The sequence below is a fragment of the uncultured Bacteroides sp. genome, assembly GCF_910586915.1.
Lineage (GTDB): Bacteria > Bacteroidota > Bacteroidia > Bacteroidales > Bacteroidaceae > Bacteroides.
The window spans coordinates 57,672-115,342 of the sequence record NZ_CAJULN010000008.1 but is presented as its reverse complement, the minus strand read 5'-3'; the positions used below and the strand labels follow the sequence as shown (position 1 = coordinate 115,342).

General features: G+C 48.2%; 40 protein-coding genes, 1 tRNA gene and 3 pseudogenes (2 of these 44 cut by a window edge). 15 read left to right on the top strand and 29 right to left on the bottom strand.

What is annotated here, in order from left to right; all coding sequences use genetic code 11:
• The 3 genes and pseudogenes from QZ331_RS05300 to pta form a co-directional block, all read right to left on the bottom strand.
• A pseudogene (locus QZ331_RS05300) lies at nt 1-641 on the bottom strand (tetratricopeptide repeat protein) (its annotated part extends 277 nt beyond the left edge of the window); the annotation flags it as partial.
• Between the two features lie 244 nt (nt 642-885).
• A complete protein-coding gene (locus tag QZ331_RS05295) occupies nt 886-2,085 on the bottom strand; it encodes an acetate kinase (RefSeq protein ID WP_294628684.1) in 1,200 nt (399 codons plus the stop codon).
• Between the two features lie 42 nt (nt 2,086-2,127).
• Entirely contained in the window at nt 2,128-3,147 is a 1,020-nt protein-coding gene (pta, locus tag QZ331_RS05290; RefSeq protein ID WP_294628682.1) for a phosphate acetyltransferase, read from the bottom strand.
• Between the two features lie 198 nt (nt 3,148-3,345).
• Here pta and QZ331_RS05285 point away from each other — a divergent pair, with 198 nt between their 5' ends.
• From QZ331_RS05285 to QZ331_RS05275, 3 genes are read left to right on the top strand one after another with little or no spacing between them, the layout of a single operon-like run.
• Complete coding sequence (locus tag QZ331_RS05285; protein ID WP_294628680.1) at nt 3,346-3,738, top strand: CidA/LrgA family protein; 393 nt, start codon at nt 3,346-3,348, stop codon at nt 3,736-3,738.
• Nucleotides 3,735-4,430, top strand: a complete 696-nt coding sequence (locus QZ331_RS05280; RefSeq protein ID WP_294628678.1) for an LrgB family protein — start codon at nt 3,735-3,737, stop codon at nt 4,428-4,430. Before QZ331_RS05285 ends, QZ331_RS05280 begins: the two co-directional genes overlap by 4 nt.
• 55 nt (nt 4,431-4,485) lie before the next feature.
• Nucleotides 4,486-5,403 carry a DUF2156 domain-containing protein gene (locus tag QZ331_RS05275; RefSeq protein WP_294628676.1) on the top strand — a complete coding sequence of 306 codons (918 nt, stop codon included), beginning with the start codon at nt 4,486-4,488 and terminating at the stop codon, nt 5,401-5,403.
• Nucleotide 5,404: 1 nt separating this feature from the next.
• Here the strand turns inward: QZ331_RS05275 and QZ331_RS05270 are convergent, their stop codons facing one another.
• Nucleotides 5,405-6,250 (bottom strand): TonB family protein, encoded by an 846-nt coding sequence (locus QZ331_RS05270; RefSeq protein WP_294628675.1) that lies wholly within the window; start codon nt 6,248-6,250, stop codon nt 5,405-5,407.
• A 153-nt stretch (nt 6,251-6,403) separates the two neighbouring features.
• On the opposite strand from QZ331_RS05270, the gene QZ331_RS05265 reads away from it, so the two are divergent.
• Nucleotides 6,404-7,414 (top strand): GNAT family N-acetyltransferase, encoded by a 1,011-nt coding sequence (locus tag QZ331_RS05265; protein WP_294628672.1) that lies wholly within the window; start codon nt 6,404-6,406, stop codon nt 7,412-7,414.
• 431 nt (nt 7,415-7,845) lie between these two features.
• On the opposite strand, the gene QZ331_RS05260 is transcribed toward QZ331_RS05265, so the two are convergent.
• From QZ331_RS05260 to folP, 15 genes are all read right to left on the bottom strand, one after another.
• Nucleotides 7,846-8,985, bottom strand: a complete 1,140-nt coding sequence (locus QZ331_RS05260; RefSeq protein ID WP_294628671.1) for a glycoside hydrolase family 88 protein — start codon at nt 8,983-8,985, stop codon at nt 7,846-7,848.
• A gap of 8 nt (nt 8,986-8,993) precedes the next feature.
• The gene (locus tag QZ331_RS05255; protein ID WP_294628669.1) at nt 8,994-10,289 is read right to left on the bottom strand and encodes a BNR repeat-containing protein; all 1,296 of its coding nucleotides are present in this window, start codon (nt 10,287-10,289) and stop codon (nt 8,994-8,996) included.
• Nucleotides 10,290-10,325: 36 nt separating this feature from the next.
• Nucleotides 10,326-11,582, bottom strand: a complete 1,257-nt coding sequence (locus QZ331_RS05250) for a DUF2264 domain-containing protein (RefSeq protein ID WP_294628667.1) — start codon at nt 11,580-11,582, stop codon at nt 10,326-10,328.
• A 53-nt stretch (nt 11,583-11,635) separates the two neighbouring features.
• Nucleotides 11,636-13,543, bottom strand: a complete 1,908-nt coding sequence (locus QZ331_RS05245; RefSeq protein WP_294628665.1) for a family 16 glycosylhydrolase — start codon at nt 13,541-13,543, stop codon at nt 11,636-11,638.
• A gap of 16 nt (nt 13,544-13,559) precedes the next feature.
• On the bottom strand, nt 13,560-15,083 hold the full coding sequence (locus QZ331_RS05240; protein WP_294628663.1) for a DUF1735 domain-containing protein: 1,524 nt from the start codon (nt 15,081-15,083) through the stop codon (nt 13,560-13,562).
• 15 nt (nt 15,084-15,098) lie between these two features.
• The gene (locus QZ331_RS05235; RefSeq protein ID WP_294628662.1) at nt 15,099-15,992 is read right to left on the bottom strand and encodes a discoidin domain-containing protein; all 894 of its coding nucleotides are present in this window, start codon (nt 15,990-15,992) and stop codon (nt 15,099-15,101) included.
• Nucleotides 15,993-16,021: 29 nt separating this feature from the next.
• The gene (locus tag QZ331_RS05230; RefSeq protein ID WP_294628660.1) at nt 16,022-17,656 is read right to left on the bottom strand and encodes a RagB/SusD family nutrient uptake outer membrane protein; all 1,635 of its coding nucleotides are present in this window, start codon (nt 17,654-17,656) and stop codon (nt 16,022-16,024) included.
• Nucleotides 17,657-17,684: 28 nt separating this feature from the next.
• The gene (locus QZ331_RS05225) at nt 17,685-20,699 is read right to left on the bottom strand and encodes a SusC/RagA family TonB-linked outer membrane protein (RefSeq protein WP_294628658.1); all 3,015 of its coding nucleotides are present in this window, start codon (nt 20,697-20,699) and stop codon (nt 17,685-17,687) included.
• A gap of 32 nt (nt 20,700-20,731) precedes the next feature.
• Nucleotides 20,732-22,672 (bottom strand): RagB/SusD family nutrient uptake outer membrane protein, encoded by a 1,941-nt coding sequence (locus tag QZ331_RS05220; protein ID WP_294628656.1) that lies wholly within the window; start codon nt 22,670-22,672, stop codon nt 20,732-20,734.
• A gap of 6 nt (nt 22,673-22,678) precedes the next feature.
• Complete coding sequence (locus QZ331_RS05215) at nt 22,679-25,801, bottom strand: TonB-dependent receptor (RefSeq protein ID WP_294628654.1); 3,123 nt, start codon at nt 25,799-25,801, stop codon at nt 22,679-22,681.
• A gap of 192 nt (nt 25,802-25,993) precedes the next feature.
• A complete protein-coding gene (locus QZ331_RS05210) occupies nt 25,994-30,154 on the bottom strand; it encodes a hybrid sensor histidine kinase/response regulator transcription factor (protein WP_294628653.1) in 4,161 nt (1,386 codons plus the stop codon).
• Between the two features lie 294 nt (nt 30,155-30,448).
• Entirely contained in the window at nt 30,449-32,788 is a 2,340-nt protein-coding gene (locus tag QZ331_RS05205; RefSeq protein WP_294628651.1) for a beta-galactosidase, read from the bottom strand.
• A gap of 158 nt (nt 32,789-32,946) precedes the next feature.
• Nucleotides 32,947-34,065, bottom strand: coding sequence for an ATP-binding protein (locus QZ331_RS05200; protein WP_294628649.1), 1,119 nt, complete (start codon nt 34,063-34,065; stop codon nt 32,947-32,949).
• A 116-nt stretch (nt 34,066-34,181) separates the two neighbouring features.
• A complete protein-coding gene (gene cdaA / locus QZ331_RS05195) occupies nt 34,182-34,946 on the bottom strand; it encodes a diadenylate cyclase CdaA (protein WP_294628647.1) in 765 nt (254 codons plus the stop codon).
• Between the two features lie 15 nt (nt 34,947-34,961).
• Nucleotides 34,962-35,828, bottom strand: coding sequence for a dihydropteroate synthase (gene folP / locus QZ331_RS05190; RefSeq protein ID WP_294628645.1), 867 nt, complete (start codon nt 35,826-35,828; stop codon nt 34,962-34,964).
• Nucleotides 35,829-35,922: 94 nt separating this feature from the next.
• Here folP and murF point away from each other — a divergent pair, with 94 nt between their 5' ends.
• Nucleotides 35,923-37,221 (top strand): UDP-N-acetylmuramoyl-tripeptide--D-alanyl-D-alanine ligase, encoded by a 1,299-nt coding sequence (murF, locus tag QZ331_RS05185; RefSeq protein ID WP_294628643.1) that lies wholly within the window; start codon nt 35,923-35,925, stop codon nt 37,219-37,221.
• Nucleotides 37,222-37,314: 93 nt separating this feature from the next.
• On the opposite strand, the gene QZ331_RS05180 is transcribed toward murF, so the two are convergent.
• The gene (locus QZ331_RS05180) at nt 37,315-37,701 is read right to left on the bottom strand and encodes a hypothetical protein (RefSeq protein ID WP_294628641.1); all 387 of its coding nucleotides are present in this window, start codon (nt 37,699-37,701) and stop codon (nt 37,315-37,317) included.
• A gap of 103 nt (nt 37,702-37,804) precedes the next feature.
• Between QZ331_RS05180 and QZ331_RS05175 the strand changes: the two genes are divergently transcribed.
• From QZ331_RS05175 to QZ331_RS05165, 3 genes are all read left to right on the top strand, one after another.
• A complete protein-coding gene (locus tag QZ331_RS05175; protein ID WP_294628638.1) occupies nt 37,805-39,175 on the top strand; it encodes a sodium-dependent transporter in 1,371 nt (456 codons plus the stop codon).
• Nucleotides 39,175-40,092: a helix-hairpin-helix domain-containing protein gene (locus tag QZ331_RS05170; RefSeq protein ID WP_294628703.1), complete on the top strand. Its 918-nt coding sequence runs from the start codon at nt 39,175-39,177 to the stop codon at nt 40,090-40,092. The genes QZ331_RS05175 and QZ331_RS05170 overlap by 1 nt, the downstream gene beginning before the upstream one ends.
• Nucleotides 40,093-40,238: 146 nt before the next feature.
• Nucleotides 40,239-41,285, top strand: coding sequence for a PDDEXK nuclease domain-containing protein (locus QZ331_RS05165; RefSeq protein ID WP_294628636.1), 1,047 nt, complete (start codon nt 40,239-40,241; stop codon nt 41,283-41,285).
• Between the two features lie 29 nt (nt 41,286-41,314).
• Here QZ331_RS05165 and QZ331_RS05160 read toward each other — a convergent pair whose 3' ends face one another.
• Genes QZ331_RS05160 through QZ331_RS05150 form a run of 3 tightly spaced genes read right to left on the bottom strand, consistent with a single transcriptional unit; the run spans nt 41,315 to nt 44,829 of the window.
• Complete coding sequence (locus tag QZ331_RS05160; RefSeq protein ID WP_294628634.1) at nt 41,315-41,968, bottom strand: ABC transporter ATP-binding protein; 654 nt, start codon at nt 41,966-41,968, stop codon at nt 41,315-41,317.
• Between the two features lie 9 nt (nt 41,969-41,977).
• Nucleotides 41,978-42,712: a tRNA threonylcarbamoyladenosine dehydratase gene (locus QZ331_RS05155; protein ID WP_294628632.1), complete on the bottom strand. Its 735-nt coding sequence runs from the start codon at nt 42,710-42,712 to the stop codon at nt 41,978-41,980.
• Nucleotides 42,694-44,829 (bottom strand): cation:proton antiporter, encoded by a 2,136-nt coding sequence (locus QZ331_RS05150; RefSeq protein WP_294628630.1) that lies wholly within the window; start codon nt 44,827-44,829, stop codon nt 42,694-42,696. Before QZ331_RS05150 ends, QZ331_RS05155 begins: the two co-directional genes overlap by 19 nt.
• Nucleotides 44,830-45,325: 496 nt before the next feature.
• Between QZ331_RS05150 and QZ331_RS05145 the strand changes: the two genes are divergently transcribed.
• From QZ331_RS05145 to QZ331_RS05120, 6 genes and pseudogenes are all read left to right on the top strand, one after another.
• Nucleotides 45,326-46,333 carry an aspartate-semialdehyde dehydrogenase gene (locus QZ331_RS05145; RefSeq protein WP_294628628.1) on the top strand — a complete coding sequence of 336 codons (1,008 nt, stop codon included), beginning with the start codon at nt 45,326-45,328 and terminating at the stop codon, nt 46,331-46,333.
• A gap of 127 nt (nt 46,334-46,460) precedes the next feature.
• Complete coding sequence (locus QZ331_RS05140) at nt 46,461-47,747, top strand: lamin tail domain-containing protein (protein WP_294628701.1); 1,287 nt, start codon at nt 46,461-46,463, stop codon at nt 47,745-47,747.
• 78 nt (nt 47,748-47,825) lie between these two features.
• Entirely contained in the window at nt 47,826-49,382 is a 1,557-nt protein-coding gene (locus tag QZ331_RS05135; RefSeq protein WP_294628627.1) for a sulfatase, read from the top strand.
• 273 nt (nt 49,383-49,655) lie between these two features.
• Entirely contained in the window at nt 49,656-49,922 is a 267-nt protein-coding gene (locus tag QZ331_RS05130; protein ID WP_294628625.1) for a hypothetical protein, read from the top strand.
• Nucleotides 49,923-50,104: 182 nt separating this feature from the next.
• Nucleotides 50,105-50,992 (top strand): annotated as a pseudogene (locus QZ331_RS05125) (endonuclease/exonuclease/phosphatase family protein).
• 163 nt (nt 50,993-51,155) lie between these two features.
• Nucleotides 51,156-52,484, top strand: a pseudogene (locus QZ331_RS05120) (glycoside hydrolase family 125 protein); the annotation flags it as partial.
• Nucleotides 52,485-52,666: 182 nt separating this feature from the next.
• Here the strand turns inward: QZ331_RS05120 and QZ331_RS05115 are convergent.
• Genes QZ331_RS05115 through QZ331_RS05105 form a run of 3 tightly spaced genes read right to left on the bottom strand, consistent with a single transcriptional unit; the run spans nt 52,667 to nt 54,701 of the window.
• Nucleotides 52,667-53,338 (bottom strand): RNA pseudouridine synthase, encoded by a 672-nt coding sequence (locus QZ331_RS05115; RefSeq protein WP_294628624.1) that lies wholly within the window; start codon nt 53,336-53,338, stop codon nt 52,667-52,669.
• 9 nt (nt 53,339-53,347) lie between these two features.
• Nucleotides 53,348-54,094, bottom strand: a complete 747-nt coding sequence (gene fabG, locus QZ331_RS05110; protein WP_294628622.1) for a 3-oxoacyl-[acyl-carrier-protein] reductase — start codon at nt 54,092-54,094, stop codon at nt 53,348-53,350.
• Nucleotides 54,095-54,110: 16 nt separating this feature from the next.
• Nucleotides 54,111-54,701 (bottom strand): TetR/AcrR family transcriptional regulator, encoded by a 591-nt coding sequence (locus QZ331_RS05105; protein ID WP_294628620.1) that lies wholly within the window; start codon nt 54,699-54,701, stop codon nt 54,111-54,113.
• A gap of 236 nt (nt 54,702-54,937) precedes the next feature.
• Here QZ331_RS05105 and QZ331_RS05100 point away from each other — a divergent pair.
• Nucleotides 54,938-55,010, top strand: a tRNA-Met gene (locus QZ331_RS05100).
• Nucleotides 55,011-55,187: 177 nt separating this feature from the next.
• On the opposite strand, the gene QZ331_RS05095 is transcribed toward QZ331_RS05100, so the two are convergent.
• The 3 genes from QZ331_RS05095 to QZ331_RS05085 all read right to left on the bottom strand — a co-directional run.
• Nucleotides 55,188-55,727, bottom strand: a complete 540-nt coding sequence (locus QZ331_RS05095; protein ID WP_294628619.1) for an RNA polymerase sigma-70 factor — start codon at nt 55,725-55,727, stop codon at nt 55,188-55,190.
• 146 nt (nt 55,728-55,873) lie between these two features.
• The gene (locus QZ331_RS05090; RefSeq protein WP_294628618.1) at nt 55,874-57,043 is read right to left on the bottom strand and encodes a DUF1735 domain-containing protein; all 1,170 of its coding nucleotides are present in this window, start codon (nt 57,041-57,043) and stop codon (nt 55,874-55,876) included.
• Between the two features lie 17 nt (nt 57,044-57,060).
• Nucleotides 57,061-57,671, bottom strand: the 3' portion of a protein-coding gene (locus tag QZ331_RS05085; protein WP_294628616.1) for an endo-beta-N-acetylglucosaminidase family protein. 496 nt of this gene lie beyond the right edge of the window; the window shows 611 of its 1,107 coding nt (coding positions 497-1,107); the start codon falls outside the window, past its right edge; the stop codon is at nt 57,061-57,063.

Here is a 57,671-nt window from a genome sequence, read left to right as displayed (position 1 = left end):
TTGGCACGCGCACGCCAGAAGTTGCCCAAGTAATTGTCGGGCGCTGCGGCGGCAATGGTTTGAAACACCGAATCGGCAGCCGCCAACGCCTGTTTGCGCTCGTCGGGGGTGATGACCAGCGAATCGGGCTGCGTGCCCGCTCCGTAGTAGAGTCTGCCCAACTGGAACTGCAAATCGGGCGTCTGCTCCTCTTTGCCGAGCGATGCATAATAACGCTGGTAGGCACTTATTGCTTTCTTATAGTCGTTTTTCTGTTCGCAGGCGGTGGAGATGTTTTGATACAAGTCGGTCTTTGAAGGGTCGAGCGTGAGTGCCTTTTCGTATTGCGCCACTGCCTCGTCGTATTTCTCGAGGTTTTCGAGCAGATGGCCGTAGTACATATAGTCGAGGTAGGAATAGTCGGCACGGTCGCAGGCGTTGAAGAAGAGGTCGGCGGCTTTCATCGCTTCCTCAAAACGTTTCAGGTCGGTGTAGTTGTACATTGCCAGGCGGTTGAGCGCAGCATGGCGGGGATTCTTCTTCAAGCCCATATCGGTCACCTCGATCGACTTGGCGAAATCGTGGTTCAGAAACAAGGCGAAGGCATATTTCACCAAGTCGTCTTCGGTTGCCTCAGGCTGCGTGGCAAAACGGGAGTATGCGGCAACAAAGTCACTATGTATTTCGTATAAGTTTTCATGGTGTTCTTGTTGCTATATGACGGTTAATCCACTTGTTATATTTGCTGATAATTCAACTTTATTATTAAAAACAAGCCAATATCTGTTTTGTTTCCTAAGGAAGCGGTTTTATGTACTAAAAGATGTTTATCGGAATGGGGATACAAAAAGAGGATACCCTTCACGAATGAAAGGTATCCTCTCTATTTATTTGGCAACGGAGTGATTACTTATTCAGAATATCCATTGTATCCGAAGCAATCAGCAACTCTTCGTCTGTCGGAATCACTACCACCTTCACTTTGGAGGCAGGAGTGGAAATGATGGCTTCTTTGCCACGAACCTTCGCATTTACCTCGTAGTCGAGTTCGATGCCCATGAATTCCATGTCCCTGCAAACTTCACGACGACATTCCATCTGGTTCTCGCCGACCCCACCGGTAAACAGGATGATATCCACACCACCTAATGCGGCAGCATAAGCACCAACGTATTTCTTAATACGGTAGTAGTACATCTTTTCGGCCAAAATAGCCTTTTCATTACCCGCTTCACAAGCGGCCAACAGTTCGCGCATATCGCTCGATACACCGGAAATACCCAGCACACCGCTCTTCTTGTTCAGCAGATTGGAAACGCCTGTCGTATTCAGTCCTTCCTTTTCCATGATGAACGTTACCGCACCGGCGTCAATGTCACCGCTACGGGTACCCATCATCAAACCTTCCAACGGAGTCAAGCCCATTGTAGTGTCGATACACTTGCCGTCTTTAATGGCAGCGATAGAGCCACCATTACCAATGTGGCAGGTGATGATTTTCTTTCCTTCGGGATTGATACCCAGGAATTCGCATACACGCTTCGATACATAGCGGTGTGAAGTTCCGTGGAAGCCGTAACGACGTACGCCGTATTTCTCGTACAATTCGTAAGGAATAGCATACATATATGCGTAATCCGGCATAGTCTGATGGAAAGCCGTATCAAATACGCCCACTTGAGGGATGTTGGGAAGAATAGCCGAAACAGCATTCACACCTTTCAAATTGGCAGGGTTATGAAGCGGAGCCAAGTCGTTGCAGGCAGTGAAAGCCTCCAGCACTTCTTTGTTCAGCAATACCGATTCGCTGAAACGTTCGCCGCCGTGTACCATACGGTGACCCACCGCATTGATTTCATCCAAAGACTTGATGGCACCATACTCGGGGCTAATCAACGTATTCAGGATAAATTCCACACCAATCGTATGTTCGGGAATGTCTTTTTCCAACACTTTCTTTTCACCATTCGGCAAAGTCAGTTTCAGGAAAGAGCCCTTCAGACCTATTTTCTCGATACCACCCTGAGCAATCACCTCTTTAGTGGTCATATCGAACAATTTATATTTGATAGATGAACTTCCGCAGTTCAATACTAAGATTTTCATATCGTTTTTCGATTTAATGCTTGAAACGTTTATATCTGATACTTATTTGTTTGCTTTTGCAGCGATAGCCTGATTGGCAGTGATAGCAATCATGCGATATACATCTTCGATGGAGCATCCGCGCGACAGGTCGTTTACCGGACAAGCGATACCTTGAAGAATCGGACCGACAGCGTCAGCGTGTCCCAGGCGTTGAACCAATTTATAAGAGATGTTACCGACTTCCAGGCTCGGAACAATCAGCACGTTTGCCTGTCCGGCTACAAGAGAACCCGGAGCTTTGCTTGTACCCACTTCGGGAACGAGAGCCGCATCTGCCTGCAATTCGCCGTCCAAATCAAGGGTCGGAGCCATTTCTTTGGCAATCTTGGTTGCTTCAATCACTTTATCTACCACTTCGTGCTTGGCCGAGCCTTTGGTAGAGAAGCTCAACATGGCAACTTTCGGATTCTCGATACCGGCAACCGCCTTAGCAGTCTGAGCTGTGCAAACGGCAATCTGAGCCAACTGATTAGCATCGGGAACCGGTGTTACAGCTACGTCGCCCATCACTAAAACTCCATTCTTTCCGTATTCGGGAGCATGAGTCAGCAACAACATAGCACCTGACACACAAGTGATGCCCGGAGCCGTTTTGATAATCTGCAAAGCAGGACGCAATACATTACCGGTAGTGTTGCGGGCACCTGCCAACTGACCGTCAGCATCGCCGCTCTTCATCATCAGACAGCCGAAGAACAAAGGATCGTTTGTCAGTTTACGGGCCTCTTCGATGGTCATTCCTTTCTTCTTGCGGAGTTCGCACAGCAATTGTGCATACTCTTCGTGTTTCGGAGAAGTTTCAGGGTCGATGATAGTAGCTTTACCGATGTTTCCCAATCCCCATTTTGTAGCGAGTTCGTTAATTTCGGTCGGATTTCCCAACAAAATAAGGTCGGCAACTTCATCTGTCAAAATCTGGTTGGCAGCTTTCAATGTGCGTTCTTCAGTACCTTCGGGAAGAACAATACGTTGGCGGTTTGCTTTTGCGCGTTCAACGATTTGGTTGATTAAATTAAGCATAAGATATATTGAATAATATTATAAAACCTATTTATAATGTGTAGTTTGCGATGCAAAAGTAGTCAATTTTGCAATATCCACATTACAATTCGATTCCTTTTTTACTTTCAAGTCTAAAATATTATAATATTTAACACTGTACTCCTATTTTTCCTACCTTTGCAGCGTTTTCGAACAAAATCAACAGGTAATTAGTATATGATACGTCAGTGTGCCATTTTATTTGGCTGTTTGGCTTTGGGTGAATTGATTGTTTACCTCACAGGCATCAAACTTCCCTCCAGCATCATCGGTATGCTGTTGCTCACCCTCTTTTTGAAATTAGGTTGGATTAAACTGCATTGGGTGCAGGGGTTGTCCGACTTTTTAGTAGCCAATTTAGGTTTCTTTTTTGTTCCGCCCGGGGTGGCGCTTATGTTGTACTTCGATGTGATTGCGGCAGAGTTCTGGCCGATAGTAGTAGCCACCGTCGTCAGTACCGCCCTGGTATTGGTTGTCACAGGATGGGTTCACCAAATTGTACGCAAAACAAGATTGCCGGAAAGAGTTTACCGCAAAGAAAACAACCACTTAACCGATAAAGAAAAATGAGTTTCTTAGAGAATAATTTCTTCCTGCTTGCCATCACCTTCGGAGTTTTCTTTTTTGCCAAACTGCTTCAGAAGAAGACAGGGCTGGTGTTGCTTAACCCGATATTGCTGACTATCGCCATTCTTATCATCTTTCTTAAAACGACCGGTATCTCTTACGAGACTTACAACCGAGGAGGACACCTTATCGAATTTTGGTTACGCCCCGCCGTAGTTGCCTTAGGCGTACCTTTATATCTCCAGTTGGAAATGATAAAGAAGCAGTTATTACCGATTCTGCTGTCGCAGTTGGCAGGATGCATTGTGGGTGTTGTTTCGGTAGTGCTGATTGCAAAGTTGATGGGGGCTTCGCATGAGGTCATCCTGTCTCTTGCTCCGAAATCGGTGACTACCCCGATTGCGATGGAGGTAACGAAAGCCATCGGAGGTATCCCCTCGCTCACGGCGGCGGTTGTAGTGGCAGTGGGATTGTTAGGAGCCATCTGCGGTTTCAAGACCATGCAGATTATGCGCGTAGGCAGCCCGATTGCACAGGGGCTTTCGATGGGGACAGCCGCCCATGCGGTAGGCACCTCGACGGCAATGGACGTCAGCAGCAAATATGGAGCATACGCCAGCTTAGGACTGACGTTGAACGGAATATTCACAGCCCTGCTGACTCCCGCCATCCTCCGTTTTTTAGGTATTCTGTAAAAACAAAACCCTCAGACTTTCCGTTATATAAAGAGTGAAAGCAAAACTCAATCTTATGATACCATTTAAAGATATCACATTAGCAGATAAAGACACGATTACCTCATTTACAATGAAGAGCGGGCGGCGCAACTGCGACTTGTCGTTCTCCAATCTTTGCAGTTGGAGGTTTCTGTACGATACGAAATTTGCAATTATCGACAACTTTTTAGTATTCAAATTCTGGGCCGGAGGGCAATTAGCATACATGATGCCCGTAGGCACGGGCGACCTGAAAGTTGCATTGAAAGCACTGATAGCGGACGCCGGAGAGGAAAACCAGCCCTTCTGTATGTTGGGTATATGCAGCAATATGCGTACCGAGCTGGATGCGATTCTTCCCGGACAATTTACTTTCACGGAAGAGCGTGATTATGCGGACTATATTTATTTGCGAAGTGACCTGTCGACCTTGAAAGGGAAGAAATTCCAAGCCAAAAGAAACCACATCAACCGGTTCCGCAATACATATCCGGATTATGAATATACTCCCATTACGCCCGAGCACATCCGGAAATGCCTGGATTTGGAAGCGGAATGGTGCAAAGTGAACAATTGCGACCAACAGGAAGGAACGGGCAACGAACGGCGTGCCCTGATTTATGCCCTCCACAACTTTGAAGCCCTCGGGCTGACCGGCGGTATCCTTCACGTGAACGGAAGAATCGTCGCCTTCACTTTCGGTATGCCTATCAACCACGAGACCTTCGGAATACACGTAGAGAAGGCCGACACTTCCATCGACGGTGCTTATGCAATGATTAATTATGAATTTGCCAACCGGATTCCCGAACAGTACGTTTACATCAACCGCGAAGAGGACTTGGGACTCGAAGGGTTGCGGAAGGCAAAACTTTCCTATCAGCCGGTGACGATTCTTGAGAAGCACATGGCGTGTCTCAAGAATCATCCGTTGGATATGGTAAAATGGTAGACTACCAATCAGTCATTATCTTTATATCCGGCGACGGAACCCGGTACCAATATTCGGTTCCCGTCTGTTCGTTTCCCGGAACTTTAAATGAAAGTTTAATCAGGTTATCATGCAAGTACTCAATGCTTATCTCATTTTTCACACCTGCCGGAAATGAAGAATAGACAGACTTGCTCAACTTTTCGACATACACCGTATCCGAAACGACTTCATATTCGCCTTGCGCCAGAATGACCGACCCCATCTTCTGAACATCGAAAAGGATATTCATGAAAGAATTGTCGGCCGAGAAGATTTTCATCAACGAGCCTAACGAAAGCCGGTAGCCTTCTTCCTTCAAATCAATCATACACTGTTGCCATACGCCCGACAGGGTCCGGTTCTTCACCTCCTGTCCGCTTGGAATGACAAGTTTGAATGATTGGTTGCCAGACTTGATTTTCTCCAGGCCGAACACAATGGGAATGGTGAATTTCACTTTGACTTTTTTACCATCTGCCATTCCGGGAGTCCACTTTGGCATTTCTCTTACCACGCGGAGCGCTTCTTCGTCCAGCGAAGGTTCAACGCCTTTCAGTGTCTTTACCTGGCTCAGCGTGCCGTCTTCCATCACTACAAACTGTACGAGAACGCGTCCGGAAACGCCTTTCTTCTGTGCTTCTACAGGATACTTGATATTTGCGCCCAAGTGGTTCATCAAGGCCGATATCCCTCCGGGGAATTCCGGCAGTTTATCGGGCATCAGGTAAACTCCGTCTTCATCCACCTTCTGCGTGGGGCGGTTCTGAGACAATAATGGCAGGCACACCAATAAAGAAATAACCAGCATGAGTAATTTTGTTTTCATAAGGCATTCATTTAAGAGTTAAACATCAAGGTAATTACCACAATGATACGCAAAAAAAGAATGCGAATTCAAATATTATCGAACAATTATACGTCAGTTACACGTTTTTAAGATACTTTTGCTGATAGAATGAATGAAAAGACAACCTACAACATGAAAAAGAGAGTAAAGGCTTTATGGGAGCTATGCTTCAACGACAGCGAGGAGTTTACCGAGATGTACTTCAGCCTGCGCTATAGGAATGAAATAAACCATGCCATCCGGAGCGGCGACGAGGTAATCGCTGCACTTCAGATGCTTCCCTATCCGATGACCTTCGGCGGAAAGACAGTGCCGACTGCCTATGTTTCGGGAGCTTGCACGCATCCCGACTTCCGTGGCAAAGGGGCCATGCGTGAACTCTTGTCACAATCTTTCGCCCGTATGTTGCGCGACGGGGTCTATTTCAGCACGCTGATACCGGCAGAGCCGTGGCTGTTCGATTATTACAAGCGGATGGGATATGCCGCCGTCTTCCAATATTCGGTCAAAGAGAGGACGTTGCCGGAGTTTATTCCTCCGAAAGAGGTGGTTGTCGATAGGGTTGCCGCGCCCCGGGAGGAGGTCTATGCTTATCTGAACAAGAAGTTGTCCGAACGCCCTTGCTGCATCCAGCATACGGCAGCCGATTTCGAGGTTATCATGGCAGACCTCGCTATCAGCGACGGAAATCTATGGGTGGCAAGGCAGGCCGATGAGATAAAAGGAGTAGCCATTGCCTATAAAAGAGCGGACCGAATCGTCGTCAACGAGCTTTTGGCGGACAATAAGGATGCGGAGTATGGTTTGCTGTATGCCATCAAACAATGTACGGGATGCAGTCGACTGGCTCAACTGTTGCCGCCGGACGAAGAATTGCCGCAACACCCGTTGGGTATGGCGCGTATCATCCGTGCAAAGGAAGTATTGCAGGTGTATGCATCCGCCTTTCCGGAAGAGCGGATGCAACTGGAATTGTCAGACAAACAGTTGTCGGTGAATAACGGCTATTATTACCTGTCGGGCGGGAAATGCAGATATAGTGCCGAACGGCTGCCCGGCGCACACACACGGATGGATATCAGTGAGCTGACCGAGCGGATACTCAAAAGGCTAAAGCCGTACATGAGTTTGATGTTAAACTGAGTTTTGGCCGGAAAGGAGGAGTTTTCCGTTGCTCTTGCTTATATTTCAGGTGAATCTACCGCTATTTTTACTTCAGTCGATTGATAATAAAGTTGTTCTTCCTTACAGATAAACTTATGGGGGAGTAACGGCTATCTTTGTTTTTATTGATTGCAAACTATAATTGCAAGTTTCATTTATATAAACGAAGGCTTTGTTTTTATAAATGAAGGCTTCGTTTATAAAAACAAAGGTTGCGTTTATAGTTTATGAGCAATCGGCCGGAAGTTTGGATATAACCCAACGGAAGTTTGTCATTAAGCCGCAACGACTTTATTACGAGTCGTTTTCACAAAAAGAAGCCCGTCATTGAAGCGGATTCTATCAATGACGGGCGACTTGTTATCGGTTGGTTTATTGCCGGCTCGCGTTTGCCGCGATGGAAGTAGGGATTATTTATCCAGATAGCGCAGCCGTTCGCAAGCCGCCAACAGGAAGGCTCCTACTCCAAAATTGGAAGTGGAGTTTGCATCGACCACCTGTCCGGGGATGGCTTTCTCACCAATCGGTTGCACATAGCCGACCTTTCCGTCGGGCTGCAAAGCGACTGTCGACAGGTATTGCCAGGCTTTCTCTACTACCGGCTGATAGTCGGCGGAAGGGAGGAAGCCGTTGTTTATCCCCCATTGCAAGCCGTAGGCGAAGAAAGCCGTTCCGCTGGTTTCCGGACCCGGCGTATGTTCGGGGTCGAGCATACTGCGTGTCCAATATCCTTCCGGTTGCTGGCAGGCAGCGACGGATTTGGACAAGGCACGGAAGCGAGCGATGTATTCGGGGCGGTATCTGTCGGTTTCGGGCAAGTCTTTAAGCACCTTCGCCAGTGCTGCCAACACCCAACCGTCTCCACGTGCCCAGAAATCTTTCTTGCCGTTCACACTCTTGTGTTTGGGATATACGTATTTGGCATCGCGGTAGTAAAGTCCGGCTTCTTTGTCGTACATAAGGCTGTCGGCATAAGCGAAGTATTCGTGCAGCTTCTCCAGATAAAGCGGATTGCGGGTGATATTGTACATCTTTGTCATTACGGGCATTACCATATACAAACCGTCTGCCCACCACCAGTAATCACGGGCGGGCGTGCCCATCTGATATTCCATCACTTCGCGGGCACGGGCTATTTTCTGCGTATCCGGCTCCAGGCGGTACAAGTCGGCGTAGGTCTGGAAGCAAATCTGATAATCGCCAAAAAGCACATAGTCGTCGCTTTCGCCGTAGCTGTACTTCCAACGGGCTTTGTCGTCCGATTTCGCCCCTTTCCACTGGTTATGTTCCGCCCAGGCTTTCGAGTAGGCCAGGTATTCGGGCTTCTCGGTCAGGAAGTAGGCTTCCATGTTGCCCGTATGATAGGCGGCGTTATCCCAAAAGGAACGTCCGTGTTCCGGATGGTTCGCCTGCCAATAGGTATTCACCCGATGAATCATCTCTGTCACTTCTTCCGAAGAAGCGGTCGTCTTGTCCGCACATCCCGCCGATATGACGGCACAAAGAAGAAATGCAGAGATAAACGTCAGCATTGCATCTAATTTTTTCATATCATCTTTCATTTATTTGTATCCATTTCTGTTTCCAACACATAGACCATTTGAGGTTCTATTTCGGCCGTGCGTTCGCCGTCTCCCTGGCGGGTATGCTGGACGAAGAGGTGAAGCCGGCGCTGCCGCTTCCACAATTCCGTATCGTGCGACGGTTCCCATGCGCCGACCGGAAAGTCCGTCAGGTCCGTTATGTTCCACCGCCCACTACGCACGTCGGTAGTACGGGCCATCGAGACACGGCTTCTCCGCTCCTCGTCGCGGAAAATATAGAATACCTCTCCCCCCTCCACAACAATGCGCGGACGGGCTATGGGAATCATCTTCGTTCCGCCGCCTTTCAGGGTAAAAGGTGTCTTACGTTCGGTCACTTGCCGGTGATGCCAGGCCTTTCCATCATTCCACACGAGGCGGTATTGCGGCACGTCGCTGTTGGTGTCTCTCCAGTAAGTGGCGATATAAGGATGGCCGCCTGCATCGGCACTCATGCTTGTCTGATTAATCAGTTCGCAGTTCTGCGGCAGACGGCAGGCGTATTCCGCATTCGAAAGTTTAATCGGAAGCGTGTATCGCTCTCCTGTCGACTTATACCAGGTGACACCGTTGTCAAAGGAGCGGGCATAGCAGATGTCGTGATTGGTTTCTACCTGCCAGGTTTCACGCCACACCCACGAGAGATGGATTGTCCCCTGCTCGTCGACGTACAACTGCCAGTAGGCATTGCGCCGGTTCTCTCCGTCAATCAAGACATCCTGCACGCGCATCCACCGATGTTCTTTCAACGAATAACGGTTCATCACTAAATTTCCACGCCCCGAAGAGCCGGAACGGTAGGCAAACAGCAAGTCGCCGCCCGCTAAAGGATAGAATTCGGGATAAGTGACATTTCCTTCGTCGATTCCCGTCATCGGGCTTTTATCTCCCAATTCCAACGAACCGGGCGCAATGCTACGGCAGTAGTTCAGCCTATGTCCGTGATGGTCGAAAGACACGTGTATATATCCCTCTCCGTCTACCGCCATACTGATGACATTGTGGGCGTCCTCCACATTCCCCCGGTATCGGGAACGGTGCAGTGTCCACTGTTCCGAACCGAGTTTACGCTTGCCAAGCGTCAGATAACCGTCGGCATCGTAATAGCTGATATACTGCTCGTCGCCGGAAGTGACCAGCGAGTTGTTGCGGAATACGGCCGTATTGACGGAAGTACGGCTATATCCCTTCGCCACTTCCACCAAATGCTGCGAATGGCACAATACGGGAATGGACAGGATGCAACAAAGCAGTGACAAAATCCGTTTCATGTATCTTCTTGATTGATGATTCATGGCATCTGCCGGTTAACGGACAGCATGGTCTTTCGGAAAATCGTTCCCTTCCCAGGCTTTTTTACTGGTCCAGTCTTCGGCAGAAGATGTCCAGAACGGATGGTCGGCAGGAAGTCCGAGCGGCAGGAAAGCGAGTGAAGCCATATACAGGCTGCCGTTGTTTGTGTACCAGTCGGAGATATTGGGCTGCTTGCCATTGAATCCCAACGTGAGGAATCCCTTCTCATTGAAGTTGCGGTCATCGCTAAACATCCGCCTGATGACTGCTGTCATAGCAGCACGTACCTGTCCGTTGGGCAACTCCGCAGGCAACCATTCCCTCCAGGCCAATAACGCCAAAGGCTGCAAAGTTCCCGTGCGATAGGTTATGGAACGACCGAAAACGGGAAGCGTGCCTTCGGGAGAGATAAACCGCTCTAAAATGATTCCGAAACGTTGCATCCGCTTCTTTGCACGGTTATAATCACAGTCGGGCATATTCCATACTTTATGCTTGCCCGCATGGGTCATTATTTCCAACGGCTCTATGTACATGGGATGCAGCACAAAACTATTATAGTAGTCGAAAGCGAAGTCTTTTCCGTCCGAATACCAACCGTCGCCCACGTACCACTCTTCGACTTTACGCAAAGCCGAAGCAATGCGGTAAGTGTCACTCTGCGCACCTACTTTGCGCAAGAAGGATTCTACGGTAGCCGAAAACAACAACCAGTTCGTATAAGGAGGGTCTACCCGGCGGAGCTGTGTAAACTCCGCAATGTAGCGTTGCTTGGTCACACTGTCCAACGGCATCCACAAAGCGTCGTATCCTCTGATGAAGCTCTCGGCGATGTATGCGGCATCGACCAAAGTCTGCCCCTCTTTTCTCCACAACAAATAGTCGGGACTTTCCGGGTCGACAGCCTGCGCGTAACTTTTAAGCGCCCATTCGCGCAACTGTTTACGTTGGATACCTTCGGGTGTATCATCATCGGGCAATGAAATCCAGGGAGCCAGTCCTGCCATCAAACGTCCGAAGCACTCCATATAAGTCACCTTCTTGTTTCTTCCGTCCCACGTGGGGCTCAGCTCTACCAACATATTCTGTTGCAACTTGCCCTCACTCATGTTGCTAAGCACCGGAGCAGCCATACGATACAACACGCCCGCCCACAATTCGCGGTCGGTGGGTTCCTTCACCTGTTTCTTCTTTTTAGCCGATGCATCCTGCAATGGTATCCATAATACTGCAAGCAGCAACAGCAATACACAATGTTTATTCAAATTCATGATATTGTTTCAGTTTTTTCGTACGCAAAATAGTTTATATACAATAAGAGTCGTCAATCCGGTTTCCATCCGTCCACCCATTTGATAAAAGGTATTCCTTTCTCGTCAAATCCGATAGGCAGCCAAATGTAACGGGAATCGGCCAGACTTTCCGGACGCCAGTTGTCTGCCATAAAGACAAACCGCTCTTCCGCCCCCTGCAAAGGCAATACATAGGTGCCCTGCCCTCCGAAAGTTTCGTCCGCCTTCTCGCCGACGCAAGGATTCGGAAGCTGCTTCCATTCTCCAAGAATCGAAGTGGCAGTCAGCAGACGGGCTTTGTTGGGTTCCCATCCCGTACAGCCGGAAGTTATCATCCAATAGTTTCCGTCTTTCTTAAAAATGGCGGGTGCTTCATTGTGCCCTCCCGGGAAAATACGTATATACCGCCCGGTGTGGCTCAGATAATCATCCGACAATTCCGCTATCTGTAAGGTCAGATTATCCTCCGAAGAATAAATATGATAAGCCTTCCGGTCGTCGTCTACAAACAGAGTCATATCGCGCGACATTTGTCCTCCTTCCAAGTCTCTTTTTACAAACATTCCCTTTTCAATGGCCTTATACCATTCCGGAGTCCACCATTCTTTATACGCCGAAAGATTCCATTTCGTCCGTTTCTCCTTTTTCGTCATATTCATCGGATACACGCCCGGATTGACACGGTCGGCACGAATAAAGCGATATGGTCCCGCAGGCGAATCACTAACGGCAACGGCTGCATAGGCCGAAGCATATCCTTTCCCTTTCTTTTCCAGATGAAACCACATAACGAATTTTCCGGTTTTCTCATTGTAAATCACTTTCGGGCGTTCCATGATGCATCCTTTTTCAATCTCCGCCCCTTCCTCACCGGATACTGCCAAGACAATGCCTTCGGGTTTCCATTCGCATAAATCGACGGAAGAATAGCAGTTTATTCCTTTTTCCGTCACAAAGCCGGACTCGGAACGATGTTCGCCAAACCAATAATATACACCCCGGTGAAAGAGCAGGCCTCCTCCATGTGCGTTAATCACATCGCCTTCCGTATCCCTCCACACTTTGCCGGAGGCTATCTTTTTCTCCTTCTGATACACCCGCACATAATCAATCTCATACTTCATCGGCAAAGCGGTTTCATCAATCGGACCGCCATTCATACCTCCAATAGCCAGATTCAACAACAGATATTGCGGCTTCGTAAAAGGATTCGTCCCTTTGCCGATGCTTCCGTTCACCGTCTGGTTCAAAGGAATCTCATTTAAAAGTTCATCATCCAAATAAAGTTTAATCGCTTCCTCGTCCCAGTCCATTCTCCAAATGTGGAATTTCGAAGCCCAATCGGGGTCCTTATCGGTAAAATGAGTGTATGGAATAGCCTGGCTATCCCACTTTGCACTCCATTTCTTATCTGTTCCCCATGCAGCATTTGCCAATATATGAGGAATCCCCTTGATGTGGTAATATTCCATCATATCAATTTCCCCGCAAGAGGGCCATTCCATATGACTGCCCAACAGCCAAATAGCCGGCCATGCACCTTTCGCTACCGGTATGCGGGCACGCACTTCAAAACGTCCGTAAAGAAATTCCTTCTTTCCGGCAGTTGTCACCGATGAAGAGGTGTATTCTATAAACTCCCGTTTCTTACGCCAGTCGTTACTACCGGGCACGTAAAGAGGATTCGGACGACCGTGCTCCTTCCGGGCTTCGATAATGAGAGAGCCTCCTTTGCAGACAGCGTTGTCGGGCTGATACCACTGAGCCTCTTCGTTACGTGCATAACCTTGTTCGTAATTCCATACGGAAGGGGACAATCTCCCTTCCGTATCAAACTCTTCGCTCCAAACCAACTGCCAACCGTCATTTTGCGCCTTTGCAAGCAAAGGCAAAAACGCCAGTAACAGTGGTATAACCAAATAATTCTTAAAATATGCCATTGCTTAATCCCATCGTTTATTCGAACTGATAAACACGAACGTAGTCTACATGATATTCGAGCGGAAACTTCGACAAGTCCGGTTCGCCCCCGTTGGAGCCTAAAGCCAAGTTCAACCAGATACATTGCCCGAAGCCTTCATTAGCATTGCCTTCGTCAAGATACGGATTACGCCATGCTCCTCTCCACCAATCATCCAGTCCGCCAGAACCATTCATTGTAGTTGCTTCCAGATTATCAATTTCATTCATCAGTTCATCGTCCAGATAAACCCTCAACGTATTCTCGTCTTCATCCAAACACCAGTCCAGGCGCCAAACATGATATTTCTTTCCCCAGTTCTTGTCTTTCGCTATAAATTCGGCAAGAGGCCTGTTGTAAGATTTCCATTTGCCGCTCCAACGGGTATCCGAACCCCAACATACATTGGCGTGTATGCTCGGCTTTCCATTTACCAAATAGTATTCGAGCAAATCAATCTCACCTCCCAACGGCCATTCCCAACACCAACTGTCGGTACTTCCACCGGTTGTCCAAATAGCCGGCCATGCACCCATTGCCGTAGGTATCTTGGCTCTGACAAGCAGTCGTCCCTTCCGAAATCTGTAATCTTTCGTAATCAGACTGCTTGAAGTATAATCCGCATATTCACGATTCTTTTTCCAATCGCTGCTTCCAGCCTCATAATTCGTATTCTTTACCCGTTCCTCTTTTCCTGTGATTACTAATGCACCGTCTTTGCAAATCGCATTTTCTTTCTGATACCATTGCAATTCCTGATTACGCTGGAAACCTTCTTCCCAACGCCATACATTCCAGTCCGGTTCGCCTGTTCCATTAAATTCATCATGAAACTTCAAAACAAGTCCGTCCTCCGTCGTTTCCGGCGCGTCGTTAGGGTCAGGTACATATTCCGGACCACTTTCATCCTCGGCCGGCTCTACATAAGTCACATTGAAAAGCAGCATCAAGGTATTCGTCTTGGGATTGATTCCATAAGAAGACGAAGCCTCAATTGTCAGCGGAAGTACATACAGCAAATCACGCTCCGCCTCCTGACAAGCAGTAACCAGTTCGTTGGAATAAACGGTCACTGATACGGCATCCGATTTTGTTTCACCGGCCTGTAAGGTCAATGTCTGCGAGGACAAATGATAATAGCCTTCGGGAAGCAATTTTGCACCGTCATACTTTGCATAGATACCTCCTTCCGCCACTTTAGCCGATACTTTATTGAGCGTATCTTTATTCACGGCCAAGCTGACTTTAGCTTCTTGCCCGGCGGTGCGGTCCTGATAAAGAGATAAGTTCAACTTATAAGTAAAGTTCTTAACAGGCGTTTCATCCGCGTTTTGCTGCAAAGCCGTAACGACATTGCACTCCGCACCGTCCCACACTTCGCGAGCTTGTGTCAGGTTCAACAAACTTAAATCCAACCGACCTTCGTAAGTAAAGTCTTTATCGTCGTCACAACCATACACTCCGCCGATGAGGGTGGCCGCCACACAAGCGACCATCCATATTTTATTCATTTTCATCATAAGTCTCATTTTTAATTAATCCAAAGGAACTGTTTCGGGGTCGTACTTCTCGATATCCGCATCAAAGAAGGCTATCTCTCCTATATGGAAATATTTCTTATTCTGCGAACTTGTCAGCACATTGAAACGGAAATATTTAAACTTCTTACCCGGCATTACAAAATCAGAAGCGTACTTTGTCTGACGTGTCGCAGGCAGCCCACTCAAAGTAGAAACCGTTTCCCAATGCTCACCGTCCGTACTAATCTGCAATTCTGCGGAAGTAGGAAATCCGTCCGAATTACCGGTATCCCGCGTATAATACTCGAAGGCAAAATTCTCATGTTCTTCTTTAAGATCAATCTGTATATAATGCGGCAAATCGACTTGTGGACTATGCCAATTGGTATGAAAGAAAGAGGGATCGGCTGTTTTGCCATCTATCAAACGGTCAAAATACCCCTCAGCCGCATCCGGATAGTTGCAAGACAACTGCTCTACCGTCAGTCCAACCTGTGTACGTGATTTCTCCGTATAGGATGCAGGCATCGCTCCCGACCGTGCTTTCAATTCCTGCACGGCTCCCGCTTCGTGAGCCACATTAAACGTTTGCAAATAGAAAGTGTAGTCTCCAAAACGGGCACGGGTATTGTCTATCAGCATTTCCGTTGTTCCTTTAGAAGCAATCTTGCAGATATCTTTCTTCTGCAAAGGGTCGTAATAGCGAATCTGCATATAAGCGTAATCTCCTTCGGGTGCTTTCCAAGTCAATTTAATCTGTCCCGGCAAAGCCTCCGACACCACTGTAGAGAGTTCCACGGAAGCAGGACTTCCTCCCCCCGTTGTTTCAAATTCTTCAAAATTCTTATCACAGCCCACCATTCCCAATAACACAAAGGCTGCAAGCATATATCTAACATTCAACTTCATAGTTTTTCTCTTTTTTCATTAAATAAGACTTACCATCCCGGATTCTGAGTGAGATTCGGGTTCTTACGTATTTCTGAAGCCGGAATCGGGAAGAAATACATTTTATCGTCCCAAACCAACGACTTGGTTTTCCGCTCATAGAGGAAACTGCCATCCTCTTTTCTGGTAATCTGCATACGCCCGATTTGAGTGAAACCACCCTCTTTCCAACGGCGTACATCCCAGAAACGGTGCTGTTCAAAAGCCAATTCCACCATTCTTTCGTTTTTATACCGTCCCCAAAACTCGGTATTGGAAATATTATCGGGGAAATCGGGCATCTGTACATCCGAGCGCTGACGTACTTTGTTGACTGCGGCACAAGCCGACATTCTGAATTCATTGTCCGTAGCACCCGCCGAGCCGAGATAGCGGAAGATTGCCTCCGCATAATTCAGATAAAATTCTCCCAAACGGAAAATAACCCAGTTGTGCCGTTTGCCTCCACTGCCGCTCTCCGCACTGATATCGGTAGACGCATCCAAATATTTCTTCAGATAATAACCGGTCGGCGTTGCATAAGGAAGAGGCATACCATTCTTACCGCCAATAAATGTCTCCAACGGATTCGGATTGGTATTCGGCCATTTATCGCCATTACAAGCGATGGTCATACCGAAACGCGGATCTTTAACCCCATCCTTAGATTCGTAAGCATCTACCAATGTCTGCGTCGGGCAATTGCCAGAGTTGGCATTTTCCATACCTACCGGGAAGTTTGCATATTCCGGACTGCTTGTGTCTCCTATGCGACGGACGAAAATCATTTCGGAAGCCTGATGATTGTCCGTTCCCCAGATATCGGTATATTTTCCAAGCCGGATACCGTTGGCATTACAATAGTCAATCACAGCCTTGTTGGCTACAGCAGCTTCGTACCATAATTCCCGTTCTTCACCACTATTGAACAATTTGCTTGCTCTGTACAATGCGGCACGTGCTTTCAAAGCCAAAGCCGTTCCTTGCGTGACACGTCCGGCCTCCGGATTGGAGCCACCTGCGGCGTCATTGTCCAAAGCCGAATAAGAGACAGGCAGTTCGGGTGCCACTTCCTCACATTCGTTGATAATAAAATCGAAGATTTCCGACGCCGGAGTACGTGAAAGGGAATTGGCTTCACTCTCGGTCAGCACATTCACCGTGAAAGGCACATCGCCATATGCGCGTACCAACAGAAAGTAATAATATGCACGCAACAGACGAACTTCGTACTGATAACGATTGAACCGATTCATTTGAGCTTCATAATCCTGCGCATAACGCAAGTCATAGAAATCAAGGTCTTTACTCTCCGCCAGATAGAAATTAGCTGCACGGATACCGGAATAATATCCCCATAAGGATTTAGGGTTCAATGCGCTCCAACCACCATTCGTATAGTCGAGAACAGATGAATAAGTAACAGCCATTTCCGCTTCGTCACAAGCAGAAGCCAACGATTGGTAGCTTGGCAAATCAGTGTCCAGATAACTGTAGATGTTATTCACAAATCCCGCCGTCCGGGAAAAGTCGGAAAAGACATAACTCTTGTCGTACGACGTATATTCATGATAATCCATCTTATCGCTGCAAGCTGACACCACCGCTATACAAGCTATTCCCAAGCATATATTTTTCAATTTCATAGTTTCTTTCTTTTTAAAGCGTTAAACGTTAAAATCCTACTGACAAACCAACATGAACCGAACGGGTAGCAGGATATGAGTTATTCATCGCTTCCGGATCTAAATGTTCAATACTATCGAAGCAGAGCAAATCGACTCCTCTTACATATACTTTCGCATTCTTCATCAGGCATTTGTTCAGCCAGGATGAGGGAAGTTTGTAATACACTTCGCAGTTGCGCAACTTCAGGAAAGAACGGTCTGCCAGCCACAATGAGCTTGTTTGCAGGTTATTATCGACAGTTTCCGTCGTCAGTCTCGGGAAGCGGGCATTCGGAGTTTCCGGTGTCCATCGGTTCTGGTAAGCATAAGTGGAAATCGTCGTATTACCGACCAACGGGCGGTAGTAGTTTGCAGACAAAATTGCCGTATAATTTCCCACTCCCTGGAATTGTGCACTGAAGCCCAATCCCTTCCATTCCAAACCGAGACTGAACGAATAGTACGTTTCAGGACAGGTGCTATTGTATCCCATAGCCACTCTGTCGTCCGAATTAATGACTTTATCACCGTTCATATCCTTGTATTTGATATCTCCGGCTTTTACCGGGCCGAACTGCTGCGGCAAGCTATTGTCTATATCCGCCTGATCCACAAAATATCCGATTGCCTGCAAGCCAAAAATCTGTCCTACCGGATTGCCTGTGGCACGCGTATAGTCATAAGCGGCAGGTTCTTCCAGCATCTCTATAATTTTGCTCCGGTTGTAGGTAAAGGTTCCTCCCAGATTTAACTCCACGCCACCAATCTTTTTAAAATAATTGGCACCGATTTCCGTACCCCAGCTATCTACGATACCTGCATTTACATAAGAACCGGTTGCACCGAGAACTGCCGAATTCTGCCCTGCCGAGCTGACCCAGATATCCGAACGTCTTTCATAAAATCCGTCCACTGTCAGAGTCAGGCCTCTGAACAAAGTAGCGTCTACACCGGCATTGTATTTGTAGGCTTTCTCTGTGGTTCCGTTTACAGAAGCCAGACGGCCCTCCTGCCAGCCACCGTCGCCACTAAAGTTGTTATTAATCGGATAACCGTTACCTCCGCCTACTGTTTCATTCCAATAGCCGTTACCGGGAATATTGTCCGTATTCAGCATACCGAACGAAGCCCGTAGTTTCAGAAAATCCACCGCCTTCTGCTGTTGCATGAATTTCTCGTTGGATATAATCCAGGCCAGTCCCACTGTAGGAGATACATTCCAGCGATGGTCGGGCGCCAACAAGTTGGAAGCGGAAGCCATCAACGTAAAATCTGCCAGATAACGGTTTTTAAAGCCATAATGAGTGTACCAGCCCACATTCTGACGATAGAACGTATTGTTGATGCCGTTAGCATTATCGTATTTATAAGAATAGAGCAACATGGAGTACAAATCGTGCGCACCAAACTGACGTTGCCAATCGACGTTCATCTGAAAATTAAAGGCACGGTATTGCCAGTCGAGTTTACTGTCGCCCGACATTTCCGTGTCTCTGCCCCCCGTCACTTCCTCGCCGGGCACAGGCAATCCGTTTTCCCAAGAATCCACAGTTGCCATACCATATTTATATCCTCTCGTATGATTTTCCCAGTAAGAAGCGAGGTTGTCATATCCCATACGAACAGAGGCTCCCAATCCTTTGGTTAAAGCAGACAAATCCTGACGCAACGACATATCCGCATATAACCCACGCGTGTGTCCTTTGGAGTATGCACGTCCTTCGGTCAACGCTACCGGATTCCAGTTCTCGCCCCAAGTCGTGTTTCCTCCCCACAATCCGCTTTCCGTACGAACCGGGAAAGCTGCCGAAGGCAACTGATACAGCTTACTTATCAAATTATCACTGCCCATACCCGGACGGCTGAATTCATTCAAGATTCCCATAATATTGGCCTGCATCTTTGTTTTCGGCGACAAATCGATATCCAAATTCGACCGGAAATTTGCTTTCGAATACTTTTCCTGGGTAGAATAATCCGGAGTTGCATTGAAGTGCCTGATAAAGCCCCGGTTGTTCTGCAAATTCATCATCGTATAATAACGCATTTTGGTAGAACCGCCACGGAAGCTCAATGTCGCGATATCCGACGTTCCACGATCACGAAAGACCTCTTCCCACCAGTTTACATTCGGATAAAGATAAGGAGAAGTGCCATTCTTGAACGCATTCAACTCATTCTGCGAGTAGCGCACCTGCTTGCCGTCATTTGTCAAGGCCTCGTTCAGAGCAGAAGCATACATATAAGCGTCCGCCATTTCCGGCTTACGCGTCATGTAGTTAAAAGCATGGTCGTAAGAGAAATTAATCTCACGGGCATTGTATTTTCCACGTTTTGTCACAATATTGACTACGCCGTTCACTCCCCGGTAGCCATAAAGAGCCACTGCGGCCGCATCACGAAGCACACTGACAGATTCCACCTCTTCCGGAGTGATGTATTTCAAAGCCTGCCAATTATTATCCCGTTCAATCCCGTCCACTACCAGCAGGATTCCGTTATTACCATTCAGTGTTTTAAGTCCGCGAATATACATTGCCGGCATCTGTTCCCACACCACACCGGTATTTTGCAAAGTAGTCAGCCCCAACGCATTGCCATATAAGGAATTTCCGATAGAGAAAGCCGAACTCTTCTCTATCTCCTCCGCATATACGGTAGCTACGGCTCCCGTAGATACCGCATTTGTCTGCTGCAAGCCAAAGCCATAATTCACCTTCTCCGACGAGTAATCCATGACAACAGTCAGTTCCGGACTGTTGCCCACTTTCACTACCTTCATCGCATCGTCGCCGGTCTGTACTTTCAATCGGTTTCCTTTCACCGCAACGATTTCAAAACGTCCGTCTTTATCAGTAGCCACCCGTAGCAACGGATTTTCTTCCACCGAGACTAAAGCTCCCGCTACCGGTTTCCCTTTTTTGTCGAGCACCTTTCCGGTCACATTACCTTCACTTTGCGCCCATCCGTTCAGAGTGGCACAAGCGAATATTGCTAAAGCTAATATCTTATATTTCTTCATTTTACTCTATGATTAATCGTAGTTATTCCACATTAATTCCATCCCGGATTCTGAGTCAATCCGTAGTTTTTATTCACTTCCGACGGTGGGAAGGCCGACAAATACCATTTCGGGCTGAAATTGCTCCACCATGCACGGGAAGGATTCACCAACGGGAAGGCCTCGTAAATGAATTGAGTAGGCTTAGGATAAGTACTGCTGTTGCCGGTGCTTCCCGACCACGGTGTATTTCCACTTCCGTCATTTCTATAAATCTTCAATCCATGAAGTTGTTTTCTGAAAAGGTCTTCTCTCTTATAGCGTACCATATCAAACAGGCGGACGTCTTCCAGACCCAATTCGCAAGCTCGTTCTCTCAGAATCTCTTCCAGCAAGGCGTCGGAATCGGTTGTCAAGTTCTTGCCCGGATTGCAAGCCGCCAAGTCGCCCAGACCGACACGGGCACGCACTTTATTGACCTGTTCAATAGCTCCCGTCAAGTCGTGCTTGCATTGGAGCAACGCTTCTGCATAAATCAGATGCATTTCCGCCAGTCGCAGATAGGGCCATTGCAGATATTTATCCTTCAGCGAATTGAGCCCTTCTTTATAGAACTTGTAGCATCCGAATCCGGTAGCATATTTTCCGGTCTCTTTCTCCGTGTCATTCACGTTGTCGCGTCCTCCAATCCATAACTCGGCAGCATGATCGCCGAATTGTGTTCCGTTCACTAACATCGTTTCGTACAGACGCGGGTCGCGGGTCGGTTTATTGTAGTCATTATCCGTATAAAACGGATTGGTCGTGTTGTCCAGGCGGAAAGGATTGCCGTCGCTCATCGGGAACATCTCCATAAATTCCAGTGTGGGAGTCAGTCCTCCTGTAGTGACCGTGCCGTTACTTCCATTGACAAAAATATATTGCCATTCATCCCATGAATTGAATTTGCCGAAGCGCGAAATATGTGTGGAAATGAGCAGTTCTTTGTTATTCTCACGAGTAAAATATGCTTTATTATACGCATTTCTATACCCACTGACCGTAGCTTCCGTCGCCTGCGTCAGTTCATAGTATCCTTTCGACTCCAATTCGGTAAAGAAATCGACGCAAGACTGCCAGCACTGTTCCCACAATTCCGGTTTATAAGCGCCATACCACACCTGATGGTTCGTCACGGCATCCTGCGGTGATTCCGTGCAATAAGGAACATCGTCATTGAACAACGGACTGGCTGCAAACAACAGAATCTTACACTTCAATCCCATAGCAGACGCTTTGGTGAAACGTCCTTGCCAGTTCGTGTCGTCCGTTCCCAAATCCCAGGGAAGCTGAGGAGTAGCGGCAGCCTCATCCAAAAGATTCACCATGTAATTTACTGTTTCCTCTACCGTGGCACGCGGCAGTTCATAAGAGGGCTGTACATCGTAGGTTTCCTTAATTAACGGAAGTCCTCCAAAATGGCGGAATAAGTCAAAATAACGAGACGCCACAATGATTTTAGCTTCCGCTATCAACCGATTTTTCTCCGCCTCCTCCATATCGGGGACTTTATCTACATTCTCGATAAACAACCATGCGGCACGAATCGCCTCCCAACAGTTCTCTTTGGTATATCCAAAGCGTGTATCATCGCCGCTATCCTCGTCGCCTGCTTTATAAGAGCCCGAATAGTATTTCCGGTTCACCCCGTTCCAATCGGTGTGGCTATGCCAGCAGTCGGACATCATTTCAAAGATTCCGGTATTCATTTTACCTTCCACCGCATTCCAATATACGGGAAGCCCATAATAAAGTTTGCTATAAGTATCCCACAGGAAAGCACGGGCATACGTAGCTTTTCCGAAGATTGTATCTTGCGTTACCGCTACTCCCGGAGCTTTTTCCAAAAAGCTATCTCCAAATTTCACCTGGTCGACACAAGAAGAGGAGAACAAAGCCACTCCTGCAAAGGCAGCTATAAACCATTTACTTAAATGTTTCATCATATTATTCATAAGGCATTAGAATCCAAGTTTCAATCCGATATTAAACACGCGTGTCAGGGGATAATTGGGGCGGTCGCTCTGACGAGATTCCGGGTCACCCCATTTGAATCCGGTAATAGTCAGCAGATTATATCCGTTTACGTACAACCGGCAATTGTCCATCTTCAGCTTCTTCATAAAAGGGAAGTTAAAATTATAACCAATCTCCACACTCTTCAGGCGCAGATAGCTGGCATTAATGAGATACAGGTCGGACCCTGCATAATTGTTGGAAGCGTGCAAGCTGGAAGCGCGCGGGAATTTGGCCGTAAACGTATCGGCCGAGGAGCGCCACGTCGTGTCATACTGATAAAGCAGCAATCCTTTTTCGTTGGTATCGCCCAACGGACGTCTGAACTCGCTCAGCATACGGTCTACATTCCAGGCGCCTGTCCATTGCATGGAGAAATCGAAGTTCTTCCAGGTGAACCCGGTATTCAATCCGGCGGTGTATTCGGGCATATCCGTATATCCGATATCGCGCGTCGCATCATTGGAGTTTATTTCGCCGTCGCCATTCAAGTCCACATAAACGCAGTCGCCCGGCACAAGCGTAATACCGTGGTCAGCTATCGGACGTCCGAATTCCTCCTGATAACGCATATCGGCCGTCTCGTCATAGAATCCCCAGAACTTATACATCGAACGGGAACCGATGCGACGCCCTGTCTCATACATCCAGGGTTCATTCTGAGCCACCTCGTTCTTATAGACAATCTTGTTCCTTGAGAAAGAGACATTGAAATTCGCCCAATATCTGAAATCATTCTTCAACGTTTCGTTCCATTTCAACTGTACTTCAAATCCTCTGTTCAATGTTTCTCCGACGTTGACAGAAGGGAGCGACATACCCAAAATACCCGGCAAGTAATCCGGCTTGGACAAAATATCGCCACGGTCTTCCCTAAAGTAATCCAAAGAGACGGACAAGCGTTCTTTCAGGAAAGTGGCATCCACTCCATAATTCTGTTTTACAGCCGTTTCCCACTTGGCGTCGGGATTGGAACGGCTCACCTCACTTGCACCCGGCATCTTATTGCCTACATTCTGTCCGAAATAGTATCCGCCGCTGCCATATTGATAAGAGTCGGGCAGATACAAGAACCGTTGCGACACATCATTACCGACCATTCCCACCGAAGCGCGCAACTTCAAATAGTTCACCACGCTCTTGACCGGCTGAAAGAAAGGTTCCTCACTCACGACCCAGCCCAACGAACCTGCCGGAAAGAAACCATACCGGTTGCCCGGGCGGAAGTTTTCGGAACCATTGTAGCCAGCATTAAACTCTGCCATGTAACGGGTTTTCCAATCGTAGGTCACACGTCCTACCAAACCTACGTATCCGGTAGGAATGTCCGAATACTCCGACGGATAATATTTCTTCGACTGATTGTACAGCAACAGGGCGGTCACATTATGGTCGCCAAACTTGCGGGCATAATTCAGTGCCAGTTCCATATACCAGTTGCGTGCTTTCGAAAAGCCGGGTTCGTCGTAACTCGATTGGGAGTCTGTTCCGTACTTACGAAGCGAAATAGAACCGTCCGCATTCGCAACAGGCGTATAATAGGCTTTGGATGAGCTTGCCCGTTTGGTATTGGAATATTCGGAATTATAAGCCCCTTTCAGTTTCACAGACAATCCTTTCGTGATAAAATCCAGTTTCTGATTCAAGGCAAGGTCTACATTCAGCACATTGGTCGTCCTTGTCTGGAAGCCCTTTCCATAATATGAACTTAATCCGTCCACTCCCGTAAAAGGCAGAATGTCGGAATTGGACACCACCCGCTCGCCGTTTACAATTCCCGCACCGGCAAAGGGAACCGCCCAATAGAGCTTACGGAACAACTGATTCTGGTCTTCGCCGGATTCGGGCGTACGCTTCGTTTCTACACGGCCGCCGATATTGACAGACAACAGAGTGGTTTTCGTCACATCAAAATCCAGATTGGCGCGATAGTTGTACCGTTTGTAATCAAAGTTAAAGTTATCGGCGGCATTGAACTGTTTGAACATACCACTTTGCGTAAACAAACCCGCCGATACAAAATACTTCATATTGTTGGTTCCACCGGATATGTTCACATTGTGTTGCGACTGGAAAGCGGCCTTGTTCATACAGTAATCAATCCAGTTGATATCGGGATATAGCAACGGGTTGGAATGGTTGCGGAACGTTTCCAACTGTTCGTCGCTAAAGGTGGCCACTCCACCGTCATTGACCTTCATCATATTATAATAGGAGGCATACTGGTAGGAATTGGCAAAATCCAAATCCTTCGTCCGCACATTGACACCCGCCGATGTGGAGAAAGAGACCTTTGCCTTTCCTTCCGCGCCACGCTTGGTAGTAATCAGGATAACGCCATTGGCACCGCGCACACCGAATACCGCCGTGGCTGAAGCATCTTTCAGCACAGTGACGCTTTCAATTTCATTGGGGTCAATCTGCGAGAAATCACGCTCTACGCCGTCTACCTGAATCAACGGCTTCGCGTTGTTCCACGTAGCGACACCACGCACGTAAATATCCGCCGCATCCGCTCCCGGCTCGCCGGAATACTGCACAGACGAAATACCCGTGATTTGTCCTGACAACACGTTGGACAAAGAGCCTGCCGGAGTTTTCAACAGGTCGTCGCCCTTCATGGAGGAGATGGCTCCCGTGATGGATACTTTTTTCTGAACGCCATAAGCCACTACTTGAACCTCTCCCAACGACTGTGCGTCTTCTTCCAAAACGATATTGAGACTCACACCTTTCTTAACAGTTACCACCTTTTCCTTGTAACCGATAAAACTGACTTTAATTTTCGCACCGGAATTGGCTTGAAGCGAAAAACGCCCATCGATGTCGGTGATGGTTCCCTGCGTAGTTCCCACTACTGTAACATTGGCACCAATCACAGGCTCGCCATTGGCATCGACCACCGTACCTGTCACTTTGGAACTTTGTTGCACCACCTCCGGCATGGGACGCTCGTCTCCATATCCATGCAGAGGAATCAAAAGAAACAGAAACAACGAGAGCACTATCGGAAGCAGCCGACATTTCTTTCCCGCTTGTCTTTCATGGAATTGCTTTTGTTTTTCCATTTAGTATAAATATTAAGATTAAACATTAAGTGAACTACAGGTTCTTCTATGGGTCATATAGAAGAACCTGTGCAAAAGTAAGGAGCTGCCTCTCTGCAAGGCTCCAATAATACTTATCTTAGGATGAATTTTAGTTACTCCACCAAATCGAACGATAATTCAACCTCCCGATGCGGACTACCCTCCTCCCCTCTACTTGGCAGGAGTATCCAAAAAGCGTTCGATATACTCGGAAGGCAACATTCCGAACTCTTTCTTGAAGCAAGAGCTGAAGTATTTGGGGTCGTTGAACCCCACCGCATAGGCCAGTTCGGAAATGCGGATATTACTGCCCTTCTCCTCCATAATGCGGCAGGCGGATTTCAGCCGGGCGTTGCGGATAAAAGCCGACGTATTGAGTCCTGTCAAGGATTTGAGTTTCTTATACAGGGTGGATTTGCTGGTTTTCATCTCCTCGGCAAACTGCGCCTGGTCAAATTCGCCATCGTCGAGATGGCCGTTCACACAATCAATGGCCCGTTGCAGGAAGTCTTCATCCAGGCTTGTATAATTCAGGTCTTTCAATTCGAACACCAACTGGCGTTTGAAATCGTGCACCACCCCTTCTTTGTATTTCAGCAGATTACGGATACGCGCATAAAGCACGGGTAGATTGAACGGTTTGCTGATAAATGCGTCCGCCCCCACTTCGTAAGCCTCCGCCCGGTCTTCCTCCTTGTTCTTGGCAGTCAAAAGTATCACAGGAATATGGCTGATTTCGAGATTGCCTTTCACGTATTTACAGAATTCGATTCCATCCATTTCGGGCATCATCACGTCGGATACTATCAAATCGATGTCCTCATTTTCCAGTACAATGATTCCTTCCTTGCCGTTTTCCGCAGTGAACACATTGTATTCGCGTTTCAGCAGCCTGGTCATGAGTTGCAGCAGTTCTTCATTGTCCTCTATCACGAGTACCGAATGTTTTTTCTTCACCGTCTCCGTCGCGTCGTCCGGCTGTATGTCTTCCTCGTCGGCATAAGTTGCGGCGGTATTCCGTATCGGCTCGATAGCCTCGTCGTCGATTTCGTCCTCCCTGAAATAAGAGCGGTCGACGGGGATGCATACCATAAACTCCGTACCTTGTCCGGTTTCACTCTCCACCGCAATGGTTCCTTTGTGCAACTCCACCAGATCTTTGGTCAGCGACAGCCCGATTCCCGTACCGATGGTATTGAACTTGCGGTAGTCTCCTTCATAAAAACGCTGGAAAAGGGTTTTCTGCTTCTCCTTCGATATTCCCTCGCCGTTGTCCTTCACTTTGAGCAACACATGGTCTTTGTCTTCCGCATACGACAGCGTCACCTGTATGAAGCCGCCCTCTTCCGTATATTTAGCCGCATTAGACAAGAGATTGTATAGAATCTTGTCCAACTTATCGGTATCAAAATAGCCCGTGATGGAATCCGGATTGCACAATACCGAGAAATGTATTTTCGATTTCTTTATCAAAGGCTGGAATCCTTCCGCTTCCTTCCTCACGAAAGCGGCCACATCGCCGGGCGAAACCCTGAGTTTCAGATTCCCGGTTTCTGCCTTGCGGAACTCCAGGATTTGTTGCAGCAGGCGTATCAGCCGATGAATATTGTTGTACATCACCGCAAACAGGTCGGTGTGCTGCGGAACCTGTGCCTTCAGTTCGTCGACCGTGGCCGAAACAATGGTAAGCGGCGTCAGCAGTTCGTGGGTGATATTGGTAAAGAATTGCAGTTTGGCGTGGTTCAATTCCTCCGCTTTCATCTTTTCCATTTCGCGCAGGCGCAGTTCGTTGCGCAGCAGGATGCGGTTGCGCGTAATGCGGAAGAGCCAGAAAACCATTCCGGCAGCAAAGAGTACATACAGGATGTACGCCCACCAGGTTGCCCAGAACGGAGGAAGTATCACCACCGTCAACTCGCGGACGTAACCGCTCCAGATTCCGTTTTCGTCGGTTGCTTTGAGACGGAACGTATAAGTTCCGCTCGTCAGATTGTTGTAGTAAGCAAAACGGCGGTTGGAGTTGGTGTACACCCAGTTCTTGTCGAATCCTTCCAACTGGTAGGCATACCGGTTGAGTTCGGGATTCTTGTAGGTAAGCGTGGCAAACTCGATACTGAAATTATTGTACGTATAAGGCAGCTCTATTTTTTGCGTAAAAACCGGAGTGAAGCGGGATATCTTCTGCCGTACGTCCGGCGGCAGCAAGGTTATGGAACGGTTGAATATCTTTATATCGGTGATGGCAAGCGAGATGTCTTTCTGCTTTTCTTCCATCTGTGCGGGAATAAAGCTGTTGTATCCCCTGTAGCCTCCGAAAAACAACTCTCCGTCGCGGCTACAGGCAGAACGCGAAATGAAAAAGTTGCCTTGCAACCCGTCGACTTCGGTATATACACGCACTACCGCATCGCGCCCTACGGGCTGTGCGTCCAGCTTCACCAATCCGGCGTTGGTTCCCAGCCACAGATTGCCGCTCTCATCCTCCTGGATGCTGCCCACCATATCGCCGGGAATGTTGTATTCCTGGTTTTTCGCGTCGAAACGGTCGTTCGCACGGTCATAGAGGTAGAGTCCTCCTCCCTCGGTTCCCATCCACAAACGTCCCGTCTTGTCTTTGTAGAGGCACAGGATGTTGTTTGTCGTGAGCGCCCCGTTGTAAAAGCTGTAATTGTCGTACTTCAGCGTGGAGGGATGAGCGATATCTCCGCGAATGTGAATCAGCCCGTAGTTGGAGGTAGCTATCCACACACTGTTCTCGCTATCGGCTATGATATCGCGTACATAAATCCAGTCCAGGCGTGTATTGTCGGCAAAGGTGATGGGGCCGAACAGGAAACTGTTGCCATTGGCAAACTGCACTCCCAAACTGCCACGGGTTCCTACCCAGCAGTTGCCGCGTCCGTCCTCATAGAGTGCGGAGACACAGGAATTTCCCATGAATTTGCAGTTGTCGGTCGTCAGGTTCTCTACCTGCTCCCCTTTCCGGTAGATGAAAATTCCGCCATCGTAAGTGCCAAACCAGATATCGCCGCTATTCCGCCGCTGCACGACGGAGAACACGGTAGGAACACTCATTCCTGCAAATTCGGGTATTTGCAAATGGGACTTCAACTTGCCGGTAGCATATTCGATACACGCCAGCCCGTACGTGCCGATTCCCATCCAGATGTTGCGTTCGGAATCGGTAAACAACGCACGGACGGAGGTGAGAGGGATGTCATTGTCTGCAAAATCCAGGCTGTAGGAAGTAAACATCGGCCGGCTGGTATCGGCAGCCAACACGCCGCCACCGATGGAGCCAATCCACATGACTCCCGATTTGTCGCGCAGAATGGTATTGATTTCGTCGCAAAAGATATAGTGTGAAGAGCCTCGCGGCTTATAATTGATGAAACGTCCGGGAAGCTCTTTTTCCATGATACTCAATCCGCTACGCGTACCCACCCACAAGGTTCCGGTATTGAGGTCTTCGCTGATGTCATATACGATGTCGTCGGACAGGCTCGCGCCGTCGCCCGCCTTATGCCGGTAGTTGACGTAGGACACCTTGCCGAGCTCCTTCGGATGATTGAGCCTGAAAAGCCCGCAGTTCCAACTGCCCACCCAGATGTTCTTATCCGAATCTTCATAAATGACATGGGCCGAATTGCGTTCGTTCATGGTAGGATAAGCGTAAAACTTTCCGGTGGAAGGGACGTATCTGTACAGCCCCGACGACCAGGTGCCTATCCATAAGTCGCCTTCCGAATCTTCCAACAAGGATTTGATAGCGGTATAGTCCAGCACCCCTCCGGTCAGTTCGCGGTTGTAGACGGTAAATGTATCTTTTTCCGCATCATACCTGCACAGTCCGGTATCCGTGCCCAGCCACACGGAATGGTCGCGCGTCACCAACAGGCAGGATATCACGTTGTTGGGAATGGCAGGAGAGAGGATTTTCCTTATTTCCCCGGTTTTCTTGTTCAGGATGTTCAGTCCCTCCTGCGTACCGACCCACAGGTTATGCTCGTAGTCGTCGGCCAGGCAGAGAATATTGTTGTTGGTGAGCAATCCGGGAGTGTACAGGTTCGATTTGTACAAAGTCGTTTCATAACCGTCGTACTGATAGAATCCGTAGCGGCTTGCCAACCATACAAATCCGTCCTTATCCTGATATATTTTCTGTATCTCGTCCGACGGCAGATTATTCAAAGCCGCAAAACGCTTGAATTTCAGATTGGAGACAAGCATATCGCCCGATGCGGGAAATGATGTGGAAGGCTTCAGGCAAAAGCAGAATAGAATGAATAAAATCTTCTTGTGGATAAGATTTATACACCGTTTGTTTTTCATAAAGTACTATAACTGTGGTTTTACGGAAACAAAAATAGCCACTTTTATCCGTATAATGAGAGAATTATCCTTCTTTTTTATCTGTTTTTAGATTATTGCCCGATAAGATTGGCTTTTCTCTCTGCGCTTTTTGCGGAACACTATAGTGGAACGAACGGAACACTACAGTGTTTCTTGCGTTCCACTATAGTGTTCCGCAAGGACAACCATAGTGGAACGCAATACATATCACTGACGAATCATCTCTCCGCAGGCAACGGGGCGGAAAGAGACGAGGGTGGAAAAAACTGTGGTTCAGTACTTGAAATCGGCAGGTTTCACATAGACGCGGTATTCCTTAATCATGCCCGGATAGTGCTTTTCGGCACGCGGAAGATAACGGAAGCCTGTCACCGTCTGCACTTTGTCGAGGTCGATTACCAACTGGTGAGGATAGGCCACATTGTCCACCGTCATCCAGAAGGTAGACTCCTGCAGGTCGAACACCTTATCGGCCGTGCGGTTGCCGCTACGCGTTTCTTCGCTGTCGGCGTAACGAATCTTCCAGTGTTGGCGGGATACCGGCTTGCCGTCCGCACCGAGGACGTCGAGTTCGGCAACGGCGGCAATGTTGTCAGCGGCTTGCGGCGACAGTGCCTCCAGGCAGAAGAAACGCCCTTTCGCCGGAGCGGCAAAACGTACTTCCTGCCATCCGTTGCCGGGGGCAAACGCGCCTTCGTGTACGGCTTTCTCGCCGGACAGATTCAGTTTCTCGCCCTCCTTGCGGTGTGTTTCGGGTGCTTTTTCGCGCAGCACGTCAAGGATGGGGTTCTTCAAACCTCTGACGGATGCTTCCGAGGGGCCTTTCAGGTCTAAAACCAGAATCTCGTTTTCGCCCTCTTTCAGCCAGCAGCCCGGCATGAAGAGTGTCTGCTGGGGGCCGATTTCCCAGAAACGTCCCATCGCATGGCCGTTGACCCAAACCATCCCTTTGCCCCATGTGCTCATATCGAGGAAGGTATCGCCCACTTTATCGAGGTTGAAGGTGGCCTTGTAGTAGGCAGGCATGGCAGGCAGGAACTTGGTATGATGATATTTCTTGTCTTTGACGAAGGAGTAATCGACCGGGAAGTTATATATCGTCCAGTTTTTCAGTTCCTCGGTCCGGTCGGCCGAAATCAGTTCCACCTTTTCCGTAATCCCCTTGCGGTCGTGGATGGACTTGTCGAAGTTGACACGCCCCATCGCTTCGACAAGAATATCGAGCCGTGTGCCTTTCTTCAACGCGGGCAACGTCGTTGCAAACTCTCCTTTGCGACGGTCGAGACGGGCAAGGAGCTTGCCGTCGGCATATACCTGCGCCCAGTCGTGCACTTCGGTTATCTTCAGGACGGTGGCTGCGGCAACGGCTTCGGGCAAAGTGGTACGGTACAGGATTGTTCCCCATCCCTGGCCGAACTGTTCCATCGGCCGGATAGCTACCGAATGTTTCGCTTCCGGTAGATTGGAGAAAAGCGGGGCCGCCTGATTGAAATGGAATTCGGGAATCTCGATAACGGGCAATGCAGCAGGGACTTCAGGCAGCGATTCACCGGCGGGAAGGTAGTTTTTCAACAAGTCGCGCAGCAGGAAGTATTTCTCCGTCGTCCAGCCCGGCTCGCTGATGGGGGCGTCATAATCGTAAGAGTTGCACATGGCGGAATAAGCCGGATTGTTGGCTCCGCCCCAATGGCCGAAGGTGGTTCCGCCGTGGGTCATGTAGAGGCTGAAAGAGATGTTGCGGTCGAGCATATCCTTGATGCCTTGCACCATATCTTTGGCAGGACGCGTCTCGTGCTTGCGTCCCCAATGGTCGAACCAGCCGCTCCAGAATTCGCTGCACATCAGCGGAGTTTCGGGGCGCAGTTCTTTGAGTTTCCTGAATTGCTGGTCGATGTTGGCTCCCGTTCCGAAGTTCACCGTCCAGAGCAGGTCGTCGAGTGCGTTATTGGTGAAGTTGCTGCTCCAGTCGCATTGAAACAAAGGCACGTCGGTGAAACCGGCTTCGCGAACCAAATCGCGCACGGCGGATACATAGGGCTTGTCCGTCGCGTAGGAACCATACTCGTTTTCGACCTGCACCATGATGATGTTGCCGCCTTTGGTTACTTGCAACGGGGCCAGTTGCCTGCCCACTTCTTTCATGAAAATACCTACGCGTTCCATATAATAAGGGTCGAGCGTGCGCAGCGCCACGTCTTTCTTCTTCAACAGCCACCAGGGAAGGCCGCCCATCTCCCACTCCGCACATACGTACGGCCCGGGACGGACAATGACGTACATACCGTGCTTCTGTGCGGCACGGCAGAAGGCAGCAATGTCGTTCTGACCGGAGAAGTCAAACCTTCCTTCTTCCTGCTCATGGATGTTCCAAAAGATATAAATGCAGATGGCATTCATCCCCAATGCTTTGCACATTTCGATGCGGTGTTCCCAATAGGGCTGCGGGATACGGGTGTAATGCAGTTCGGCAGCCTTCACGACAAAGGGTTTGCCATCGAGCAGGAAGGTGTTCTTGCCCGCCTCAAATCTACGGGCGGTAGTTTGTGCCTGCACGCTACTGCTACAGAAAACGACTGTAAAAAGTACGAGTAAAGCAATGAATCTGTTTTTCATGGTTTATTCAAAAAAATATAAGATTTTAATAGTACTGGGGGCAAAGGTAGGCGATTCGCCCGAATGGAGGGGGGCAATTATCATTCAAAAAGGGTGGGAAATAGAGCAAAACGGCTTTCAACAAGCCTGTTCTGCCTCATTTCCACCGGATTCCAAAGTTATTGTCTTTCCAGCCAAAGACTGAAAAACTTATCATACACTTCGTAATAATCACGTTCTTTGGTGATGAAGTCTTTATCCAAAAGTCCGTTCACGGCCGATTTGACAGAGCTGGGAGAAGCCAGTCCGTAGCGTTTGCAAAACGCTCCCGAATTGACCGCCCTCGCTTTTCCTTCTTTATTGATGGCTATGAAAACTTCTTTCTGCTTTTCGGGCAACTGATACAGAAGTTCGGCATAGGTATCCGCAGTAAAGTTTACAATATAGTCGATGGCAGACTGTATCATATTCATTCCGCAAACGCCTTTCTCGGGTGTCTTTAAGAAAAGCACATTCATCACTTTCTGCAAATAAAATGTCCCACCTTCAAAGCGGTCGTACAATGCATCGACAACCTCCGGACACAAGCTCTTACGGTTTTCAGCGAAATGTCTGACCGCAAATTCGCGGTATTTATCTTTCGGGATGGGGGGAAGATTCATAATCGTCACACTCTGATAGAACGGACGGGAAGGGAAAGTGAAAATGTTGCCCATCAAGTGGCGTTGCGAACCGGCAAAAACAAAGTGGGCATTGCTGCAATACTGCACATAGGTACGCAACGTTGCCTCAACGGTGTCTTCGTCGTATTTTCCTATTTGCTGAAACTCGTCAATCGCTACCAGGCATGGTTTGTCCGCCTTCTGCAGATAATTGAATATTTCATCCAAAGACACCGCCGGATTGGTGATGTCTCCCAAACTGACAGACCATGAAGGCATTCCCGATATATCATAAGCAATACCTGCTTTCAAAGAGGAGATGGCATTGACAAACAATTCCCAAGATTGTCTTCCACGAGGTTTCAACTCTTCCAGAATAGCTTTCCCCAACTTGTTTACCAAATCACGCAAGGAACGGGTCGCGTAAATATCTACGATAAACGTATAGAAATGCTTGCTTATTTCCGGACGGGAAAAACAATGTCTGATTAAATCCGTTTTCCCATATCTTCGCGGAGAAATCAAGGCGATATTATTCCCGTTAAGCAGCATTGTTATCACATCCTCTGTCTCTTTCTCCCTATCGCAGAAGTACTTGTCAGATACATAACCATTCGTCACAAAAGGATTGTTCATATTCGTATTACATTGATTTCTGCAACAAAGATAGCCAATTTGCAGCAATGGTCAAAAGATGATGGTCATAAAATGACCATCATCTTTTGACCATTGTCTTATTCTTGTGATGTAAATCAGTCTTCTTTGGTCAGCAGGCTTTCCAGTTCCTCCGCATTCAGGCGAAGATAGAACTGTCCGCGATAGGCGACGGATATGGAGCCTGTCTCTTCGGAAACGATGATAGCGTGCGCGTCCGATTGTTGCGAGATTCCCATCGCCGCGCGATGGCGCAACCCTAATTCTTTGGGGATATTCAAATCATGGGATACGGGCAGGATGCATCCGGCGGCTTTGATGCGTTTGTTGCTGATTACCATAGCGCCGTCGTGCAGAGGACTGTTCTTGAAAAATATATTTTCAATCAAGCGCTGGTTGATTGATGCGTCGACAACTTCACCTGTACGGACTATTTCATCCAACGGAACGCTACGCTCCACGACAATCAATGCACCTACTTTCTGCTTGCCCATACTCAGGCAAGCCATCACCACCGGCATGATGTCATCGTGCTTCAAGGCATCTTTCTTTGAACCGTTGAAAAGATGCGCCAACGCACTGACGTGCCTGTGAGAACCTAAGGTCAGCAAGAAACGGCGTATCTCGTCCTGAAAAAGCACAATCAAGGCTATCACACCCACGTTTATCAAGGTGTCGAAGATAGACCCCAACAGTTTCATATCCAACACCTGAGTCACAACGAGCCAAATCAACATAAAAACAAGAATGCCGGTGAAAACCTTGATGGAACCGGATGCTTTCATCAGTTTGTAGGTGTAATACAACAGCAAAGCTACCAGCAGAATATCTATAAAATCTTTTATGCCAAACTCAAAAAACATACTATCTTCTTCCTTTTATTTGCAATACAAACGCTCCTTTTTCAACTTTTCCGTGATGCGAACGGCCTCCACGGCTTCACGCACGTCGTGTACGCGAAGTATATGCGCGCCCTTCATCAAGGCAACCGTATCCAATACGGTAGTCCCGTTCAGCGAATCCTGCGGGGTTCCGCCTAATAATTTATAAATCATCGATTTTCGCGACACTCCCACCAAAACGGGCAGTTCGAATATACGGAACTCTTCCAGGTGTGCCATCAGTTCGTAGTTATGCTCCAATGTCTTTCCGAATCCGAAGCCCGGGTCGAGAACAATGTCCTTCACACCCAAATCGCGCAGTTGCTGCACTTTGCGGGCAAAATACAGAAACACTTCCTTTATCAGATTATCGTAATGGGGGGCGTGCTGCATATTTTGCGGAGTTCCCTGCATATGCATCATGATGTAAGGCACTCCCAACCGGGCTACCGTAGGAAACATCCGGTCGTCCATCTCACCGGCAGCGATGTCGTTGATGATAGCGACGCCATATTCTTTCACACATTGTTCCGCCACATCGGCACGGAAGGTATCAACGGAAATAAGGACGTCAGGATGATTGCGGTTGAGAATTTCCAATCCGGTGCGAAGCCTGCGCATCTCCTCTTCGGCAGAGATATGCTCGGCGTCGGGACGCGAAGAATAGGCCCCTATATCAATAATGGAGGCACCTTCGTCGATAATTTGCCGGGCACGGGCGGCAATGTCCTCTTCGGTCTGCATCCGGCTGCCGGAATAAAAAGAATCGGGAGTCACATTCAGGATACCCATCACCTGCGGAACAGTGAGGTCGAGCAAGCGCCCTTTTACATTTATATAAATAGGAGATACAGGTTTCATCATTGATACTATTCCTTTTAGATTGTTGCAAATGTAGAGAAATAATCCGAAAGAATCTTCTATCTTTGCCGCGTTTTTTAATCAATAAGCGCTGGTTATGAATCTTACTGACCTTTACCCAATATTCCAGAAGTGCCAGTCGGTCACTACCGACAGCCGGAACTGCCCGGAAGGCTCCTTGTTTATCGCTTTGAAAGGCGAATCGTTCAACGGTAATGCATTTGCTGAGAAAGCATTAGATTCGGGATGCGCATATGCCATCATCGACGAAGCCGCATATGCCGCAGAAGGCGACTGCCGATACATCCTTGTAGACGACTGCCTGCAAACCTTGCAACAACTTGCCAACTACCACCGCCGCCAACTCGGCACACGTGTCATCGGAATCACCGGAACAAACGGGAAGACAACGACCAAAGAATTGATTTCGTCCGTTCTCTGCAAAGCCCATAACGTATTGTACACCTTAGGCAATCTCAACAACCACATCGGCGTGCCGCTCACCCTGCTCCGCCTGAAACCGGAACATGACCTTGCCGTCATTGAAATGGGAGCCAACCATCAGGGAGAAATCAAGTTTCTTTGCGGAATAGCCGAACCCGATTACGGTATCATCACCAATGTAGGCAAAGCCCACCTGGAAGGATTCGGCTCTTTTGAAGGGGTTATCAAGACGAAAGGAGAGCTTTACGACTTCCTGCGCAAGAAAGGGGAATCCACCGTTTTCATCCACCACGACAATCCTTATCTGATGAACATAGCCAATGGATTGGACTTAGTGTCTTATGGTACGCAAGAGGGACTGTACATCAACGGACGCATTACGGACAACTCTCCTTTCCTCACTTTCGAATGGAAAGCAGGCAAAGAGGGGGAGACTCACCAGGTGCGCACGCAGTTAATCGGAGAATATAACTTCGCAAATGCCTTAGCCGCCATCACCATCGGCCGTTTCTTTGGAGTGGAGGCGCAAAAGATAGATGAGGCCTTAGCGGAATATACCCCTCAGAACAACCGTTCCCAACTCAAAAAGACAGCAGATAACACGCTGATTATCGACGCTTACAATGCAAACCCGACCAGCATGATGGCTGCCTTGCAAAACTTCCGCAACATGACCGTGCCCCATAAAATGCTTTTATTGGGAGATATGAGAGAGCTTGGCACCGAAAGCGCTGCCGAACATCAGAAGATAGCAGATTACATCAAAGAGAGTAACTTTGAACAAGTATGGCTGGTAGGCGAACAGTTTGCAGTCGCACAGCATTCTTTTAAAACATACGCCAATGTGCAGGAAGTCATCAAAGAACTGGAAACCCATAAACCGAAAGGATACACCATCCTCATCAAAGGCTCAAACGGTATCAGACTCAGTTCGACAGTAGAACATCTATAAATGAGTTCCACATAAATCGGAGTAATTCCATTACAACTGAGTTATAACCCGATATTATAGCTCAGTTGTCACTCAAATCTCCTCCTTCCGCACTTACTTTATTATCTTAAGCCTAATAGCCAGCAATGCACTCAAACTTGCCAAAAGCGCTCCTGTGAAATTGGCAGCAAAGTCCATCCAGTCTCCCCCGCGATAATCCGTGCAATACTCTTGCAGCAATTCCACACATCCGCTGAAAAGAACAGGGCAAAGGAAAGCACCCACCCATGCGTGCCACATCGGTGCATACTCTCTGCGGTGTGCCCGCAAAAACTCCAGCCATAACATCCCCGACATCCCGAAATACATACAGATATGAACCAACTTGTCCAGGTTGGGAATCTCATTCAAATCCGTCTTGGGCGGCTTGAAAAAAGAGAGGTAAATCACCGCCAATATGATTAAAAGCGAAACGGGATATTTCTTAATATAAGATAGCATACCTAAATAATATTACAAATCCGGTGCAAATATAAGTATCATTTTCTATATTTGCGATTTAATACGTATTATTTATAACGATTTGTAAGAGAGAACAAGATTTATGACAAAAAGTGATAGAGCAAACTTTGGCAGCAAATTAGGCGTGATACTTGCTTCCGCCGGCTCGGCGGTAGGCTTGGGAAATATCTGGAGATTTCCTTATGAAACCGGCAATCATGGCGGCGCAGCCTTTATTTTAATTTATTTAGGCTGTGTGCTTCTTCTCGGACTTCCCATCCTGATTGCCGAGTTCCTTATCGGTCGCCGTTCGAGGGCAAACACCGCAGGCGCCTATCAGGAACTTGCCCCCGGCACACATTGGCGTTGGGTGGGACGCATGGGGGTTTTAGCCGGATTCCTGATACTAAGTTACTACTCGGTAGTGGCAGGATGGACGCTTGAATACATTTTCGAAGCAGTTATCAACGGCTTCTCCGGTAAAACGTCGGGTGAGTTCATCACTTCTTTCCAAGATTTTTCCAGCAATCCGTGGCGTCCCGTGGGATGGTTGATGGCGTTTCTGCTGATTACCCATTTTATCATTGTCAAAGGGGTGGAGAAAGGTATCGAGAAATCTTCCAAGATTATGATGCCCGCCTTGTTCATTATCATACTCATATTGGTAGTCTGTTCGGTTACCCTGCCGGGAGCCGGTGCAGGGATTGAATTTCTGCTGAAACCGGATTTCAGCAAAGTGGACGGAAATGTATTCCTCAGCGCTATGGGACAGGCCTTCTTCTCCCTCAGCTTGGGAATGGGTTGCCTCTGTACGTATGCTTCCTATTTCAGCAAAGAGACCAACTTAGCTAAAACTGCCTTCAGTGTAGGTATCATTGATACTTTGGTGGCGATATTGGCAGGCTTTATCATTTTTCCGGCAGCGTTCTCCGTAGGTATCCAGCCCGGTTCGGGGCCGAGCCTTATCTTTATCACACTGCCCAATGTATTCCAGCAGGCCTTTGGCGGGATTCCCCTATTGGCTTATATATTCTCGGTGATGTTCTATACCTTGTTGGCTATGGCTGCATTGACTTCCACCATTTCCCTGCACGAAGTGGTGACGGCTTATCTGCATGAGGAATTCAAGTTCTCCCGCGCAAAAGCGGCAAGGATGGTCACCGGCGGATGTATATTCTTAGGGATATTCTGTTCGTTATCTTTAGGCGTAACGAAAGGATTCACCATCTTCGGATTGGGGACATTCGACCTTTTCGACTTTGTAACGGCTAAAATCATGCTGCCGCTTGGAGGATTGTGCATTTCGGTCTTCACGGGATGGTATCTCGACCGACAGGTGGTGTGGTCGGAAATAACCAATGACGGGACTTTGAAAGTTCCCGTCTACAGACTTATCATCTTTATATTAAGGTATATCGCTCCGGTTGCCATCGCACTGATATTCATCAACGAGTTAGGACTTATCAAGCTATGATGTGGAAAGAATTCTTATATTTCACCAAGGCCGAACGACAAGGAATTATTGTCCTTGTCGTTCTTATTTTGGCAGTGTTGGCAATTCCCAAACTCTCCACGCTTTTCAGCACTTCCCAAGAGACGGACGGGGCAGCACAAAAGAAGTTCGAGAAAGAGTATCGTGAGTTTATCGCTTCACTCGAAGAGACAAAGCCCCGTCGGCAATCTGCCGGCAACGCTTTCCCGACTTCTTTCAAGAGGGAAATCAAACTTGCCGCCTTTGACCCGAACACTGCCGATTCTCTCACTTTCCTTTCTCTCGGGTTGCCGCCGTGGATGATTAAGAACATCCTGCGCTATCGCGCCAGGCAGGGACGGTTCCGCCAACCGAAAGACTTCCGGAAGATATACGGACTGACCGAAGAACAATACCAGACGTTGCTTCCCTATATCCGGATTGCGGAAAGTCCTCTCCACAAAGACACAGTAGAGTTATTAACCGTATCCAACGTACAACGGGACAGCATATTCAAATACCAACCCGGCACGGTTGTCTGCCTCAACTCTGCCGACACCACCGAACTAAAGAAGATTCCCGGTATCGGAAGCGGCATTGCGCGAAGGATTGTAAATTACCGTACACAGTTGGGAGGGGCTTTCTGCAAGATAGAGCAGTTGCAGGAGATTCACCTGAAAGCCGAGAAACTGCGCCCCTGGTTTTCCATCGATAGTAGCCAGATACAACGCATCAACTTGAACAAGGCAAGCCTGGAGCGGATGATGCGCCATCCGTACATTAATTTCTACCAGGCGAAAGTCATTGTAGAATACCGGAAAAAGAGAGGAAACATAAAAAGCCTGAAACAATTATCGCTCTATGAAGAATTCACTCCGGCAGATTTTGAACGTCTTGAACCTTACGTCTGCTTTGATTAATAAGAGTCTGCTTAATTTTCACTCGAAAACAACGCGGCAGAGGATAAAAAAGAGCAACTGAGACGAGTAATATTAAGAATAAGCGGAAGAACAAGACTACTCTTTCGCTTATTTATGTACCTTTGCGTATAAATGATTATAACACAATGAAAAAAAGCGATATTTCCATATATAATTCTGATTTTATACAAGAAATCAAACGCATCGTAACGCAAGCCCGTCAAAGAGCATATACTGCAATTAACTCAGCAATGGTCGAGGCTTATTGGCAGATGGGCAAGCGCATCGTGGAGCAGGAGCAACAGGGAAAAGACCGCGCCGATTATGGGTCGCAGTTGTTGAAATCGCTCTCGAAAGAACTTACTACAGAGTTCGGCAAAGGATTTTCTGTACCTAGTTTATATAGCTATCGCTCGTTCTACCTGCTCTTTCCCGAGATATTCTCCACACCGTGGAGAATTTTGACATGGTCGCATTACAAGCGGCTATTAAGCGTTTCCAATGCTGAAGCTCGCGCATGGTATCTGAAAGAGGCTGCCGAGCAGATGTGGAGCTACCGCACACTCGACCGTAATATCGGCTCGCAGTATTATGAGCGGTTGCTACTTTCGCAATACAAGGAGACAATAGCTTCCGAAATGAAGACTTTGACCGCCCCATTCGAGCACGACTGCATGGAGTTCATCAAGAACCCGACCGTCGCCGAGTTCATAGGTCTTGTGCCCAACAGCGATTTCACGGAATCAGATTTGGAAAAAGCCATCATCGGCAATCTGCAAAAATTCCTGCTCGAATTGGGTAAAGGCTTTTCGTTCGTCGCACGGCAGAAATTAGTCCGTACCGAAAAGAAAGATTACTTCATCGACCTTGTTTTCTACAACTATATACTCAAATCGTTCGTGCTAATCGACCTCAAAACGACGACTATCACACACCAAGACGTCGGACAGATGGATATGTACGTAAGAATGTACGACGAGCGAGTGCGCGGCGAAGGCGATAATCCGACCATCGGCCTTGTCCTCTGTTCGGAGACCGACGAAGACATCGCCCGTTACTCCGTCCTGCACGATAACGATAGATTGTTCGCTTCGAAATATATGCTCTATATGCCGACCGAAAAGGAATTGCGTGAAGAACTCGAACGGCAAAAAGAATTTTATCGATTGCAGCACAATACAAACGAGCTATAATAAGGAATAAGGCGTCAGGTCATACACCCTTATTCTTTAATCATACCATCCACCATATGTACCGTCCGGTCGGTGATTTGGGCAAGTCCCTCGTCGTGGGTGACGATGACGAACGTCTGTCCCAACCTGTCTCTCAAGTCAAAAAACAACTGGTGCAAATCTTCTTTGTTGTGCGTATCAAGGCTTCCTGACGGTTCGTCGGCCAGGATTACGGCCGGATTGTTGATGAGAGCACGTGCCACGGCCACCCGCTGTTTCTCTCCGCCCGACAACTCGTTGGGCTTGTGCAAAGCACGGCCGGCAAGTCCCATAAACGTCAATATCTTCATGGCGCGGTCGTTTGCCTCTTTTGAGGAGACGCCGGCTATAAACGCAGGAATCATCACATTCTCCACGGCGGTAAACTCCGGCAAAAGTTGATGAAACTGGAACACGAAACCGATATTCCTGTTGCGGAAAGCAGCCAATTCCTTCTCTTTCATCCGGCTGACTACCGTTCCGGCAATCTCCACCGTGCCCACATCGGGTTCGTCCAAAGTACCCATAATCTGCAACAGCGTGGTCTTGCCCGCCCCACTCGGCCCTACGATGCTGACAATCTCACCCTTATTGATTTCCAAATCAATCCCTTTCAGCACTTGCAACGAACCGAAACTTTTCGTAATTCCTTCTAATTTTATCATAACAGCCTTTTATAATCGTTTAATGACATATTCTGCCAGGTAACACCCGAACACGGCGGGCATATAACTGACCGTTCCGCAGGTGGATTTCTTATTCTGTTCCTCATCCGTCAGCAGCACGGCTTTCGGGTCTGCCTGTTCGGTGCTGAATACTACCGGAAGTTTCCGTTTCATTCCCATTTTCTGCAAACGTTTCCGTACCGCTTTGCTCAGTCCGCAATGATACGTGTCCCAAAGGTCGGCAAAGTGAACCTGGGTAATATCGCTCTTCGCCCCCGCTCCCATACTGGAGACAATTCGGATGCGCCGCTTCATCGCTTCACAAATCAGATAGCACTTCGGGCTGATGGTATCGATGGCATCGACAATAAAATCGTACTTGCCGTCATCCAGCAGCTGGGGGATGTTTTCATCTTTCAGATACACCGGAAAAACGGTCAGCTCTATATCCGGATTAATATCCTTATAGCGGGCAGCCAATGCTTCCGCCTTCGGCATCCCCAAAGTGGAATGCAGGGCAGGCAATTGCCTGTTTATGTTGGTGGGTTGCACCGTATCGGCATCGACAATCGTCATCCGCCCTACTCCCGCACGGCAAATCATCTCGGCGGCATAAGCGCCTACTCCGCCCAGCCCCACTACGAGCACGTGGGCGTTGCGGATGCGGTTCATCTTCTCTTCGCCGAGAAGAAGTTCCGTCCTTTGTTGCCAGTTCTCTTTTTCCATCAGTTTTTCTTTAACCATTTATAGAACCATTTGCCGACCTTTTCGTAATGCTGTGACTCATTATGTCCGAGAGGGTCGGAGAAAGAGACAATCTCCTGCGGCTCACCGAACTGGTCGGGATACAATACAATCAAACTATTATTGGAGAAGTATTTTCCGAGTTGCGCAGGCAGACGTTCAAAAGAGGTGTCGTAGGAAATCGACCCCCGGCGGGCGGAAACAACCACCAACAGATGGTCGTAGTTCACCTGTCCTGTCAAGAGAAGAAGGTCTTCCCATTCGTCGAGCGCAGTAAACTCCGCCGACATTCCCGCATACTTCTTCTGCACAAGTTGGCGGAGCCTCATCAATGTCCGATCGTTGGCGAGAAAATGCACGCGGCATCCCAAGATGCTTCCCATGCGGCAGAAGTGCTCCACCCATTTCGCAAACCCCGTCTCATACTCGGCTTTCGGCGGAACGGCAATATGGATTCGCCGCAAGGTATTCACCGGCATCAGAAATTTGGCAATCATCACTTCGCGGTGTGTGCCTTTGAGCAGACTCTCTGCCAGGTGTCCGAAGAAAGAGTCTACAATGTTGGCCTTACGGTGCAGACCGATGACCACATCCGTAGCCTCATACTCCTTTATCGTATGGATAATACCCGAAGCGATGTTCAAATCATAACGGCTCACCATCGTGACGGGCACATCGGCTGCGGCGGCAATCATCGCCGCCTTTTCCAGATTGCGTTTTCCCTGCGACTCTTTCTTTCCGGAGCTGTTATTGTCGTTGATAACGTTAAGGGCTATCAGTGCATTCTTCTGTTTGGCATCCTTTATCACCAATGCGAGGTTGACCAGTTCTTCAATCGTGTCCGGATTGGCTACCGGAATCAGTATCTGCTCATTGTTTTTGCGGGTCTCCTCTTCTTCCGGCTGCGCCGTTTCATTCAGGGCAAAGCGCCGTGCCGCACGCTCGGTCACCAACGAACTGATGACGCAAGTGAAAAGAATCATCACGACCGTACCGTTGAGTACATCGTCGTTCAACAGGCGTTCGCCATTGTCCATCACAATTCCGTGCCCAATCAGCACTGCCGCCAACGTGGCTGCCGCCTGCGCATTGCTCAAGCCGAACATCATATTCCGCTCGTTGGGGTGCATACCGTAGATTTTCTGTGTAATCCATGCGGCGAGCCATTTGCTAAAGGTGGCCACCACTGTCATGACTGCCGCCACTTTCAGCGCCTCGCCGCCGGCAAACAGGCTTCTTACATCAATTATCATCCCCACCCCAATCAGGAAATAAGGGATAAACAATGCATTCCCCACAAACTCCAGACGATTCATCAGAGGAGATACGTGAGGAATCAGCCGGTTCAGCACCAGGCCGGCAAGGAAAGTGCCCAAAATGCCCTCCATCCCGACAAACTCCATCAGCCCGCCACCGAGAAAGACCATTGCCAGCACAAACACGAACTGCATCACGCTGTCGTCGTACTTCCGGAAGAACCAACGCCCGATACGGGGAAAAAAGAATACAATCAGAAAGCCGAGGAAGGCCACTTTCGCCACAAGAAATCCCCAAAACCATCCGTCGACACCGCCTTTGAACATACCGCCTATGACTGCAAGGATTATCAAGGCAAGAGTCACCGTCACTGCCGTGCCGCCGATGGTGATGTTGACACTGCGCAAGCGCGACAATCCGTAACGGCTGACGATGGGATAAGCAATCAACGTATGAGAGGCGTACATACTGGCAAGCAGCACCGCCGTAAGAAAACCGTAGCCCAGCATACTCATGCTGCTCCATATACCCAGCCCCATCGGAATAAGAAAGGTGAGCCAGCCGAATACAACGCTTTTCGTCCGGTTTTTCTTAAAGTCTTCCATATCCATCTCAAGCCCGGCAAGGAACATGATGTAGTGCAAGCCCACTTTGCCGAAGAGTTCGAAACTGCTGTCGCGGTCGAGCACATGGAAACCGTGTTCGCCAATCACCACACCCGCCAAAATCATGCCTATGATGTGAGGAATATGCAAACGACCCAGAATCATGGGAGCAAAGAGAATGATAATCAGTACCAGAAAGAATACCCAGGTGGGGTCGGCAATCGGCAAGGTTAAATTAAAATCAAACAGGCTCATAGGCTTTGGCTTTAGGAATTCACAATGCAAAGGAACAAAAAAGTTTGCATACCACCAATAAGTTGATATCCGATATAGACTCATATCAGCAACAACCGGCATGAGATTTTCATTTCTTTCTCCCGTATGCACGATTCGTTCCATTGCCTGCAAGAATCATCCTTACTGCCTGTCGTTTTTGCGTTCCACTATAGTGTTCCGCAAAAAACACTATAGTTTCCCTTTCGGAACACTATAGTGGAACGCAAAGACAACTATAGTGGAACGAAATAAAAGCAGGAAGCAAAACAAATCTGTTCAGGCATCCGGGACAAAAGTTTCAGGCTATTTCAACAGCAGTTTTACCAATTACCTCTAAAAACGAACTGCCGTATAACTTTTTCTTATCTGAAATACTTATTATACGGCAAAATGTTATACTTTTGCAACCAAATCTCTTCTATTCGACAGTGTGAGGAGGAGAAATTCAATATTCACAATTTAACAAAAGAAAAAGATGAAAGTAGCTATTGTTGGCGTAAGCGGAGCCGTGGGACAGGAATTCCTGCGTGTGCTCGATGAAAGAAATTTCCCGTTGGACGAGTTAGTTTTGTTCGGTTCTAAACGTAGTGCCGGAACGACTTATACTTTCCGCGGTAAACAAATCGAGGTGAAACTCTTACAACACAACGATGACTTTAAAGGGGTAGACATTGCTTTCACTTCTGCCGGAGCAGGAACATCTAAGGAGTTTGAAAAGACAATCACCAAGTATGGTGCTGTAATGATAGACAATTCCAGCGCATTCCGTATGGATGAAGATGTACCTTTGGTAGTGCCCGAAGTAAATGCCGAAGACGCATTGGAACGTCCTCGCGGCGTCATTGCCAACCCGAACTGTACAACAATCCAAATGGTAGTTGCACTGAAAGCCATCGAACAACTTTCTCATATAAAAACCGTGCACGTGTCTACCTACCAGGCTGCAAGCGGCGCAGGTGCCGCCGCTATGGACGAGTTGTACGAACAATACCGCCAAGTATTGGCCAACGAACCTGTCACCGTAGAGAAGTTTGCCTATCAGTTGGCTTTCAATCTGATTCCGCAGATTGACGTGTTCACGGAAAACGGCTATACGAAGGAGGAGATGAAGATGTATAACGAGACACGCAAAATCATGCACTCCGACATCAAGGTAAGCGCCACCTGCGTACGTGTCCCCGCCTTGCGTGCTCACTCCGAAAGTATCTGGGTAGAGACCGAACGTCCGATTTCCGTAGAAGAAGCCCGCGAAGCATTTGCCAAAGGCGAAGGACTGATTCTTCAGGACAACCCTGCCGAGAAGGAATATCCGATGCCGTTGTTCTTAGCAGGTAAAGACCCGGTTTACGTAGGACGTATCCGCAAAGACCTGACAAACGAAAACGGGCTGAGTTTCTGGATTGTAGGCGACCAGATAAAGAAAGGCGCCGCTCTGAACGCTGTTCAGATTGCCGAATATCTGATTAAAGTCAAAAACATTTAATACACAGTGGCGGCGGTGCGTCTCTTGATACACCGCCGTCATAGTTACAACTTTCCGAACCGCAATTGCTTTTGCGACATCGACAAACAAATACGGTTTCATGAAAAACACCTTTAAACAGAATCGTATGGACATCCGCAAAGCATTTACACTTCTTCTAAGTCTTTTCCTTCTTTCACTCCACAGTTGTTCGCGACTTTACGAGGACGAATCTTTGGAAGAGAAAGACAACATCACCGCCCTGCTCCCGTGGAAAGGTGAAACAGACAAATTCACAATCAGCCCCCAAGAAGGCATCCGCCTGAACGCCCCGCAGGAAGAGAGCGGAACGGCGTATATCACCATCCCGTCCACCACTGTAAGAAATACCCGTTGGGAATTTGGCGTGTGCCTCACCTTCAATCCCTCTTCCTACAATTACGCCCGGTTTTATCTGGCGTCATCCTCCGAAGTCCTGTCCGGCAATCTGAACGGATACTTTATACAGATAGGCGGAGCCAAAGACAACGTGGGGCTTTACCGCCAGGACGACGGACAACCGAAACTGTTGGCTTCGGGAAGGGAACTCATGAAAGGAAACAACTCGCCGAAACTATCTATAAAGGTAGAATGCGACAACAACGGTTACTGGACTTTCTGGACACGGCTGGATACCGAAAAGGAGTACACCGAAGAGAAAAGAGTAAAAGACACCGGCCTGCAAAGTTCGGTCTGCGCAGGTATCTATTGCGTTTATACCAAAACGCGTCGTCAAGGTTTCAGATTCCACCATGTGCAACTGACCAGGGATATATCTTCCGGCAATGCTCCGGACGGGACTGACCCTCCGGCAGAGCCGTCTCTTCCCGATTATCCGAAAGAGGTGAGAAATCTGCTGTCGTTCAACGAAGTAATGTACGACAATGCAACCGACGGTGCGGAGTATATCGAACTCTACAATCCATCCGCCTCTCCTGTTTCCGTTGCGGCGTTAAAGTTTATCAGATATGTCGATACAGGCTTCGGTTCCACCACGACCAAGACTTCGGTCGTACTGCAACAAGCAGACGGCAACCGGCAGATTCAGGTTCCTCCTTACGGCTACATCTGCCTGACGAAGTATGCCGCCAAACTTGTCAGCAAGCACAAAGCCGACGGAAAGACAATTGTGGAAATAGCCAATTTCCCTAAACTTACGAATGAGGACAGCTATATAGCCATCATGACCGATGAAGAAGAATCGCGGCTGATTGACAAGTGCAGCTATTTCGAGTCGATGCACACTTCGGGCAACAAAAGACATCAAGGTATATCGCTCGAAAAACTCTCGCCCGAATTATCTTCTTCAACCCGGAAGAACTGGCGTTCTTCCGACGATGTTACCGGAGGAACACCGGGAGCCGCCAACTCTTCGCTCGTTACTCCGCTTTTTTAGTCTATAAAATGTGTATCTTTGCCAGCGCAGAGAATGCACGAACGATTGTTTGCCCAACGAAATACGTCACAAAACATTATGGATAAAAAAGCATTATACTCCCTCGCACTTGTACCGCTTGCTGCCTTCCCACTGCAAGCAAAGGACCGTACACCGGCAAAGGACGAAACGAAACGTCCCAACATCATCCTGTTTATGGTGGACGACATGGGGTGGCAAGACACCTCGCTTCCTTTCTGGAAACAGAAAACACACTACAACGAACGATACGAAACGCCCAACATGGAACGGCTCGCCCGGCAGGGAATGATGTTTACCCAAGCATATGCCAACAGCATCAGCTCTCCCACCCGATGCAGCCTCATCACCGGAACAAACGCCGCACGCCACCGGGTCACCAACTGGACATTGCAAAAAAACACGATGACCGACCGTGAAGACTCGCTACTTGCCGTACCCGACTGGAATTATAACGGTGTAAGCCAAGTGCCCGGCACCGCCAACACGTATGTCGGAACTTCCTTCGTGCAAATTCTGAAAGCGCACGGCTATCACACCATCCACTGCGGAAAGGCCCACTTCGGCGCCATCGACACCCCGGGAGAGAGCCCGCTCCACTGGGGATTTGAAGTCAATATTGCCGGACACGCCGCCGGCGGGCTTGCCAGCTATTTGGGAGAAGAGAACTACGGACACACCAAAGACGGCAAACCCATATCACTCATGGCAGTGCCCGGACTGGAGAAATACTGGGGAACGGAAACCTTCGTGACCGAAGCATTGACCCTTGAAGCCCTGAAAGCGCTGGACAAAGCCCCAAAATACAACCAACCTTTCTTTCTCTATATGTCGCAGTATGCCGTCCATATTCCCTTGAATAAAGATATGCGTTTCTATGAGAAGTACAAGAAAAAAGGCCTGACCGACCACGAAGCGGCCTACGCCACACTTATCGAAGGTATGGACAAGAGCCTGGGCGACCTGATGGACTGGCTGGAGAAAAACGGAGAAGCCGACAACACCGTCATCATCTTTATGAGCGACAACGGCGGACTTGCCTCTTCACCTTATTGGCGCGACGGCAAACTGCACACGCAGAATTATCCTTTAACCAGTGGCAAAGGTTCTCTTTATGAAGGCGGTATCCGCGAACCGATGATTGTCAGTTGGCCGGGAGTGGTGGCACCGGGCAGTCGATGCGACAGTTACTTGCTGATTGAAGACTTCTACCCCAGCATCCTCGAAATGGCGGGAATCAAGAAGTATAAAACCGTTCAGCCAATAGACGGTGTCAGCTTCCTGCCTCTTCTGAAACAAACAGGCAACCCGTCCGAAAACAGAAGCCTTTTCTGGAATATGCCCAACAACTGGGGAAACGACGGGCCGGGTATCAACTTCAACTGTGCCGTACGCAACGGCGACTGGAAACTGATTTATTATTATGGAAGCGGGAAAAAAGAGTTGTTCAACATAGCCGACGACATTGGTGAAAGCAAAGACCTCAGCACGCAACATCCGGACATCGTCAGAAAGTTATCCAAAGAATTGGGCAGCTATCTGAGAAAAACGGATGCACAGCGTCCCGTTGTCAAAGCAACAGGCAAACCCTGTCCGTGGCCCGACGAAAGTAATTAACTCCTGAAAAGAAAGAAACAGCGTGTCGTTCGGGTGTAGAATTATTCCCCACCCGAACAACACACTTTCCACACATTCCCCATTATCCGCCACACACGGTTTGTACACTGAGCAGACACCATCGCACTGTATAGCAACTACTTACTATTTTTTCTCTCTTTCTGGCACGCACTTTGAACTTTATGTAAGTGTGAATGTTAATACAACAGTTACCGATTCCTTAACTTAAAATGAGAGAATTGAAAATATAAGTCTAATGTAAAGCAAACGATTATGAAAAAATTAGTATTAGTAGTAGCAATGTTTATGTTTGTTTGTGGTGGTTCATTCCTTGTCAGGGCTCAGAATTCTGTGAAAGCTGAGACAGCCCGGACAGAAGTCAATGCAACAGTGGTCAACGACACAGTGGTGAAAGACACTGTGACCCAGAAAGACAAGCCCGAAAAGGTGGAACTCGTTGCACCCGCTGCTATGGTCAACGATACGGTGGTGAAAGACACCGCATCCAAAGACAAACCGGCGGAGCCTGTCAAGGAATAACCTTTACCGATTGATAAACCGAACATAGTATGCCGAAGCATAGTAAGCACACTATACAAGAAGCCATCCCAAAATTTCGTCTATTCCGGGGATGGCTTTTTTTCATTTTTCCCCTCCGTGTGAATAAAAAATATCGTACTTTTGAAGGCAATAAACTATTTATCAAGCAAACTATCAAAGACATGAAACTAAAACAACTTGTATTTATTGCCCTCACGGCGATGTGCCTGGGCAGTTGCCGGAGCAGTCACCAACCCACTTCCCTCACCGTTGCTTCCTACAACATAAGACAGGCAAACAGCCACGACTCCATCCGTGGGAACGGTTGGGGGCAACGCTGTCCGGTGATTGCACAACTGATTCAATACCACGACTTCGATATCGTAGGCACTCAAGAGTGCTTTATCCACCAACTGAACGATTTGAAAAAAGAACTCCCCGGCTACGACTACATCGGCGTAGGACGCGACGACGGTAAGGAAAAAGGCGAATACGCTGCCATCTTCTACCGTACCGACAAGTTCGACGTGATAGAAAAAGGCAACTTCTGGCTGTCGGAAACTCCCGACGTGCCAAGCAAGGGATGGGATGCCGTGCTGCCGCGCATTTGCAGTTGAGGACACTTCAAATGCAAAGATACCGGATTTGAATTTCTCTTCTTCAACCTGCACATGGACCACGTAGGCAAGCAGGCACGTGTGGAAAGTGCTTTTCTCGTGCAGGAGAAAATGAAAGAGTTGGGCAGAGGGAAAGAGCTTCCCGCCATCCTCACGGGCGACTTCAACGTCGACCAGACGCACCCGTCGTATGACGCCCTCGTCAGCAAAGGGGTATTGTGCGACTCTTACGAGAAGTGCGACTTCCGCTATGCGCTCAACGGCACGTTCAACGATTACGACACCAACGGTTTTACGGATAGCCGCATCGACCATGTATTCGTCTCCCCCTCTTTCCGCGTGAAAAGGTATGGCGTGCTGACGGATACCTACCGCAGCAATACAGAACAGCCTTGCCAGGCGCGCACTCCCTCCGACCATTTCCCTGTAAAGGTGGAGCTGGAACAGCCATAAATCTTGCATCACGGAATCCCACGATGAAAACTAAAAAACTATCAATATGAATATTACCAAAGCCTTCTGCCTGTCGGCAACGCTTCTTGGCGCTGCCAACCTACAGGCCATGCAGCACAACGACATCATCGTACTGCAAGACAACACCCAAGTGAACAACTACCGCACCAACCGCCCGGAAGCGTCAAAGCGTCTCTTCGTTTCGCAAGCCGTAGAGCAGCAGATTGCCCACATCAAGCAACTGCTCACCAACGCCCGCCTGGCGTGGATGTTTGAAAACTGCTTCCCCAACACACTGGACACAACCGTCCACTTCAACGGCACGGACGACACGTTTGTCTACACCGGCGACATCCATGCCATGTGGCTGCGCGATTCGGGCGCACAGGTATGGCCTTACGTGCAGCTTGCCAACAAAGACCCGGAACTGAAGAAGATGCTTGCCGGAGTTATCAGCCGCCAGTTCAAGTGCATCAACATCGACCCGTACGCCAACGCTTTCAACAAAAACGCCGAAGGAGGCGAATGGATGAGCGACCTCACCGCCATGAAACCCGAACTGCACGAGCGTAAATGGGAAATCGACTCGCTCTGCTACCCCATCCGCCTTGCCTACCATTACTGGAAGACAACGGGAGACGCCAGCATCTTTTCCGACGAATGGCTCGCCGCCATCGCCAACATCCTCCAAACCTTCAGGGAACAGCAACGCAAGGACGACGCCAAAGGCCCTTACCGCTTCCAGCGCAAAACGGAGCGTGCGCTCGACACAATGACCAACGACGGCTGGGGGAATCCGGTGAAGCCTGTCGGACTGATTGCCTCCGCCTTCCGCCCCTCGGACGATGCCACCACTTTCCAGTTCCTTGTCCCGTCCAACTTCTTCGCCGTCACCTCTCTCCGCAAAGCTGCCGAAATCCTGAAAACCGTCAACAAGAAGCCGGATATGGCAAAACAATGTAGCGTGCTTGCAGACGAAGTGGAGAAAGCGTTGAAGAAATATGCCGTCCACAACCATCCGAAATATGGCAAAATCTATGCTTTCGAGGTAGACGGCTTCGGCAACCAGCTATTAATGGACGACGCCAACGTGCCGAGCCTTATCGCCCTGCCTTATTTGGGAGACGTGAAAGTGAACGACCCGATTTATCAGAATACCCGCCGTTTTGTTTGGAGCGAAGACAACCCTTACTTCTTCAAGGGCACTGCCGGCGAAGGTATCGGCGGACCGCACATCGGCTATGACATGATTTGGCCGATGAGCATCATGATGAAAGCATTCACCAGCCAAGACGACGAGGAAATCAAAGCCTGCATCAAAATGCTGATGGACACGGATGCCGGAACGGGCTTCATGCACGAATCTTTCCACAAGAACGACCCGCAGAAATTCACCCGCGCATGGTTTGCATGGCAGAATACGCTGTTCGGGGAGTTAATACTGAAACTTGTCAACGAAGGAAAGGTAGAGTTGCTCAACAGCATCCGGTAATACTGCCGGGGCGTTTGGTTGAAACTTCGGTTTCATCGGGAAGAAACTAAAGTTCCATCAGGGTTGGAACAAGAGTTTCATCCCAATGAAACTAAAGTTTCAAGCAATGGAAACTCTCGTTTCAAAGCGTACGGCACTTCTGTTGCATGAGAGGAGAAGAAAAGAAAAAAGGATTTGACTGATTAAAACAGTTCAAATCCTTTCCATAAGTTTCCGTCGGGAAGGGGCGCTTCGAGCGCTATCGGCTCTTTCGAGACGGGATGTACAAACCGTACCCTTCGGGCGTGCAGGCAAATGCTTCCATCGGGATTGGAGCGCGGAGAACCATATTTCAAGTCGCCCTTGATGGGGCAGCCCATCTTTGCCAGTTGGCAACGTATCTGATGGTGGCGTCCGGTCTTCAAGTCCACTTCGAGCAAATGATAATTCTCCGAATGTCCTATCAGGCGGTAGTCCAATATCGCCTTCTTGCTGTTGGGCACTTCCTTATCGTATGCATAGCTCTTGTTCTGCTTTTCATTGCGCACAAGAAAATGCACCAGTTCGCCTTCGGGCTGCTTAGGGGCGTTCTTCACCACTGCCCAATAGGTCTTTTTCATCCCGCCGGTGCGGAACATTTCATTCAGCCGGGTAAGTGCCTTGCTCGTTTTGGCGAATATGACAAGACCGCTTACGGGGCGGTCCAACCGGTGTGTCACACCGAGGAAAACATTGCCGGGCTTCTGGTACTTCTCCTTCAAATACTGTTTCACAGTCTCCGAAAGCGGCGTATCGCCCGTCTTGTCTGCCTGGACAATCTCGGAAGCGGTCTTGTTGACTACAATGATATGGTTGTCTTCGTATACGACAGTCATGCTGTTCGATTACATATTCATACCACCATCTACCTGAATCACCTGTCCCGACACGTAAGAAGACATATCGGAAGCGAGGAAGGTAGCGATGTTTGCTACATCTTCGGGAGTACCGCCACGGCGCAAAGGAATTTTCTTTGCCCATTCGGCTCTTACTTCGTCCGAAAGAGCGGCTGTCATGTCTGTCATGATGAATCCCGGAGCGATGGCGTTGGCGCGGATGCCACGAGAGCCGAGTTCCTGAGCGATAGACTTCGCCAATGCAATCATACCGGCTTTGGAAGCGGCGTAGTTAGCTTGTCCCGCATTACCGTGAACACCTACTACAGACGCCATGTTGATAATGCTACCTGCTTTCTGACGCATCATGATAGGTGTGCAAGCGTGGATGAAGTTGAATGCAGACTTCAGGTTCACGTTGATTACCATGTCCCACTGCTGTTCGCTCATACGCATCATCAGACCGTCGCGTGTGATACCTGCGTTGTTTACCAGGATATCGATGCGTCCGAAGTCTTTGTGGATTTCCTCTACGACCTTTGCCGTATCTTCAAAGTTGGCAGCGTTGGACGCATAGCCTTTGGCTTTCACACCCATTGCTTCGAGTTCTTTGGTTGTATTTTCTGCATTTTCGTCAATGACAAGGTCAGTGAATGCGATGTTTGCGCCTTCGGCTGCAAACTTCAGGGCGATAGCCTTACCGATACCGCGGGCAGCACCGGTCACAATGGCTGTTTTTCCGTCTAATAATCCCATACTAAAAGTTATTTAATTAAGTTTCTGTTCTATGCAGTGCGCCAAACACAATGTTGGACACATATCTGTTTCTTGTTTCTTCATCCAGGTGTGCACCGATATGGCCGCGGATATAAGGGACTTCGATTCCCTTGACGCAATAATGTACCAGGTCGGCAGTCATCTCTACGTCGTCGATGTGGAAAACTCCCTTTGCCTGTCCTTCCAGCAGAACCGCCTTGAAAAGCTGTATCTCCTTTGCATCGAATTTCTTGCGCACTTTCTCCACGCGCCATATGTCGCGGAAGAAGTTGGCACGCAGCGTTCCGTTCCGGTAGACCGCCTCTTTCACCGCATCCAGCCGGGTGTATATCAGTTCGAGTAACTTTGCGTCGGGCGAAATATTCTTTTCCGACACCCGCTTCATGATATCCGACAGAATGTCCAGTTCCGATTCCACCACAGCCAAATAGATTTCTTCCTTGCTTTTAAAATAGGTATATAATGTTCTTCTGCCTTTCTTGGAAGCAAGGGCGATGTCGTTCATTGTCGTATTCTCTACCCCCATCTTTGCAAAAAGCTGACGGGCAACATCTACTAATTGGGCTTTGGTCTTGGATACGGTCATAGGTTACAAATTGCACATTGCTGAATATTTTGAGCAAAAGTAATTCTTTTCTTCAGACCATACAAGAAAACGAAGAGAATATTAACATTTGTACATGAACGGAGTAGGGAAAACAGGCACACAAAACAGTACTCATTTTCAAAGAGATAAGGAAAAGGATGCATTTTTTATGAAAAATATTCGGCAAATAGTTTGCATATTCCGAATAAAGCCGTACCTTTGCACTCGTTAAACATCGCGGAGTGGAGCAGTTGGTAGCTCGTTGGGCTCATAACCCAAAGGTCATTCGTTCGAGTCGGATCTCCGCAACTAAGAGAGGAAGAATCGCAGAAATGCGGTTCTTCTTTTTTATGGCAATTTACTCTCCGATAGTGTTATCAACACCCTTCGCTGCAATTATCAACAAGGATACCAACAAAGTTATCAACAGGTTAATTTATTTATAATAAATGTATTAACGGAATAGCTGCCGGCGTTATAAACAGCTTAGGAAAAATGTGAATTCCCCAAAATCCTTCTCAGTTCCACCAACGTCAAATAGATTTGCCGCTCTATCGTACGGACGGATACGTTCATGATATCGGCTATCTCCTTATGGCTTTTGTCGTCAAAACGGCTAAGTTCAAACGCTCTTCTCCTGCGCTCGGGAAGCGCAGCGAGTACGGAATATACATCCCGAAGCATTTCCCGGCAGTAATATCTCTCCAGAAAATCCTCTTCCACCAGAAATGAGGGAGCTTCCAGCGTAAAACGCTCTTCGTACTCCTGTCTCACCAGTTCATGCTTGTAGCGGTTGATTGCGATGTTTCGCGTCATAATCAAAAGATAGGAATCAATCTCTCTTTCATTGTCCACCCATATGTGACGCCTTTCCCAAAGTCGGGTAAAAACTTCCTGAGCAACGTCTTCCGCATCCAACTCGGTTCTCAGCAAGCCGTAAGCAAACTGCTTTATCCTGGAATAGTTGGCTTTGACCAACCGCGAAAAGAAATCTCTTTGGTCAAAACTCTCCTTATCCATCATCATTATCATGCAATTAAATTGTGGACATATAGTAAAAAAGCACAGGGATGTGTCAGAACCGGTTTTCACCACAGTGAGTTTTGACGCACCCCCATGCCACATTATTAAGATACAGAAAATAACGGATTACTTTCTGTCGGGTTCATTTCTTATTTTGCTTCAGGGAAGATAAACATATTACCGCCGTTGTCGTCGAAATAAGCCTTGTTAGGCATAGCAAGGTGATGTGCTCCCTTACTCCAGTCCCAAATCATGGTTTCGTCTTCAACAATCGTTCCGTCAGCATTGCGCTTCTTACCATTACACGGATAGTAAACAACCAAGTCATCGTCGGTCGGGTCAACCATCTTCCATGCGTAATCACTCAACTGCTTGGGCGTACGGGCTGTTCTCCAAAAACGGTATTCGCGAACGTAGTCATTCTTTCCTCCAATCCAGAAGCCTGCCAGTTTATATTCGCCGCTACGAATTTCCTGTTCGGCTACCAGATTACCGTTGACATAAACATAGGTCTTTTTGCCATCGTACACAAACGCAATCATATACCAGGTATTGGGTTGAGCGGCAAACTTTTCTTTGTCTACATCAATTTGTGATGCACCGGTCTTAATCTGCAACTGGTTCGGTTCGATGGTCACGTCACCGAAACGGGTATAGATTTCGTCCAACGGTGTAGAACCTGTCACCTGCTTGGTTCCGCCGATAGCCATGTTATTCTGTTTGTAAGCCGCACGATTGACCATTACCTCATACGTCCATTGCGGAACAGAGAGACCTTCCGGCCACATATTAGCATCTTCGGCACCGTTGCCTTCTATCATCAGACACTTGGTTCTGATACGCTGTTCCAAAACAATCAGTGTTTCTTTCTCACCGTCGATACCGGCAACATCGCCATTGGCAATCTTAATCGGCAAAGCATAGCTCACTCCCGATTCAAATTTTACGTTCTTCAACGTCACGTCCAATGCCTGCGAAGTAGACATTGATGCAAATTCTACCTCTTTGCTTACAGCATACATCTCAGCCGGAAGTAAAGTGTAATCTGTTTTATTTTTACTATTGAAACGGTCGAGCTGCCCTTTGTCGCCCGCAATTACAGATACTTTGACAGCAGCCCCAGTGGGCTTTACCAAAGCTATCTTCACATCTTTGACCGGCAATTCCGTACCCTCTTCCACGAATACCTGAACCGTACTCTTCGAATCGATAAATGCCCCTTGTTCACTTTGAAAATCCTCAAGCGGATTTTTATAAAGTTCATTCTGACAAGCAGTCAAAAAACATATACTTGCCAAACTAAATATTAATTTCTTCATATCTAAAAACTAATTTATTATTGATATTCACCCGGATATACGACATTACCGAAATACAAAGCAGTGCGCAACCATTTATAAGGAGGCTCGTTCTTGAAATCATATTCCATATGATAAGAGCCTATACCTCCGATACGTTTTCCACTGGGCAGGTCGAGAGTAGCATAATCAAAAATCTGTCCTCCGTCTGTCTTGGAAAACTCCGGATGGACGGAACTGGTGTAGTTCTTAACGCCTCCGGTACGCCAGTTCTGTTCAAACTCTACCGTAATAATCGATCTACGCTCCCAGTCTTTCAAATGTTCTCCCTTATTCAGTTTCAACAATACTCCCCTTGTGGAAGTCTCCCAATAAGCCTGGTAAATATAATGGTCGATCATCTCGGAAGCCTCCGCAGACAAAAGATACGGTTCGCCGTCCATCACCAGCATCTTACCCTGAGGACGCAGACGGTCGCTCATTGTTTTAATAAGCGTCCACATATTCGTATTACCGCTGTTTTCGGCAATTGTTTGCCTATTTGCCAAGTCACCGCTATGTCCGTATCCCGGTTCATAGTCAATATCAAAGCCATCGAGGTTGTATTTATCTATTGTATCACAAAGTGCATTGGCATAGGCTTCAATGG

What these genes read in the sequence shown, in the direction of transcription:
- QZ331_RS05295 (WP_294628684.1), bottom strand. Translation starts at nt 2,085, where the DNA reads ATGAAAATCTTAGTATTGAACTGCGGAAGTTCATCTATCAAATATAAA.
- pta (WP_294628682.1), bottom strand. Translation starts at nt 3,147, where the DNA reads ATGCTTAATTTAATCAACCAAATCGTTGAACGCGCAAAAGCAAACCGC.
- QZ331_RS05285 (WP_294628680.1), top strand. Translation starts at nt 3,346, where the DNA reads ATGATACGTCAGTGTGCCATTTTATTTGGCTGTTTGGCTTTGGGTGAA.
- QZ331_RS05280 (WP_294628678.1), top strand. Translation starts at nt 3,735, where the DNA reads ATGAGTTTCTTAGAGAATAATTTCTTCCTGCTTGCCATCACCTTCGGA.
- QZ331_RS05275 (WP_294628676.1), top strand. Translation starts at nt 4,486, where the DNA reads ATGATACCATTTAAAGATATCACATTAGCAGATAAAGACACGATTACC.
- QZ331_RS05270 (WP_294628675.1), bottom strand. Translation starts at nt 6,250, where the DNA reads ATGAAAACAAAATTACTCATGCTGGTTATTTCTTTATTGGTGTGCCTG.
- QZ331_RS05265 (WP_294628672.1), top strand. Translation starts at nt 6,404, where the DNA reads ATGAAAAAGAGAGTAAAGGCTTTATGGGAGCTATGCTTCAACGACAGC.
- QZ331_RS05260 (WP_294628671.1), bottom strand. Translation starts at nt 8,985, where the DNA reads ATGAAAAAATTAGATGCAATGCTGACGTTTATCTCTGCATTTCTTCTT.
- QZ331_RS05255 (WP_294628669.1), bottom strand. Translation starts at nt 10,289, where the DNA reads ATGAAACGGATTTTGTCACTGCTTTGTTGCATCCTGTCCATTCCCGTA.
- QZ331_RS05250 (WP_294628667.1), bottom strand. Translation starts at nt 11,582, where the DNA reads ATGAATTTGAATAAACATTGTGTATTGCTGTTGCTGCTTGCAGTATTA.
- QZ331_RS05245 (WP_294628665.1), bottom strand. Translation starts at nt 13,543, where the DNA reads ATGGCATATTTTAAGAATTATTTGGTTATACCACTGTTACTGGCGTTT.
- QZ331_RS05240 (WP_294628663.1), bottom strand. Translation starts at nt 15,083, where the DNA reads ATGATGAAAATGAATAAAATATGGATGGTCGCTTGTGTGGCGGCCACC.
- QZ331_RS05235 (WP_294628662.1), bottom strand. Translation starts at nt 15,992, where the DNA reads ATGAAGTTGAATGTTAGATATATGCTTGCAGCCTTTGTGTTATTGGGA.
- QZ331_RS05230 (WP_294628660.1), bottom strand. Translation starts at nt 17,656, where the DNA reads ATGAAATTGAAAAATATATGCTTGGGAATAGCTTGTATAGCGGTGGTG.
- QZ331_RS05225 (WP_294628658.1), bottom strand. Translation starts at nt 20,699, where the DNA reads ATGAAGAAATATAAGATATTAGCTTTAGCAATATTCGCTTGTGCCACT.
- QZ331_RS05220 (WP_294628656.1), bottom strand. Translation starts at nt 22,672, where the DNA reads ATGAATAATATGATGAAACATTTAAGTAAATGGTTTATAGCTGCCTTT.
- QZ331_RS05215 (WP_294628654.1), bottom strand. Translation starts at nt 25,801, where the DNA reads ATGGAAAAACAAAAGCAATTCCATGAAAGACAAGCGGGAAAGAAATGT.
- QZ331_RS05210 (WP_294628653.1), bottom strand. Translation starts at nt 30,154, where the DNA reads ATGAAAAACAAACGGTGTATAAATCTTATCCACAAGAAGATTTTATTC.
- QZ331_RS05205 (WP_294628651.1), bottom strand. Translation starts at nt 32,788, where the DNA reads ATGAAAAACAGATTCATTGCTTTACTCGTACTTTTTACAGTCGTTTTC.
- QZ331_RS05200 (WP_294628649.1), bottom strand. Translation starts at nt 34,065, where the DNA reads ATGAACAATCCTTTTGTGACGAATGGTTATGTATCTGACAAGTACTTC.
- cdaA (WP_294628647.1), bottom strand. Translation starts at nt 34,946, where the DNA reads ATGTTTTTTGAGTTTGGCATAAAAGATTTTATAGATATTCTGCTGGTA.
- folP (WP_294628645.1), bottom strand. Translation starts at nt 35,828, where the DNA reads ATGATGAAACCTGTATCTCCTATTTATATAAATGTAAAAGGGCGCTTG.
- murF (WP_294628643.1), top strand. Translation starts at nt 35,923, where the DNA reads ATGAATCTTACTGACCTTTACCCAATATTCCAGAAGTGCCAGTCGGTC.
- QZ331_RS05180 (WP_294628641.1), bottom strand. Translation starts at nt 37,701, where the DNA reads ATGCTATCTTATATTAAGAAATATCCCGTTTCGCTTTTAATCATATTG.
- QZ331_RS05175 (WP_294628638.1), top strand. Translation starts at nt 37,805, where the DNA reads ATGACAAAAAGTGATAGAGCAAACTTTGGCAGCAAATTAGGCGTGATA.
- QZ331_RS05170 (WP_294628703.1), top strand. Translation starts at nt 39,175, where the DNA reads ATGTGGAAAGAATTCTTATATTTCACCAAGGCCGAACGACAAGGAATT.
- QZ331_RS05165 (WP_294628636.1), top strand. Translation starts at nt 40,239, where the DNA reads ATGAAAAAAAGCGATATTTCCATATATAATTCTGATTTTATACAAGAA.
- QZ331_RS05160 (WP_294628634.1), bottom strand. Translation starts at nt 41,968, where the DNA reads ATGATAAAATTAGAAGGAATTACGAAAAGTTTCGGTTCGTTGCAAGTG.
- QZ331_RS05155 (WP_294628632.1), bottom strand. Translation starts at nt 42,712, where the DNA reads ATGGTTAAAGAAAAACTGATGGAAAAAGAGAACTGGCAACAAAGGACG.
- QZ331_RS05150 (WP_294628630.1), bottom strand. Translation starts at nt 44,829, where the DNA reads ATGAGCCTGTTTGATTTTAATTTAACCTTGCCGATTGCCGACCCCACC.
- QZ331_RS05145 (WP_294628628.1), top strand. Translation starts at nt 45,326, where the DNA reads ATGAAAGTAGCTATTGTTGGCGTAAGCGGAGCCGTGGGACAGGAATTC.
- QZ331_RS05140 (WP_294628701.1), top strand. Translation starts at nt 46,461, where the DNA reads ATGGACATCCGCAAAGCATTTACACTTCTTCTAAGTCTTTTCCTTCTT.
- QZ331_RS05135 (WP_294628627.1), top strand. Translation starts at nt 47,826, where the DNA reads ATGGATAAAAAAGCATTATACTCCCTCGCACTTGTACCGCTTGCTGCC.
- QZ331_RS05130 (WP_294628625.1), top strand. Translation starts at nt 49,656, where the DNA reads ATGAAAAAATTAGTATTAGTAGTAGCAATGTTTATGTTTGTTTGTGGT.
- QZ331_RS05115 (WP_294628624.1), bottom strand. Translation starts at nt 53,338, where the DNA reads ATGACTGTCGTATACGAAGACAACCATATCATTGTAGTCAACAAGACC.
- fabG (WP_294628622.1), bottom strand. Translation starts at nt 54,094, where the DNA reads ATGGGATTATTAGACGGAAAAACAGCCATTGTGACCGGTGCTGCCCGC.
- QZ331_RS05105 (WP_294628620.1), bottom strand. Translation starts at nt 54,701, where the DNA reads ATGACCGTATCCAAGACCAAAGCCCAATTAGTAGATGTTGCCCGTCAG.
- QZ331_RS05095 (WP_294628619.1), bottom strand. Translation starts at nt 55,727, where the DNA reads ATGATGATGGATAAGGAGAGTTTTGACCAAAGAGATTTCTTTTCGCGG.
- QZ331_RS05090 (WP_294628618.1), bottom strand. Translation starts at nt 57,043, where the DNA reads ATGAAGAAATTAATATTTAGTTTGGCAAGTATATGTTTTTTGACTGCT.